Origin of the sequence: Polynucleobacter sp. (genome assembly GCF_040400325.1) — a bacterium.
In the GTDB taxonomy this organism is placed as follows: Bacteria; Pseudomonadota; Gammaproteobacteria; order Burkholderiales; family Burkholderiaceae; genus Polynucleobacter.
In genome coordinates, this window is sequence record NZ_JBBAQK010000006.1 from 1 (window position 1) to 54,997 (window position 54,997).

Genomic DNA, 54,997 nt, shown 5'->3' on the forward strand with positions numbered 1-54,997 from the left:
AATCTTGCTTTGTCGATTTTGGATAAGCATTCCAACATGACCTTTACCATCGCTTCACTTTATTAATTTTTGTATCGTCGTTGCCGTAGACCTTCCAATGTTTGATTTCTTCAAATAGCTTATCGAGATCTACATAAGATAGATTCTTCATATCATGTAGCGTGAATGATTCACCTGCCTCTAATTTTTTTATAGCATTAGCGTATGTCAGTTTTCCCACCTATACCCCCTTGTTATAGTAATGACTATTCTGGGTTAAAAATAAACTGTATAGCTCCTAACTTGCCAAGTTCAAGTTGGCAAATATAAAAAATCTGACTGAAGCTTATAAAAGGTAGATGATGTTAGGTAAACAAGAGAGTACTCTAAGGAGTTTTCACTATCAACCAATTCGTGATCGAGCGTTTTCATTTGGCTTTTAGAGCTGGACTGATCAATCGGTTTGGGGAAATACCTACGGCCAGTAAGTTAGCGATTGAATTTAATCTACGTAACTTTCAGTCAAAGCCAATTAGTCGTGAATCGGCGAGAAAATGGATCAATGGCCAATCCATGCCAGAGACGGCAAGACTGAAGACTTTAATCGGCTGGCTTAACTTAGATGCATCGTTCATTTATTCTACGACTCTTATCGAGAAAGTGAACATTCCTTTAGAGATTGATAGCCTGAAAGATAGGGCAAAAGTAGAAGCCTATGGGCGCCGAAAAATAGAGATGTTGGCACATGCTGCTTTGAACTTTGTTACACCCCTTGCGGCTGTATTAAATACAGAGGGCGTCATTATTTTGGTTAATGGTGCATGGCGATCTGCTGCCATGCTGTATCCAAAGTTAAAGGGAGGAAGCCTAGGATGCGAAGGAGTCAATTATCTTGCTGTTTGTGAGAAGGCAAGGGGACTGGGCTCTGAAGAAGCGAATAAAGTGGCTAGATCGATTCGTGAAGTTATTACGGAAAACACAAAAACATTCACCTCAAAATATCCTTGCCACAGCAATGGAGATAAAAGATGGTTTGAGGTCAAGGTATCTGCCTACAAACACTTGGATGACGTGTGTTGTGTTGTTACACATGTGCCGATTACTGAAGCAACTTTTATGAAGAAAAACTGATTAATTGCAATAGTTGTTATTAGTCCAGGCCACGTCTAGACCTTGTGCACCATCCTAAGACCTAGGTCGCATATTCGAATCATGCTGGGCAGACCAAAGGCTTATCTGGTCGATTAGATGACATCAGAAACTCATTTAAATGGATCTTTGATTAACTCGCTTTGACAGTTCTTCAGCGCTCTCTTTTCGCTCACTATAGCGATCAGTTAAATAGCCTGAAACTGATCGAGTCAATAAAGTGAACTTAACTAATTCTTCCATCACATCCACTACACGATCATAATTAGCTGATGGCTTCATACGATTATTGTCGTCAAACTCTAGAAAGGCTTTAGGTACTGACGATTGATTGGGAATCGTAATCATCCTCATCCACCTACCTAGAATTCTCATTTGATTTAGAGCATTAAATGATTGCGATCCACCGCTCACTTGTAATAAAGCCAGAGTCTTACCTTGTGAAGGCCTTACCGCACCGACACTAAGTGGTATCCAATCTATTTGAGACTTCATTAGTCCTGTCATTGCTCCATGACGCTCAGGACTACTCCAAACCATTCCTTCTGCCCATTGAGCTAGCTCTCTTAACTCAACTACTTTAGGATGTGTTTCGGGGGCATCATCCACTTGAGGTAATCCATGGGGATTAAAGAATCGTGTTTCACAGCCCATCACTTTTAATATTCTTTCGGCCTCTTCTGCTAAAAGGCGACTGAATGATCGCTCTCTTAGTGAACCATATAACAGCAATATTTTTGGTGGGTGGTTCTGCGATGCCTTAACTTGAATTTCATCAAGAATTGGCTTGTGAAAGAGTGCTTTATCGATATTAGGGAGGTCTGTCATGAATGAATATTAATAAAAATCGGTCAAATAGCTCAAAACATCTATAAAAACTAGATTTCACAGAATTGTCACAATAATTCTATTATCATCGAATTATGAAAAATACAGAAGCCGTCAGCGCATTTGTAGCTCTTGGACAAGAGTCTCGCTTAAATGTTTTCCGTTTGATTGTTCAGCGGGGCGATGTTGGGTTGACACCGAGCCAAATTATTGAAAAGCTAGGCATTCCCAATGCAACCTTGAGTTTTCATTTAAAAGAGCTCTACCAAGCTAATTTGATTACGGTAGAGCGTCAAAGTCGCAATCTTTTCTATCGCCCCAATGCTAAGTTGGTTCAAAACCTCAGTGAGTTCTTATTGGATAACTGTTGCGGTGGTAAGTCCTGTTCACCTGTTAAATCCTCCAAAAAGGTTAAATCGCCATGAAGTCATACAACATTCTTTTTCTGTGCACCCATAACTCAGCGCGCTCAATTATTGGAGAGGCATTGGCATCTACTCATCCAAGTGGAAAATTCAAAGGTTTTTCTGCGGGCTCTACTCCGGGCACAAGCGTAAATCCCATTGCGGCAGATATTGTCGCAGAGTTGGGAATGGATCGCGCTTTGCTAAAGTCCAAAAGTTGGGATGTGTATGGGCAACCTGATGCCCCCAAGATGGATTTTGTCATTACCGTTTGTGACAATGCGGCTGGTGAGCAGTGCCCATTTTGGCCTGGACAGCCTTCTACCGCTCACTGGGGCTTTCCCGACCCATCACAAGTTCAGGGTACAGAATTAGAAAAGCGTCACGCATTTAACGACGTCATGAATGGCCTTAAAAGACGCTTAGACATCATGGCGTCTATGCCACTAGATAAATTAGATTCAATGAGCTTGAAGGCAATTCACACTCAAGTATGAGAAGTTATCTCAGTGAGTTTATTGGGACAGCCCTGCTATTAGCAATAGTAGCTGGATCAGGAATTATGGGCGAGACATTGGGCGATGGTAATGCCGCAGTAGCTTTACTTGGAAACAGTATTGCTACTGGGGCAGGGCTCTACGCTTTAATTGTTTTGCTAGGACCTATCTCTGGCGCTCACTTTAATCCAGTGGTCACTTTGATGTTTTGGAAGCTAGGGCATCTTGATTTGAAAAAGATGCTTGGCTATTGGGCATGTCAATTCACAGGCGCTATTGCTGGTATCTGGCTGACACATTTAATGTTCAGCTTACCCATTATTCAAGAATCAACTAAGGTCAGAACAGGATTGGGTATTTGGGTAAGTGAGCTTATATCTACCCTTGTATTGCTCTCGGTCATTCACATTGGGGATAAGGAAGCTAAAGATAAAGTTCCAATGTTAGTTGCTTTAACGGTGACAGCAGGCTATTGGTTTACTTCATCTACCTTCTTTAGCAATCCAGCAGTAGCGGTGGCTAGAAGTTTTACTAATACCTTTGTGGGGATTGCTCCTAATGATGTCTTAGGATTTGTTGTGGCTGAAGTCATCGCGGCATTGCTGCTTGTAGGAATTCTTGCTCTAGTTGAGCCCAAGGAAGAGAAGACGTATAAGAAAGGTCTTTGATGTGCTGTTTGGGCTAATAGCAGCACCACTCATATAGCGCTTAACTACTAAGTCATAGCACGGTTTATCACACAGAGCCCTATTTACGTGGTGAGTCATCGAAATATATAGATATTCAAAAAGACACGAATTCTTCTAAGGCCTAGGTCGCACCTTCGAATCGTGCTGGGCAGGCCAAACACCTGACTGTCTGATTAGATGACATCAAAAACCTTATTACAAGCCTCAATTGACTATATCAGTTTTTGTCATTTGTTTTATCTCAAACTTCTATACTATAAGGGAGCTAATTACAATCGTGTAATAGCTTTCATCATTAAGGACTACGAAATGGCACATGTCGGACATAGTTGGTTAAAAACTAAACCTGGAAGTTACAAGAAAGTATGTGATCGTTATCATCAATTTGCTTCAGAGGTTATGTCACACAATGCAGATCTTCATGATGTCATTATTGTTGGCAACCAAGCGCAAAATACGATTGAAGGTTTTGGTATCTGGGATAATCCAGCTCATGCAGCAGCATTAGAAGATACTAAAGATTTTGCTGCTTTTATAGCAGATGTTACTAATGATTTGGCTGAGCCATATCATCGCAATGACTTAGATTTACTGTATCGAATGAATCCTAAACCATAAAAGTTTTTTATTTATGAGTTACGACCCGCTTTCGAGCGGGTTTTTTGTTGTTCACAAAATTCCCTAAAAGGGTAGCCAGTTGTCTTTGATATCAGACCAAATTTGTTGGTTAATACAACAAATAAGACAAGCGACTATCTGATCGCCTGCCGATGCCACACCAAATATAAATAGCTTAATGTCATTGTTTCTGCTATTGTTTTAGCTCATTTTTACAGCTTCTAAGGCATAGGTCGCACGTTTGAATCGCGCTGGGCAGGCCAAAGGCCAGACTGTTCAGTGAGATAACACCAAATACATTACTTAAATTTTGCAATCTACTAGAGACATACCCTCGGTACCACCATTCTATTCATTCTATTGGTAGTTATTTCTAATATAAGTAATTAATTAGTATGATTTAGATCGTAAAGTAGTTAGAGTTTGCCTAACAGACCTTCGAGCTGTCTTAGCGTCCTGCTAAGACTATCGCCCCAGATTTCGAATACATTTCAATTCTTGAGGGCTAGCAATGCTCGCAATATATAAATTTTCCCTACTCACATCCTGGCGAGGATATAGATTCTTTAGCGATTAGTTTTGACGTGAGTCCATATTAGTAAATCTTATTTAAAAATTCTGATGGAAGTTATTTAATAAATGATTACAAAAACAATACCCCAAATCTTAGTTTTTTTATTTGTATGTTTATCGGCAAACATTGCTATGGCGGATCAAAAGCCAAATGTAGTGATCCTTATGGCCGATGATGTGGGGTGGAATGATTTTGGAGCCTATACGGGTGGAGGGGCTGCTTTGGGTCATCCAACCCCGAATATCGATAGGGTTGCAAAAGAGGGCGCACTTTTCACTAATTGGTATGGTCAAGCAAGCTGTACGGCAGGTAGAGCATCCTTCATGACAGGTCGGATTCCAGTTCGCACTGCTCTTTCAGTAGTTGTAGTCCCTGGGGATCTTAATGGGCTAACAAAAGAAACGCCAACTATTGCCGAGTTCTATAGAAAAAATGGCTATCAAACCTACTTTTCTGGAAAGTGGCATTTAGGCGATAAGCCCGAGATGTATCCAACTGAGCATGGCTTTGATGAAATGAAGCATTTTGCTGCCTACTATCCTGGGGTCTATTCTTATTCTGATTTGTCACCCAATATGCACCCTTGGTTTCCAAAATATAACGATGCTTTTTGGAAAGCTTATCAAGATACTGTAAACCTATTTGAGTGGAGTGGAGTATCGGGTAAAAAAGCTATAAAAGAAGGTCTTATTACTTATGACAATTTAGCGGAGTTTGATGTTCGTCAAACTGATTCAGCAGTTGCCTATATTAAAGAACATGCTAAAAGTAAAAAGCCTTTTTTTATGGATGTTAACTTCATGAAGATGCATAACCCTACAAACCCTGCCAAGGCATTTAAAGGTAAAACGCATTTAGGAAATTATTCAGACTCAATATTAGAGCTGGACTCTAACATCGGCCGCATTATGGATGTGCTTCGCGCAGAAGCACCAAACACGATTGTGATCATTACATCTGATAATGGAGCTTGGCAAGATGCCTATCCAGATGCAGGAACAACCCCATTTCGTGGGGAAAAAGGTACGGCCTTTGAAGCAGGGTGGCGCGTTCCAGGAATCTTATGGGCTCCGGGGAAGGTGCCGTCTGGCCAAGTGCTCACTGAAATGATGTCGCATTTAGATGTTTGGCCAACCACTGCTGCCTTGGTTGGAATTACTCCACCTAAACGTGGTGAGTACCAAGACAATAACGGCAAACCGATTTACTTTGATGGTATGGATAACAGTCAATACGTTACTGGAAAAACAAAACACTCCGTTCGCAATGACTGGATCTATATTAGTGGCGAAAGCTTTGGTGGAGTTCGGGCTGATATAGGCGGTGATCCCAAATCTCCAGATCTGAAAATTGCATGGAAAGCGCTTTATACATCTAAGGATACTTGGCTTGGCCCAGAATTGAATATGGGCTTACCTGCAATTTACAACTTGACAATGGATCCATTTGAAAAATACGACATGCTATTTAATGGTGCTGTTTCTACTCGAAATCCTACAAGTTCTCCAGGACGGTTTTCTGGACAGGATAATGGGTGGACAGCTGCCTTAACTGGTCCAGTTATTTTAGATTTTAATAAATCTATTATTAAATATCCCAATAAGAGACGCGTTCCTGGGGGTGCTTCTAATGACTTGATTCCAAATCTACAAGACCCGAGTAATCCAGTACCTGCTATGGATCCATATAAGGCTCCAAACATTGGCGCAATGGGCGGATAACTACTAGGTATTGGCTATATCGAAGATCAAATCAATAGGAGCGATGCATGAAGCGAGATAAATTTCCAGTAAAAAAACTATTGCTACCAATATTATTAGTTGGCCTCATTTTTTCTGAAACGGTAAATGCTGGGTGGGCATTTGCTGCACGTAAGGTTATTGGGCGCATCAATCAAATGACTCAAGATGACTCAAATGGCAATCCAGCATTTCAATTTGCAACAGTCATCATAGATGCTCCTGCAATCAAAGTTTATTCAACGGCAGTCAATGTAGTTAGTCAAAATCAAGCTATAACCATCGTTTCTCAAGATGCTAAAAATTTAAAATTAAAGGTTTCTGAGGGTAATAAAAGCATTTCATTAAGTGTAGTTTCATTAAGCGATAAATCGTCTGAAATTATGATCTCTGCTACTGCTGCACCTCAGAGTCAAGATCCCAGTACTTCACCAGAGGTTGATGCGATATTAAAAATTTGCAAGCAGCTTAATAAGGTTTGTAAGACTGGTGCGAATTAGACTAGCGATTATTTTGGTCTGTGCGGGAGTATTTTCATGCCCTGCCTACGCTCAGCTGTATAACACGCCGATCCCAAAAGTTTTAGACGAATGGCGTTTTGAGCTTACTCCCTATTTATGGGCTCCATCAATTGCATCTACTCTCAGCTATAACGACCAGTACATTAAGTCCGTTGATCAAAATGCTAGCGATGTGCTTCACAATCTTAAATCTGGCGCAATGATTTCTGGAGAGGCACACTATGGCAATTGGGGCATCCTAGGAGATGTAGTGAGTGCAACCCTACAAAAAACGGGTGCCATTCCCGTTACCCCTCAACCAGGTGTCCAGATTAGACTTGCCGATAAATCAACGGTACAAAATACAATTGTGACTACTGCAGTAACCTACACGGTAATTAAAAATGACAATGCTTATGTAGACGCTTTGGTTGGAGGTCGTTGGATAGGTACAACTTCGACAATTAATCTAACCTTAACAGGGTCTACTACGTTCAGCGACTCTAAAGCTATGTCTACTGCTGATCCAATAATTGGATTTAAAGGCCGTTATCGTGTTGCAGACTCTACTTGGTACGTCCCTTTTTATGCTGATATTGGCAGTGGGGGCGGTACTACTAATGTTACTTGGCAAGCCATGTTGGGTATTGGTAAAACCATTGAGAAGTGGGTAGATGTTGCTTTGGTATATCGCGGCTTGTTCTACGATATGGACAGCTCAAAGACTAACGGGCAGGGCTTATTACAAAAGACTACCTTCCAGGGGCCACAATTGTCGGCAACCTTCAAGTTTTGATATGGCTTTATCTCTTCTCTCCTCATCCCATCGCAAAAATAATAGCTCGTGATGGGCGTACTTACTTATCGCCGCACCATCCTGCTTGCTTTAGCAATTGCGCTAATAGGTGGTGGGGTAGCCTATTGGTATCTTCATCAAGGTGGCGCAAGTTCTTTGGCTCCACCTCTTGTGATTCAAAGTGATGGTAAGAATGCACCTATAGGAATGATATGGGTTCCTGGTGGAGAGTTCCTCATGGGAAGTGATCACAAAAAGGCCCAGGATAATGAAAAGCCAGTACATCGAGTTAAGGTCAATGGCTTTTGGATGGATAGAACTCACATTACCAATGATCAATTCGCACAATTTATAAAAGAAACAAATTACAAAACAACTGCTGAGCAAATTCCAGATTGGGAAACGATTCGAGTACAGCTACCACCAGGTACACCAAGGCCGCCAACTTCAGTATTTGTAGCTGGAGCAATGGTTTTTGTGGGAACTAAGGCTAAAGTGAACCTCAATGACTACTCTCAATGGTGGGCGTATGTGCCTGGGGCAAATTGGAGGCATCCCAGCGGGCCCCGAAGCAATATTGATGGCAAAGGTAATCACCCTGTAGTCCAGATTAGTTACGAGGATGCTTTAGCCTATGCAAAATGGACCGGCAAAAGATTGCCAACAGAAGCAGAGTGGGAGTTTGCAGCCAGAGGTGGCTTAAATCAAGCAAGCTATGCTTGGGGTGATCAATTGGAGCAAGAGGGTAAGCTGCCGGCCAATATTTGGGATGTTAAAAAGCAGCCTTTCCCTGTCATTAGCCCTAAAGCTGGTGGTGCAGTAGGTACTAGCTCAGTTGAGACCTTCCCACAAAATGGTTATGGCCTATACGATATGACTGGTAATGCTTGGCAGTGGGTTGCAGACTGGTATCGCTCGGATTATTTCGCGATGCAATCTAAAGAACTGGGGGATGGTGTGGCCAACAATCCTCAAGGCCCCACTAACTCATATGATCCAGATGATTCTGGAGTTCCTAAAAATGCACCCAAGAGGGTAATCCGTGGGGGATCATTTTTATGTAACGAAGATTACTGTCAGTCTTATCGTCCAAGCGCAAGACGTGGAGCAGATCCATTTAGCCCAATGTCGCATCTTGGGTTTAGATTGGTAAAAGACCCTCAGTAGTATTTTGATCGGTTAACCCGACAAACTGACATCTGACCACTCAATATCCATGGCACTCCACCCAATACCTTAAAGCCATTGTTTAACTTATTTTTTTAGCTCATTTTTCCAGTTTCTAAGGCCTAGGTAGCATAGTCAAATCGTGGTGGGTAGGGCATTAATGATCCATAATCTAAGATGAGAAACGATAATCCAACATACTATGCCAATCTTTCATGCTGAAGATCTAAAAACTAAAATTGCTCAAATAATAAGAGCTACTGGTAGTTCTGAGGTCGAGGCCTTGCGGGTTTGCACGAACTTGGTTCAGGCAAATTTAAAGGGGCATGATTCCCACGGTGCTGGAATGATCCCGCGTTACATCGAGTCATTTCAAGAAGGATCTTTGCAGCCCAATCAAAGCATTCAGGTAAAAAGCGATCTAGGCAGCATGTTAGTTCTTGATGGACAGGGTGGCTTTGGGCAAATTGTCGGCGAAGAAGCAATCGTGATGGGGATTTCCAGGGCAAAAAAATTAGGTAGTTGTATTGTGTCCTTATCGCATGCTCACCACTTGGGTCGTATTGGGCATTTCGCTGAAATGGCTGCAGCGGAGGGCTTAGTTTCAATTCACCTAGTGAATGTTATTTCTGCTCCAGTTGTAGCCGTTTGGGGTGGCGGTATAGGCAGGCATGGTACTAATCCATTTTGTATTGGCGTGCCGATTACTCATCGTGAACCATTTATTTTAGATTTTGCTACTAGCCGCTCTGCGCAGGGCAAGATGCGGGTTGCCCACAATACTGGCAAACAAGTGAGTCCTGGGTTTTTAATCAATCAACAGGGCTTGCCCACCACTGATCCAAGTGTTGTTGTGAAGCCAGATGCTGCCGGTAATTTAGGAGCTTTAATGCCCTTTGGAGAGCATAAAGGCTCGGGTTTGGCCATAGCCTGTGAATTACTGGGTGGTGCATTAACTGGGGGCGGCACTTGGAAGCCACCTAAAATAAAAAAACGTGCTATCTGGAATGGGATGCTATCGATTTTGATCAACCCCGTTTGCATGAGCTCAAAAGAGCAATTTGAAATAGAGGCAAACTCTTTTATTGATTGGGTATATCAAAGCCCGGCCAGCGAGGCTGGTGTTCCGGTGATGCTAGCAGGCGAGCCCGAACGAAAAATGATGGCACTACGCTTAGCAAATGGCTTTGAAATTGATAATAAAACTTGGCAAGATATTTGTGAGGCAGGGAAAAAAGTTGGGGTTAACTTAAAGTAGTAACAATTTTCATTTTGTCGATTAACCCGATAAATCAGACATTCGACCATTCGATTACCTGCAGATGCCACTGACCCCGATGTGTGAGCCACACCTGATCTCAACGCCTTCAAACCATTGCTTAACTAGCTGCCTATAGTAAATAAATGCTTGGGGGAAATTACATCTAATATTGCGCTCGGCATAAGATTCATTCACATATCAAATAATGGTGCTTTGCATCATTTAAAAAGAAATTTATTCTTTACAGTAACTTCAAATTGTATTTAATAATAATTAAAATTTACTTATATCAACTAGGAGCTCCTTATGAATATTCCGTTATTGTCGGCAATCACTTTAATCGGGACTGCATTTACAGTGGGTGCCCAAGCACAATCACAAATTCCTGTTAATCCAGTTTTGATGGTGAATCAGTTTGAGGCAACGAACGGCAAGTTTGAGGGCTATCGGCGCTCTGGCGCAAAAGGTATTTGTGCCACCGGAGAATTTACTGGATCGCCCGAGGGACGTGCATTATCGGTTGCCTCTGTGTTTAGTGGTAAACCTATTCCAGTAGTTGCTCGGTTTTCAGTTGGCGGGGCAAATCCAAAAGCAGCTGACAATACAAAATCACAGCGCAATATGTCACTTCAATTCACTTTACCAAATGGAGAACAATGGCTCATGGGTAATATTTCTGCGCCCGTGTTTGGTTCTGCAACACCCCAGCAGCTAATGGCTTCATTGGCAGCACGTCAGCCAGATCCAACAACTAAAGCGCCTGACCCTGTAAAAATAAAAGCATTTACTGATGCTAATCCCGAAGTACTGCTGCAGGGAAAGTATCTGGCATCACAGCCTGTTCCTGCAAGCTTTGGCAGTGTGAACTATTGGGGCGTACATGCTTTTAGTTTTACCAATCCCAGCGGAGTAAAGCAATTCGGTAAATGGGTATTTGAGCCTGTTAATGGCACGCAAGGCCTCTCCGATGAGGAAGCGAAAGAAAAAGGGGGCAGCTTCTTGTTTGATGATTTACGCCAACGTGTTAAAGATGGCAAGCTTGCATTTAATTTCAATTTAGAGTTGGCACAGCCTGGGGATAAACTAGATAATGCTACAGTGCCGCTTCCCGAAGGTCGCAAAAAAATAAATCTAGGGGTTTTAAAAATTACCTCAGTTTCAGATGACGCCAGGGGAGCTTGCCTTACTGTTAACTACAACCCTATGGTAATGCCTAAGGGTGTTGAGCCATCGAATGACCCCATGTTAAGCGCTCGTGCGGCACCTTATGCCGTTGCTTTGGGTCGGCGTTTATCTGAAGGAGCAAAACAATAATTAATACTTTCCTATCCTCACTCTACGAACTGAAATAGTTAAGAATTAAAGCTCAATTAATCAAATTAAAAAAGGTTCCTTATGTTCAATAAACGCCGAAGTTTTATTATTAGTGTAGCTGGTTCCCTAGCCAGCGGTTTTGCCCTTGCCCAAAAACCATCACAAAACTTAGTGCTTGACTCAGATCCCTCTGCAATTGCACTAGGCTATGTCAGCGATGTTAAGAAAATTGATACTAATAAATTTCCTCAATATGCATTAGGTCAAAATTGTGCTGTTTGTACCCTTTTTCAGGGAACCGCAAAAGATACCGATGCACCGTGCCTCGCATTTGGTGGTAAAGCAGTCACCTCTAAAGGGTGGTGTAGTGCCTGGGTTAAAAAAGGATAATTATTACTTCAATTTCGGCTAATGAGTACTACACTAGTAAAGCTGAAATTTGAGGAACACTTTAATTACTCATGATTTATTTATTGATCAAATAAGATGAAAAAAATGATTGATCGCATTGATCACATTGTGTTAACTGTCACTGATATAGAGTTGACGACACAGTGGTATGAATTGGTAATGGGCTTTGAGAGGGAATTCTTTGTCGGACCAGAAGGGCAGCCACGTCATGCGCTACGATTTGGCCAGCTTAAAATTAATCTTCAAGATAAAGCGACTGAAACTCCTACCAAAGCAAGGGTTCCAACTATAGGCTCAGGCGATTTTTGTTTAATAGCTTCAGGGCCATTAGATGACTTTATATCGTATCTTCAAAATATTGGGGTAGCGATTGATATGGGTCCAGTACCCAGAAGGGGTGCATTAGGACCAATCCGATCTGTTTATTTACGTGATCCCGATGATAATTTAGTTGAAGTCGCCGAGTATCTATCAATTTAGAGTAAGGTGAGTTCTTATTGAGCTGATTTTTAGTGCATATCCCTTAAGGTAAATATATTTATGATCCTATATAGCGCTCCGCCATCATATTATTCGATGATTGGTCGTTTAGCATTAAATACAGCACAGATATCATTTGAAAATCATCATATGGATATCCATATTCGTAAAGAGCAACTTGCCCCATGGTACGTAGCGCTTAACCCCCATATGACAGTGCCAACTTTAGTGGATGGAAAAACTATATTGATTGATAGTCAAGACATCTTGCGCTTATCAGCAAATCTAGCAGGCAATCAGTGGCTTGATATCGATTTAGATTTAGCCCCTCAAATTGAGTCAGTCGTTAAAGCGCACTATGCAATCCCTATTGAGCGTTTGACCTTTTGTAAGGCCATGATCCATTTGCCAATCTTGAAGTTTATTCTTCCACGTGCCTTGGGTAAAGTCATTAAAGGTCTTGAGGCACAACTAGTAAAAGCAAAAAATCCTACTGCTGTGCAAGCAAAGATTGATTTAAACCAATCGCGCATTACTTACTTTACTCAGAGCGCTAGCTTAGAGGAGAAAATGACGGTAGAGCGTAATCGAGTAAGTGCTTATTTAAGTCAACTACCAACCCCAGAAAATTTTTTATTTGGCAATAAACCTAGCTCGGCTGATGTAGTTACAGCGGTATTGTTCGGGCGCCTAAAAATGATTGGTGAGTATGCTTTAGTGACCAACAACACTCGAGGTATCGCCTTAGATCAATGGTTTGGTCGCATGCAACAAGTACCTGCTTTTCAGCTTTCTGATATCTGGTTGCGCTTTCAATGGTGGAGAATTTTACTGAGAGGTTAAAAGGGTGGGTTTCAGAAAACTAATTGCTGTCAATTAGTACTTTACTTAGTAAAGCTATAGCTTTAATTACTAACATAACAAATTCGTAGGAATAATGATAATTACGATAATTAGTGCAGCATAATTGCTTACGTACCCTAATAATTGAACGGAGACGTTTATGAACCACTCATGTAAAAGTCATGGTGGATTGCAGATTGTCACCGCACTTATTAGTAATGAATTGTTTCTTGATGGAATTAGAACATGGTGCGATAAGGTTGGCGTTTCTCCATATGTTGAAATCAGCCAAGAGCATAAAGATGAAATACAGTTCATCAGAATCTATGCAAATGATTCCTTACATAAACTTTGCCAACATGCAGATACTTCCCGTTTGGCACTAAGTCTCGGCTTGTTTTCTGAGTCTTCAGCACCAGATATGGCCCTTGAAATCGTTCTTAGCATGGCAGTAAGTCCAGTCATTTTTGACTTTTCTAGCTTAAATGAGTTGGAAGCAAATATCAGAATGAGGATAAATTTATCCGGCCTCGCCAGAAGGGCTGAATTAAATTTTGATACAAACGGACTCTCGAGGCCAGAGGCATATTGGATTCATGTTATAGATAATGGATTTATTTTGAAAGAGGGTGCTTCTTTAGTTGATGGAATTGAGCGGGCGCTATGTCCTGATATTTCAGGGGAGCATTTTTCTTTTTCTTGTCAAAGAGCTACTGAGTACTTAATGTTACATAGCTTGGCAATTGAATTGAGTCTAAGTAATCCAGCAAAATTAAAAGAAATAGAACAACAATGGAGAAAAAAAGCCTTGGTCGCCGATGATTTCTTAAATACATTTTTATTGGAAATTGGCTCATCGGTTACCCCATTTCCAATGCGCTGTTATGTGCCCGGTGATCGTGTCTGGTTCAAAAACCCTGATGATTTCTCATCCAATGTAAAGGGATATGAAGGTTCATGGGTCATTTATATGGGTGGGGGACTATTTACAAACCTATGGGATAAATCCAAACCATATACATTGGAGACTAAGTGTCTTGAAATTTACCACTGGCGATATGGTGTTAGAGAGGATAAATTAGGTAGACTGGAAATCAATGAAGATTTAGTTAGAGAATTAGTAGGGCAGACTCTAAGCTCCCCTATGAAATTGCAAAACTGTATTGATACGATGATGAAATATCGAGATCCTCAGGGGGTGTATGAGGATGGAGGTTGTATAGATCTCACTAGAGATACTTTTAAGGGGGTCTATCCTGGCCACAATAATTAGTAATCGATTATTTCTACTTATTCTTACTTTTTATTTTGTTCATTTATCTTCCGATCTTTCTCTCGCTCTTTTCGAAGGTCACGTAATTGCCACCATGCAAATAGCAACACCCCACCAAAGATCAATACTACTTCAAGTATGATAATAGGGCCGAAGTTGTCAATCATAAGATCTGCTCAAATCAATCCAATGTTTTATCAAGAGAAATTCTTAGCTAGCAATGCGGCGTAATGCCTCTATCCGCTCACTTAATGGTGGGTGACTCATAAATAAGCTTTTTATGCCCGTTGCCATATTGCCCGAGATGCCAAAAGCCTCTAATTGTTCTGGCAGATGAGGTTGATTGGATGATTTTTGGAGACGCTCAAGGGCCCTAATCATTTTTTGCTTACCTTCAAGGTTTGCAGCTCCAGCATCTGCACGGTACTCGCGATGACGACTAAACCACATCACAATTGCACTGGCTAGGATACCGAGTACTAATTGTGCAATGATTGTGGTGATCCAATAGGCAGGCCCATGACCTCGCTCTGTCTTAAAAACTGCCCGATCAATAATATGTCCAACAACTCTCGATAAGAAGAATACGAAAGTATTAACAACCCCTTGGATAAGCGCAAGAGTGACCATGTCACCATTGGCAACGTGACTGACCTCATGGGCTAGTACTGCTTCCGCCTCATCACGGGTCATGCCTCGCAATAGTCCAGTACTGACCGCTACCAAGGAATCATTGCGTAGCATGCCAGTAGCAAATGCATTGATATCAGGAGAGTCATAAATCGCCACTTCAGGCATACCAATACCTGCAGCCTGTGCCTGGCGAGCTACGGTACTAATTAGCCACTGCTCTTGTTCATTTTGAGCTTGCGTAATGACATAAGCACCAGTTGAGTGCTTAGCCATTGATTTTGATATTGCCAAAGAGATGAATGAGCCAGTGACTCCAACAACGGCTGACAACATCAGTAATGAGGTGAGATCAAGATCGCTACCTTGTGCGTCTAATACTTGTCCCAATCCAAAAATATTGATGATGATCGTGATCACCAACATAATGGCGATGTTAGTCAATAAGAAAAGGAAAATACGTTTCATATGAGCTAGCTCCTTACTAAAATAATAGTAACGCTATCAGGAAAATTCAAGTTTTGCTTGAAACCCATTTGTTAAGTGATTACAGGGGGGCTGACCTATTTTTAGCAGCACTACAAGAGGGGGTTTTGATCATCTTAAAAAGCTGATAAATACGGATTAAGCTAAATGCCTTAAGTACAGGTAAATTGTCACCATAGTGCATTAATTAATGCTTTAAATATTAATCGCAACACTATAGGCAAAGCTTGCAAACAATAAAGTGGAGCAAGCCCCAAAGTATTAAATCAGGAAAAACCCTTAGTTTGGCTAAATCAGTAATTACCAAAGCAAAAAATACGACATACTAATATTTACGCATTGTAAATTTTATTGATAAAGGCAGCCATGTTAAAAAATAAATTTATTCAATCCCTAATTTTTATTTCAGTATCTGTTTTTTCTTTTACCTTTGCTCAAGCTCAAACTTGGCCATCTAAGCAGCCAATTAAATTCATCGTTGTCTATCCACCAGGCGGCGCATCAGATGTTACAGCGCGTTTAATTGCCACAAAGCTTTCTGAATCAATAGGGCAATCTGTTAATGTGGAAAATAAGCCAGGCGCAAATGGAATTATTGCTACAGAATTTGTTGCTAAATCAGCACCAGATGGCTATACACTTTTAATGGCAAATCTTGGTCCTAATGCAATTAATCCCGTTATTTATAAGAAACTTCCTTATGATGCGATTAAGGATTTCTCAGCGATTACCCTAACTACTATTGTTCCGCAATTTATTGTGGTTTCACCATCATTGCCTATTTACTCAGTAAATGACCTAATCTCGTATGCTAAAGCCAATCCAGGAAAAGTGACATTTGCTTCTGCTGGAAATGGAGCATCCAATCATTTATCGGGTGAATTATTCAATGCCATGGCGGGGATCAAGATGCAGCACATACCTTATAAGGGTGATGCACCTGGGCTTGTTGATGTGATGGCTGGACAGGTGAACGTAGCCCTACCAACTGCTATTGCAGCAGCTCCTCACGTTCGTTCTGGCAAATTACGTGCTCTTGCCGTTACCAGCACTAAGCGCTTGCCCTCATTTCCAGATGTACCTACTGTTTCAGAAACTTTGCCCGGTTTTGAGGCGGTCTCATGGGGTGGAGTAATGGTACCTGCTGGTACACCACAGCCAATAATTAATCGTCTAAATACAGAAATCTTAAATATTCTAAAAATGCCAGATATTGCAGAAAAGTTGAATGGCCTAGGCGCTGAAATAGTTGGCTCATCTCCACAGCAGTTTGATGTATATGTTAAGTCTGAAATTGCCAAATGGGGTAAAGTTGCTCGTGATAATCAGGTAACCCTAGATTAATTTATGAACCACCACTCAATTCTTTATTTAATTACGTAAGAATATGAATATTTCATTTAAAAAACTACATCCGACTTTTGCAGCAGAAGTTAGCTCTATAGACTTACGTGAGATCAATGATGAACTGACGCTTTCTCATCTGCGAAAAGCAATGTCTGAATATGGAGTTTTAGTTTTTAAGGGTCAACAACTCTCACTACAGGATCAACTTGATTTTGCCCAGCGTCTAGATGGAGTTTTGCACACTAAAACCTCAAATTCAGTACTGAGCAAAAATCGTTTTGGTAATGATGCTTTAACTGATATCTCAAACGTAGCGCAAGATGGTGAAATCATGGCTGCTGATGATCGAAGACGCATGAACAATATTAGTAATCGTATTTGGCATACAGATGCTTCATTTGAGAATCCTCCAGGCCGTTACTCAATGCTATGTGCCCGCACAATCCCTTCGGTTCGTGCTGATACTGAATTTGCAGATATGCGAACTGCCTACGACCTTTTAGATGAACCAATGAGAGCGACTATCGAGAATTTACATGTTCATCATTCGATTGTGTATTCCAGGCACACTATGGGATTTGATTTTTCACCTGAGGAACGTGCAAAATTGCCTGGTGCAAATCAACCGTTAGTGAGGACTGTAGAAAATTCATCGAGAAAAGCACTCTACCTAGCCTCTCATGCAGATCATGTGGTTGAGTGGCCAATTCCAGAAGGGCGTTTATTACTGCGCGACTTGATTGAGCACGCTACAAAACCTCAATTTGTTTATAGCCATGAATGGACTGTTTGTGATTTGGTTATTTGGGATAATCGCACAACTATGCATCGTGGCCGTCCTTTTGATGACAAGACTCATAAAAGAGAATTAACACGTGTAACGACGCTTGATATTCCAAGGCATTAGATATTAGTTTTTTTCACAAGGGCTACCAGTACTATTAAAAAATAGTATTTCAATAAATATGCTTTTGGCTTAAATAGATTGAAGCGTTTTTAGTTGGATAGCAAAGCTTCCCGCTTGATTATTAGAGATCAGAATGCCAAACTCAATTACATCAGAAAATGATAAGGTTGGCGCATTAACAGCTTGTCCTCGTACAGTCGATTTAAATTGACTTAAATTAAAGCGATAAGTTTGCCAAGTCGGTTCAGCGATAAGATCTGCTGCATATGACACCCGTGGCGCTAACTCAGTACGTAAGACCAACTTATAGCGCTTGCCATCACCTTGTGCTAAAAGCTCAAGCACTTGAGTTCCTTGGGGAAATTTTACGGATGAACGCATGGATGCAAACCCACCGTTATTTGCAAGCGAAACCACACCTTCAAAAAACAAACCATGCAGATCTTGGCGTAGGCTCGATTGAGACAAGCCTCCCATCACACCATCATTAACAATCCAACAATCACGCATCGTATTAGGGTTAGCGTAATCCATGTACATTCCTTGTGCGCGCGATTGTTCTGCCCAACATAAAAAGTAAACACTGCAGGTATAAAGAAAGGCTCTTCTTGAGTTCAATTGATTTAGAAATAAGCTATTCAGGCAAATATTGCTTTTTTCCAAACACTTGCTAGCCACGGCTGTTGCTCAAATGGGAGCCCACTTGGCCTATAGTAGTATTCAATTTCGATGAATTGTGCATTTGTCATAAAAGATCTCCAGCCTTCCAGATCATGATATGAGCCAAAGCGATCACCGTACCAGCTTTCCTCATTATTGCCACGTGGATTTGAGCTAAACAGAATGCCATTAGGTTTTAAGCTTGTCCATAAATGACCCAGCACTTTTGGCAATAGCCTATTGGGGATATGAAATAGCGAAGCGTTGGCAAAAATACCATCAAAAGTATTCTCTGGTAGATCTAAGTTAAAAAAATCTTGCACTAAGATTTTGCAAGCACTTTTCGTTCTTGCAATTTGTGCAGCTTTTGGGCTTCCTTCAAGACCAATAGCAACATGACCAAGTTTAGTTAAGGTTTGTAGGTCTCTTCCCGGACCACATCCAAAATCGAGTAATTGAAATGGTGGTTCAGCTTTTATCGCCCTTAGGAAGGCATTGATATTTTGACTGACATCATGATCTTGTGTACCTTCGTCATAAGAAATGGCGTTTTGATCATAATGACCAATATTTTTTTGAGAAATTACTATAGATTCATTTGTGATATTTTTTAATATAGACATAGTCATTTACTGTAGATATTACCGTTAAACAGCCTAATTAAACGTTTCTGCTCAAATACCTTACTGGCAAAATGATGATAATCTGAATATAGTATTTAACTTAATAGGAGATGAAGATAAAAATGTATCAAATAATCACAAAAACTGTAATAAGCCTTTGCTTTGGCATAGCTTCTGTAACTGTCTTTGCACAGTCAATGAATGTAACTCTCGCTGGATCTCAGGAAGTTCCCCCCGTTACCACCTCAGCTTCGGGTAAGGGTTCGATTATGGTTGGCTCTGATGGATCAGTTTCAGGTAGCGTTACCACTGCAGGTGTTGATGCGACTATGGCGCATATTCATGAAGCCCCCATGGGTCAGAATGGCCCTGTAATTGTTCCATTTGCAAAAACGTCAGACAATGTATGGTCTGTTCCAGCTGGTTCTAAATTGACTGCTGCTCAACTACAAAGCTTAAAGAGTGGAAATCTTTATATCAATGTCCATAGTGCTGCAAATAAGGGTGGCGAAATTAGGGGTCAGCTAAAACCTTAATTTAAGCATCGCACATTGGTGACCCTGTTTGATCTCATATCAGGTCACACTAGAACCCTCAGACCCTCATCAGCACTGGTGGGGGTTTTTTCTTTCAAGCATTGCCTTCAGTATTGTTTTATCTCTAGTAATTTGTTAACCAGTGCCAAAACCATCCAAGACAAAGGTCGCACGCTTGAATAGTGCTAGGCAGCCCCAATTCATTTATAGATTACTTAGTCAATAAGATGTAAGCAAATTATGATAAGTTGAAGATTGTCAAAATCTAGTGCTGTAGTTTTTTAGGGCACTGCTTTAGGCAAAGACCATAACTGGTCAAATACAAGGTTAGCCCATTGAGTAGGTGCCATAACCAATGTGAACCACCAATGAAGTCACATAAGGGCATATCAAGTTGACGACTCAGTAGGGAGAATGCAAAAACGATGGCCGCCAGCCATAAGAAACGAGCTGCTGACGTATTTGAATATTGGGTCATCAAAGCATAAACCAACAGCGCTAACCAAGCGCCAAGGTAGATGCCGGAAGGTAACCATGGCAAATCTGGCTTTAAGTGACTAATGAGTAATTGAGAGCAAACAATACTAATGATTAGTAGTAGAGCAGACCCTAGTTGAATAAAAATCGAGCTTCTTGACCATTGCTTGGAGATTAAAAATGCAAAGACTAGTAAATACAGATCAATTGCTAAGACATCAAGTAGACCGGTAAGGCGATTAGCAAAAGTATGAAAGCAAAAACTACCTAGGCCAATGAGGATCATCAGAATGGCCATCAGATTTGAAAGGGAAGATCTTAGTCGCCACAGAAAAAAACCTGCAATGATGAACGACAGATTACTGATGGCGTTAAAGGGCTCAGCCCAAAAACTCACATCTAAACGCTCGCAGTAGATATCGACTGAATTGAACCAAGTACTCATTTTTATATCTTAATGGAGTAATTAATAATGCTTTTGACATAGGCTAGCGCTTTTTAGGTCTAAAGTTAGATGAACAATACAGAAGAGATCTGAGCTGTCTTTTAACCATATTCAACATTATTGTGGAAGACATTATCAAAAATCCTCCCTTTTGGAGTAGGGCTAAAAAGGATCTGTTAAAGTGATTTTAATGTCACGGAACTGTCATCTAAAGTTGTGAGAATTCAGCTTTTGTCATAACTGGAGATCCAAATGCGATTCGCTTTGTCCGCCATATTCGTCGCCGCCCTAACAACATTGGCCCCTACCATCCAGGCAATGGATCCTCGTTTTAAAGATACCAACGGTGATTTGGTGGCAGATCCACCATCTAATGCATCTGAGTTCATAGACCCAGCTACACTCGTATTTGCTTACACTCCCGTCGAAGACCCTGCCGTTTACGCCAAGATCTGGGATAGCTTTATTGAGCACTTGGCCAAGGCAACCGGCAAAAAAGTCCAGTTTTTCCCGGTGCAGAGCAATGCTGCCCAGTTGGAAGCCATGCGTGCAGGTCGCCTTCACGTCGCTGGCTTTAATACAGGTTCCAACCCAATCGCCGTCAATTGCGCTGGTTTTGTACCTTTCGCCATGATGGCCTCTAAAGATAACAAATTCGGTTACGAGATGGAAATCATTACTTATCCAGGGAGTGGTATTGAGAAGATTGAGGATATTAAAGGTAAGCGCTTAGCATTCACCTCGGAAACCTCCAACTCCGGATATAAAGCTCCGGCCGCATTACTGCGCGATAAGTACAAGATGGAAAGCGGCAAAGATTACACACCTGTGTTTAGTGGCAAGCATGACAACTCAATTCTGGGTGTTGCCAATAAGGACTATCCAGCAGCGGCCATTGCTAACTCCGTAAAGGAGAGAATGATCGGGCGTGGTGCAGTCAAAGCAGACCAGACCAAGGTCATTTACACATCCCAAACCTTCCCGACAACTGGTTATGGTTATGTGTACAACCTCAAACCAGAACTGGCAGAGAAGATCAAGCAGGCTTTCTTCAGTTTCAAGTGGGAGGGAACGGCATTGGCTGCAGAATTTAGTAAGAGTGAACCGCCCCAAGAAAAGTTCATGCCTATCAATTACAAGCAATACTGGCAAGTAGTGCGCGATATCGACCAGGCTATGAACGTGAGTTACGCCTGCAAATAAAAAACTATCGCTATGCTTGAGTTGCGTCAGCTAGAAAAACGCTACCCAACCGGGGACCTTGCGCTCAACGGGGTATCTCTAAGAGTGGGTGCAGGTGAATTGATAGGGCTAATCGGTCCATCAGGGGCCGGCAAGTCAACACTCATTCGTTGTGTAAATCGTTTGGTGGAACCAAGCGGAGGGCAGATTGAGCTAGATGGGCAAGACTTGAGCAAACTAGGCTCGAGTGGTCTCCGCAGTGCGCGCCGCCAAATTGGTATGATTTTTCAAGAGTACGCTCTCATCGAACGTTTGACCGTGATGGAAAATTTGCTGTCGGGCCGCCTAGGCTATACCGGATTCTGGGCCAGTTGGTTCCGGCGATTTAAGGGTGATGACATTGCGCAGGTTTACTCACTCCTTGAACGTGTGGGCTTGGGTGGCATGGAAAATAAGCGCGCAGATGCGCTTTCAGGTGGGCAGCGCCAGCGCGTCGGCATTGCGAGGGCCTTGATGCAAAGCCCAAAGCTGTTGCTAGTGGACGAACCAACGGCCAGCCTTGATCCGAAAACTTCTCGCCAGATCATGCGTCTGATTTTAGAACTATGTCAGGAGCGCGGGCTTGCTGCGATCGTCAACATACACGATGTTGTCCTGGCAACCGAGTTCCTGCCAAGGATTGTAGGTCTGCGTGCCGGCATTGTGGTTTATGACGGTCCGGCCGCTAATATCGATAAGACCATATTGACCAATATATATGGCGATGAGGATTGGACCGCAATTACTCAAAGTATGCAAGCATCAGCAGGAGATGATTCGAGTAACAGTAATCAAGGAAACAATGATTTAAAGCTGGCTACTTCTTTATGATCGATGCGGTAATAGAAGTACCGAAACTGCAGCGACAGTGGCGGCGCCCGCAATTCATTTCCAATCCAATTATGCGCTGGGCTTTGTATGCTGGCGCAGCCCTTTACCTAGTGTTAGGCATTGGTTCGCTGGAGGTGAACTGGGCACGTGCCATCCAGGGTCTGGAGCGCGGCTGGGCTTTTGTGCTTGGCTTTTTGCATCCGAATTTCACCAGCCGATGGAGCGACATTGTTATTGGCTTCCAGGAGAGTCTGACGATGACGGTCACATCCACTGCACTTGGCGTTGTGTTGTCGATCCCTGTTGCAGTCGGCGCCGCCCGAAACCTTGCGCCAACCTGGGTCTATCTCATCTGTCGCAGTTTTGTAGCCTTGTCCCGAACGCTTAATGAAATCATCATCGCTATCTTTCTGGTTGCTATGTTTGGGTTTGGACCATTCGCTGGTTTTTTGACCTTGACTTTCGCCACCATAGGCTTCATGGCTAAGCTGATGGCCGAGGATATTGAAGAGATTGAAGCCTCACAGCTTGAGGCCCTTCGAGCAACTGGTGCTGGGTATCTGCAGATACTCGACTTTGCGGTGCTATCCCAGGTAATGCCACGGCTGGTAGGCTTATCACTCTATCGGCTCGATATTAACTTTCGAGAATCAGCTGTGATTGGTATCGTGGGTGCTGGCGGAATAGGTGCAACGCTTAATACCGCCATGGACCGCTACGAATTTGATTCAGCTGCTGCCATTATTCTGGTCATTATTGCGATTGTGATGGTAGCTGAGTACAGCTCGGGCTGGCTCAGAAAGCGCATTCAGTGACTTTGAATACTTCCATGCCGGTATGGCAGAAACGTACCCCCCGCAATGAACTGATTGTATTTGCGGCCTGGGTTCTTACGCTCGCGTTTGTGTCTTGGACCTTCCAAGTGATGACAAAAGATACGATTTGGGCTTTCGTCACAGACGCACCTGCCCAAATGAAGGATATCGGTTCACGCATGATGCCGCCTGCATGGAGCTTCGTCAACGAACTCTGGTGGCCACTCTGGGAAACCATCAACATTGCCACTCTTGGAACATTAATCGGCCTGATCCTGGCGGTGCCAGTGGCTTTTTTGGCAGCGCGTAACACGACGCCAAGTACCCGATTTGTACGTCCTATTGCCTTACTGCTAATCGTCGGCTCACGCTCTATTAATTCGCTCATCTGGGCTTTGCTGCTAGTGGCCATTCTAGGCCCTGGGGTACTCGCTGGCGTCTTTGCAATTGCCCTGCGATCTATCGGCTTCATCGGAAAGTTGCTCTACGAAGCCATTGAAGAGATAGATGCAGCGCAAGTAGAGGCCATCGAGGCCACGGGCGCAAGCCCAGCCCAAACTATGACTTGGGGGGTGTTACCACAAATTTCACCTACGCTGGCGGGCATCAGCGTCTTTCGCTGGGATATCAACATCCGGGAGTCAACTGTGCTGGGCTTGGTGGGTGCGGGCGGAATTGGTGTCAAACTGGAGGCAGCACTCAATACGCTCGCTTGGCCCAAAGTAACTATGCTGCTAATCGTTATTCTTGCCACGGTAGCGGTGAGCGAGTGGGTGACAGCCAAGGTACGAGAGCGACTGATCTGAAGATTATTATTGTTTTGGAGCAGACCTACGATTTTTATTTTATGATGAGCTTTTCTTAGTCCTGTAATCCAAAAAATCACCTTTTACTTTTTTTTATGGAAATTCTATGAAGCATTTTAAAGTTTGGTTTGCTATTTTTAGTACCTTTTTTGCTCTAAATACATTGGCTCAAAACTATGTAGACGGTGGCGACGATAAATATAATCCTCGCATTGGTCAAGAAGGTAAAGACGTGGTTTGGGTGCCTACTGGCAATGAATTACTTGCTAACATGCTCAAAACAGCCAAAGTGACCTCCAACGATATAGTCTATGACCTTGGCTCTGGAGACGGCAGAATCGCTATTGCAGCTGCGAAAGATTTTGGAGCACGTGCTATCGGAATTGAATTTAATCCAGAAATGGCGAAACTAGCCCAACGTAATGCTGATCGCTCCGGTGTTAGTGATCGTGTGAAGATTATTAATGGCGACATCTTCAAAGAAGATTTTAGTAAGGCAACTGTGGTTACTATGTATTTATTGCCCGATCTAAATATCGCCTTACGTCCCACCATATTAAAGATGAAACCTGGTACGAGAGTCACATCGCACGCATTTAATATGGGCGATTGGGAAGCGGATATTGAAATTGATACTCCTGCTAAGGCCTACTATTGGGTTGTTCCTGCTCAAGTGGCGGGGGAGTGGGTAATTACAGGAATGGAGCCAGCTAGGACGACTTTAAAACTGTCTCAACACTATCAAAAAATAGGCGGCACTCTTCAAATTGGTAATGAATCGCAACCCATTCTCAATCCTAAATTAGATGGTTCAACTTTAAGCTTTACATACCTTGATCGTGACAAAAGTTCACATTTTGTGAGAATGGCTGTCAATAACAATGAGATCAAGGGCCTTTATAAAAGCAGGTCTTATAACGACAACGCAATTACTGGTAAACGCCTTTAACATTTCATAGGTTTTCAGCTAATAATTTAGGGTCTTCGCCTCAGCGCTCACTGAGTAGAGCCCTAAAATGGTACAAACTATTTCTTATCTTTCTGAGGAGTAAGATCCTTTCTATGCGCAGCTTAATAAAGAACCGCTAATCATCATTCGGCTTTATGATAGAAGGCATGGTGTCACTGTATATATCTTTGCACTCTAAATGGAATTTAAAATGAAAAAAATTAGTCTATATGCAGCAGTCATTGGCTCTGTTTGTTTAATTGCTGCTTGTAGTAACACGCCGAAATTGGCTTCAGAGCCGATGCCAAGATCTGGTTTTTTACCCAACTATTCACTTCTAGTATCAACCTACACCGCTGCATCCGATACCAGAGTTTGGCGTTATCGCAAGGATGGCATTAATCCCGCAATGTATACCGGCGTTATATTAGATCCCATTTATTTAAACCAAAGCGCTACTAAAGACGTTACTGCAGAATCTATTGCTAAAGCCAAATCGACATTACAAGCTTCTATGGTTGAATCTGTCAATGCTCGTGGCAATCTTAAAATTGTTACACAGCCAGGACCCGGAGTTGTAAGGGTCTCTGTTGGAATTACTGGCGCTGAAAGTTCAAATGATTATTTAAAGCCATGGAACTTTACTCCAATTGGGTTGGCTACAAATGCAGCAGCATTTGCTGCAGGCGTAAATGCTAAGACCCCAGCATTGGTGGTTGAAAATAAAATTACGGATAGTAGAACTAATGAAGTTATTGGAATGGGCTTAGTAACGGTTCAAGGAGAATCTTTTCGAACATCCTCTGGTTCTGTAGACTCTTTCATTGCTATGGCTAAAAAGGCAGTAAGTGCTGCCTTGGAAACTTCGGCTAATTAGTGTCTATGTCATTACTATTTAAGAGTCTTCTCTATTTTGCACTTGGATTATCTGTATGCACATTAGTGTACGCAGATAATTCAGTGCGTAATAAAGAGATTGCTGATCGTTTTGCAAGCTGCGATAAGAACCGTGATGGCAAGCTTACTAAACAAGAAGCAAAAGGTTGTATGCCAAGGGTCTATGACCATTTTAGCTATATCGATACTGACAATAAAAGCTATGTCACGGTTGCTCAGATTCAGGCGCTGGCATCTAAATAGATCATTATGGCCGTAGTATTTCCTGGATTTGAACAGCAGAAAATTGTCATTGCATCTGAAGATGGCCCCATAGAAATTGCCTATCAAGTTGGTGGTAAAGGTCCTGCTTTACTCTTATTACATGGTTTTCCGCAGACCAAGGCAATATGGCATCAAACCGCAACTGCTTTGGCGAAACACTACACAGTGATTGCAGCAGATCTACGGGGGTATGGAGAATCCTCTAAACCACACTGTAAGAGTGATCATTCCAGTTATTCCAAAAGATCTATGGCAGCAGATCAACATGCCTTGATGAAAGCGCTTGGACATCCTCATTTTTTCTTATTAGGGCATGATCGCGGAGGTCGAGTATCACATCGACTGGCAGCAGATTTTCCAGATAGCGTTTTGCGTTTGATGGTTTTAGATATTTCTCCCACCTTATCCATGTATGAGAACACCAGCATGGATTTTGCTAAAGGCTATTGGCACTGGTTTTTCCTAATACAGCCAGAACCCATCCCGGAAACTCTGATTGGGGCTAACCCCGAGTTTTGGTTAAAAAATCATATGGGTAGACATGCTGGAACGGGTATTTTTTCTACTGAAAACTGGGCAGAGTATTTGAAGGGTGCTAGTAATTCACAAAGTATGCATGCCATGTGTGAAGACTATCGTGCGGCGGCCACCATTGATCTTGCTCATGACCGAGAAGACCGTCAGGCAGGAAAACGTTTAGAAATGCCCTTAAGAGTCTTATGGGGTGAGCATGGGTTGGTAAATAAATGCTTTAAACCGCTTGAGGATTGGCAGAAAGTTGCCAAGAATGTTTCTGGAAAAACCGTAGCTTGCGGCCATTACATTCCGGAAGAATTACCAGATGAGCTCATAAGCGAAGCGATCGCATTCTTCAAATAAGCAATATTTACGGGGCTAAATTAGGCATTTTTTTTCCAAGTGGCGGGCAGGGCATTACCACTTCTGGATTTACCAGTAAAAGCTTCTTTTCTTTGCCTGGATAAACCATCCTTGATAAGAGATCCCTCATGAGATTTAAGTGGGTTAGCTTCTTATTGTTGGCATCAATCACTATCCAAGGGGCAAGTTTTGAGCTTGTTTTTTGGAGCATTGCATTTCGAGCTAAGCTGTATTGCTTCCACTTCTTCTGTGCTTGCTCATCTATTGGGCTTATTTTCCATTGCTTTAGGGGGTCTGTTTTACGAGACTGCAGGCGAGCAGCTTGCTCTTCTTTATCAATATCTAAATAGTATTTGATCAGCTGTATCCCAGAACCGACAATTAAGCTTTCAAATTCATTGACTGTATCCATAAACTGCTGATATTGGACATCAGTACAAAAACCCATAACCTTTTCAACACCAGCGCGGTTATACCAACTACGGTTAAAAATAACGATTTCACCGGAAGTGGGTAGTTCAGCTACATAGCGTTGAAAATACCATTCTCCATCTTCACGCTCAGTAGGTTTGCTAAGAGCTACTACACGAGTCTCACGGGGACTTAGGTGAGCTACGATATTTTTAATAGTGCCATCTTTTCCAGCTGTGTCTCGTCCCTCAAGAATGATTAATAAACGTGCTTGGCTAGAAATAATTTGCCGCTGAAGCTTTACTAGCTCAATTTGCAAAAGCCTTATCTGAGCATCATAGTCATCTACTTGGAGGGTAGATTTTAATCTTTTCCCCATTCAGCAATTAAGTAGCTACAACTGGGGCCGGGGCTGAAACCTTAACTTTAACTGCTGTTTTCTTAACTGCAGTCCTTTTTTGGACAACTTTTTTGGCCGGCATTTTCTTTACTACTACTTTCTTAGCAGGAGGCTTTTTGATGCTAGCCTTTTTATCTAATTTATCTAACGCCTTAGATAGCTTATCAATGAGCTTTTCACGATCTGATTCTAATTTGTCTAACGTCTTCATTAAGTCTTTGACCAGTTTCTTTTGACTCATTTTTTCTCCACAAAGTAAATTTTGGTATGTTTTTGGATTACCCTTTCATCCTACGATTTCTTTTTAGCTGTTTCAAGTGATTGTGACAGTTGCAGTAGCTTATTAATTGTCATCAACTATCGCCTCTTTGATCCCAATTCGGGGGAATCATATTTAATGAAAATAGCTAGAGCTAATTCAAAAGACTTAATTAGAGGGGTTCTCAATACTGACTAATATATGGTTAGCAAGCAAGATATCAAGAGCAAGATAAACTAAAATACATATATAAATCAGCTATTTGAGAAGAATATTGAAAGCTTATTCTGGGTGGAAGTTATTGCTAGCCATGAAGCTAATAGTGCGCTCAAAGCCTAAAATACGAATGTAACGCCAAGCAATATCGCGGTACTTACTGTCTAAATAGCCAATCGCTACTTCAGGGTCTACCTGCTTTGATAGATCAATTTGCTGAATTGCGCGGGCCCAACGTTTTAATCTTGTTGACATATTTGTCGCCTCCATGAGCATACAACGCACCTGAATTAGGCTGAGATGACAAGAATTTCAAAAAATCTATAAATATTTGCTGTTTACCCCTTAAATAGAGAGGACTTTATGTGGATTTAGGATATTTTGAGGATCTAGAGCCTTTTTGATACTTTTCATTAGCTCATGGGCTACCTCTCCTTTATGAGCCCTCAATTCTTCAATCTTGAGTTGTCCAACCCCATGTTCTGCTGAAATTGACCCATTACAGAGCTCTACCTGGCCATAAATGAGCTCATGAACTGGTTTCTCATTAGCGGCATTAAAGGCTATGAAATCTGCGCCTTCTGGCGGGGCAACGTTGTAATGGAGGTTGCCATCCCCTAAATGACCAAAATTGATAATTCGGACCCCTGGGTACTTTGCCTTGATGAGAGCATCGGTTTCGCTAATAAAGCGACTGAGCGAAGAAAGGGGGATGGTGATGTCATGTTTCAAATTAGCATCTTCTTGCGCTTGAGCAAGGGTGATATGTTCGCGCATATGCCAAAAGCTATTAGCTTGACTCAGATTGCTTGCAATGACTGCATCAGTAATCAGCTCAGATTCAAGAGCTTCCTCCAATATAGCTTCTAGAAGCTGTTTAACATGATCCTCACTTTCATGATCAGAAAGCTCAATCAAAATCGTAAAAGGAGGGCTTCCTTTTAATGGGTTAGCCATCTGTGGAAAATGTTTATCGATGAGGGTCAAAGATTCTTTAGTCATCATTTCAAAACCAGTGAGAAGTGAAGTAGCCCGCTGTTGAAATAAGTTTAATAAAGCTATCGTAGAGCTAATATCTTGGGTGGCCACTAAAGTCGTCCACTGAGAGATCGGTAAGGGGTACAACTTCATTACGGCAGCAGTAATAATTCCCAAGGTTCCTTCGGAGCCAACATATAAGTCTCGAAGGTCATAACCAGTATTATCTTTACGCAGACCCTTCATGCCATTCCATATTTCCCCATTGGCTGTAACAACCTCCAAGCCAAGACATAAGTCTCGGGTACTTCCATAGCGAAGTACGTTCGTTCCACCTGCATTAGTCGCCAGATTTCCCCCAATCATGCAACTGCCTTCAGCCCCAAGACTAAGCGGAAATAAGAAGCCTTGTTCAGCAGCTTTTTCCTGAATGGTCTGCAAAATACATCCGGCCTCTAAACTGATTGTTTGATTAGCTACGTCGATTTCACGTATTTGTTTCATGCGCTTCAAACTAAGAATGACTTGCTTGCCACTCTGATCAGGCGTAGCGCCACCACATAAACCAGTATTCCCTCCTTGAGGCACGATAGCCGTTTTAGTACCGGCACAGAGCTTTACTATGGCAGCAACCTCTGCGGAGGTCGAGGGTAGCAGAACGGCTAAAGCCCTACCAGTAAAGCGATTACGCCAATCAGTGAGGTAAGGAGCCTTATCTGCATCTTCTGTCAGAACATATTTTAAATCTAAGATAGTGCCTACTTGAATGAGAAAGTCCTGATTCATTTTTGCCCCTGTAATTTCTTTTTCGCTTTTGCTTCTTGTTTGATAGGCTTGAGATACATCAACAAAACAATAAATCCAGTAGTTGCCAGAATAGTTTCGAGTAGCGCCATCCAAAAGTTGGCGCCGGTTTCTAAAATTCGCACTAAACCTTCGGTAACGTAGAGCAGAATTAACATCGATGCCCATTGCATTGTATAGACATTACCCTTCCATAAACCTGGTATGGCGAATAGTAGAGGTATACCTTTCAAAATCAACCAAGAGCCACCGGGACGTAATGGGGAGATAAACCACTCCCAACAAACACACAGAATAAATAGCCCAACGAATGCAGCGGTAGCTATCAATTGATAAGGATTTTTTTCTAGAAGCTTTGTAAACATATAGATCTTTTATGCTGGGATGAGGCGCAATGCAATTTGTGCCAAGCGCTTACCTTGTGCCTTGGCTAAACGCTGTTCCATTACGCTAATGGGCGCACTCCCATCCGCATGAGAAAGATGGGTAACTCCGTATGGACTTCCGCCAGTAGAAGTTGTCATTAACTCAGGCTCGCTATATGGAAGACCTAAGATCACCATACCATGATGAAGCAGGGGAATCATCATGGTGAGTAAGGTACTCTCCTGCCCACCATGCATGCTTCCTGTACTAGTAAAAACACAGGCAGGCTTTCCAATTAAGGCGCCGTTCATCCACTCGGAGGCGCTACCATCCCAAAAATATTTCATAGGAGCTGCCATATTGCCAAAACGTGTGGGAGATCCCAGTGCTAGGCCGATACATTGCTGCAAGTCAGCATATTCAACATATGGCGAACCCTCGCTTGGGACAGGTGCCTCGGTGGCTTCGCAAACTGATGAAACGGGTGGCACAGTTCTTAGGCGTGCATTAACGCCAGGAACTGATTCGATCCCCTCAGCAATTAGGCGAGCTAAATCCCTAGTAGCACCATGCCGGGAGTAGTACAAAACTAAAATATCGTGTTGACTCATATTCTTCTCTTATGATACGGCGATGCGCCTTATTCGTAACCCCCAATTATGGCTCTCTTTTGCCAAAGAGATCTGGGACCGCAATCGGGGTCAAAATCTAAAGCAAATTGCTGCAAGTCTGGCTTTTACTACCACCTTAGCTTTGGTGCCTATGCTAACGCTCGCCACCATATTAATTGGTTATTTGCCAAGTGTGATTCAAATTAAAAATACCTTTCGCTACTGGTTATTAGACACTTATATGCCTGGTGGATTTAATCAACAAATACTCGTTTATCTAAATCAATTCTCAACCAAGGCGCGAGGATTAACCTATATTGGTTTATTTGGTCTAGTCATTACTACGATCATGACTTTAGTTGTTATAGAGGGCGCTTTCAATCAAATATTTAAAGTTCACGAAAAACGACCGATCTATAAGAAGATTTTTATCTATGGTGCAACAACTATTTTAGGACCCATCCTACTTGGCCTTGGGATCTACTTGAGTGGTACTTTGTTTAGCGCCTCTGAAGGTTGGATCAAATCTATTTCAATGGGTTTTCGGGTTATCGCAACTGTTACACCAATATTATTAGCCATCATTGTGTATACCGTTGTTTATAAGATTCTTCCGTATTCTAAGATCTTATGGATGGACGCTATCTCCGGCGCTTTTTTTGCTGCCATTACCTTTGAATTGATGAAGTTTGGATTTGCTATTTTCCTTACCCATATAGCCTTTTATAAGACTGTTTATGGAGCATTTGCCATTTTTCCACTTGCACTGATTTGGATTTATCTAACCTGGTGGATTACGCTTGCAGGAGCAGTTTTGGTCTCTAATCTTCCGGAAGTTCGCAAGGGAGTTGTTAGGATTATTCGTTACTAAAAGCAGGCTGTTTACTCTTGATTCAAGGCGGCCTTAGGAATATATTGAATCTATAAAATCATTGTTTCGGAGAATAGATGAAAGTTCGTGACATATTACGAGTGAAGGGCAGCACCTTATTTACCGTAGCCCCTGATACTGCATTGCAGACAGCAGTATTGGTAATGAGCGAACACGATATTGGTTCTTTAGTTGTAATGGTGTATGACAAATTAGTTGGCATTTTGACATTTCGAGAAGTTATTTCTGCATTATCAAAACATCATGGAAAGTTAGATGGACTTCAAGTCCAATCAGTCATGAATTCAAAGCCACTGACCTGTAATATGGAAACAGAGATTGATGAAGTGCGCCGCATGATGTTAGTAGATCATGCTCGCTACCTTCCTGTGATAGATCAAAAAATACTGATGGGTGTTATCTCTTTTTATGATGTGGCTAAGTCTGTCGTTGAGGCTCAAGACTTTGAAAACACTATGTTAAAGGCCTACATTCGGGATTGGCCAGAAGATACTGAAAAAAGTGTCAATTAAGAAGATCTAGCCCGAAAATTCTGACAAATGACATAATGTCGGTATGTCTGGGAATACTTTAGGCCTCCTTTTTACTGTTACCACTTTTGGTGAGTCACATGGTCCTGCGATAGGGGCTGTGGTTGATGGCTGCCCTCCGGGTATGCTACTTTCGGAGCAAGATCTGCAGGTTGACCTCGATCGTCGTAAACCTGGAACTTCACGCCATGTTACCCAGCGCAAGGAAGAGGACAAGGTTGAGATACTCTCTGGTGTATTTGAAGGCAAGACTACAGGAACGCCGATTGCATTACTGATCCGTAATACTGACCATCGAAGTCAAGATTACGGCGACATCTTGCACACCTTTAGACCTGGTCATGCAGACTATGCATACCATCATAAATATGGTCTACGTGATCCACGAGGTGGGGGTCGTTCCTCTGCTCGCTTAACTGCACCAGTAGTTGCTGCAGCAGCTATTGCTAAAAAGTGGTTAAAACTTCAGTATGGCACCGAGTTCTATGGATATATGAGCCGGTTAGGACATCTTGAAATACCTTTTAAAGATGCTGGGCAAATAAATCAAAATGCATTTTTTGCAGCGAATGCTGAAATTATCCCTCAGCTGGAATCTTATATGGATCAATTACGTAAATCCGGAGATTCTTGTGGGGCAAAGATTGAAGTACGCGCACGCAATGTTCCTATCGGTCTTGGTGAACCATTATTCGACAAGTTTGATGCTGATATTGCACATGCGATGATGGGAATTAATGCTGTGAAGGGTGTTGAAATCGGCTCAGGCTTCAGATCTGTTACGCAGCTTGGTAGCGAACATGGCGATGAACTTTATCCCGATGGTTTTGCTACCAATAATTCAGGCGGTACGCTAGGTGGAATTAGTAGTGGTCAAGATCTACGGGTTTCAATAGCGATTAAGCCTACTTCTAGCATTCACAGCCCGAAACAGTCTATTGATATTACTGGTAAGCCGGTTACTCTCCAAACTAAGGGTCGACATGATCCTTGCGTTGGCATTAGAGCGACCCCAATAGCTGAAGCGATGCTTGCTTTGGTCTTAATAGATCATGCCTTGCGGCACCGCGCACAATGTGGCGATGTGTCACTTTCTGTGCCGCCTATACCTTCTGCACGTCCAGGCTCTCAATTGGATTAGCCTAGAGCAATGAAATGACACCACTGGTTCGCTGGGCCTTCGGGTCCTTTTTCTTTTTGTACTTCGCCTATATTGGTCTGGTGTCACCTTTTGCCAGCTTATTTTTTTTAGATCGCGGGTTTACGGTTATCGAGATTGCAATCTTAATGTCGATGCTGCAAGTCACACGCATTATTGGGCCATTTTTTTGGGGATGGCTCTCAGACTACCTCTCTAATCGAATTGGCATCATTCGTTTTTGTGCTTGCCTTGGGGCATTAACATTTTCTGCTATTTATTTTTTACATAGCTACATCAGCTTCTTTATTTGGATGTTTATCTTACACACCATCCTCAGTAGTCTAATGCCTCTTGGTGAGTCAGCTACCGTCCATGCTTTATTTAAGGACAATTCCTTTGATAAACGCTATGGTCGTTTACGGCTTTGGGGTTCAATTGGTTTCATCGTGATGGTACTTTTTGCAGGTGAATTATTTCAGCGCAACAGTATTGAACTATACCCACTTGTTGGTAGTGTTATTTTGATTGCATTAGCTGCAATAACGTTCTTAATGTACGAACCTAAGCTAGAACGTCATAAGATGGTGAAAGGGGAGTTTTGGGTTGTGTTGCTAAACCCAGATGTACGTTGGTTTTTATTATCTGGTTTTTTTATGCAATTTGCCCACGCAGCCCTCTATGTTTTCTATTCCCTTTATCTGGCTGATCTTGGCTATAACAAATTCCAAATTGGATTATTTTGGGCCTTGGGTGTTTTTGCTGAAGTAGTATTCTTTTACTACCAAAGTAAAGTACTTAGCAGGCTCGACCCAGAAGTTGTTTTACAAGCATCCTTTGGGATTGGGATTATTCGGTTTGTGCTGATGGCTTTCTTGCCCATTACATCTGTATTAATCATTGCGCAGATAATGCATGCAGGAACGTTTGCAGCTCATCATAGCGCGGCAACTAAGCTTTTACAGCGCTGGTTTACTGGGCCGCTTCAGGCTCGCGGACAAGCTTTAATGGCAACCGTTTCATATGGCCTAGGGGGCACTCTAGGAGGCTTATTTGCAGGATGGATCTGGGAGAGCGCTCAACCAAGAGACGTCTTTGTGGTATCCGCTTTTGCTTGTGGATTAGCGGGAATGGCGATTCATAAACTACGACCGCAGCAACATCCCGCTAGGTAGATTTCAATTATTACTGGATCTTTGCCTTAGCGCGTAACTTTTGAGTCATTTCAGCAAACTTCGCTTTTTGCCAATTCTCATCAGAAACGATCATTTGCTTTAATTGATCCTTGATCTCATCCATGCTTGGAGCCTTAACTTCTCTAACATCAAGCATTTTGATAATGTGCCATCCAAATTGAGATTTCACAGGTTTGTCTGTGATCTGAGAATTTTTAAGTTGCACCATAGCCTTTGAAAATTCTGGGACTAGGGCTTTATCAGATACCCATCCTAAATCACCACCATTGGGTGCAGAGCCAGGATCTTTTGATTTTGCCTTAGCAATCTCTTCAAAATTAGCGCCACCTTTTATCTTAGTAATAATTGCTTTGGCATCCGATTCTTTCTCGACCAAAATATGCTCTACGTGATATTCCTTGCCAGTATATTGCGTTTTAACAGATTCATATGCTGCCTTTAACTCAGATTCTGCTACGCCTTCCTTTTCAACAAAATCTTCAAATACAGCCGCCACTAATACACCCATGCGAGATTGCTCCAACTGGTCTCGAACGGATTCTTTTTGAATTAAGCCGCGTTTATCTGCCTCTTGCAAAATTAACTCACGAGTCACTAACATCTCTCTGGCTTGATCTCGAAGTTGTGGGGTATCAGGCTGATTCGACTTTTGCACCAATTTATCTAATTGGGATTTGGGGATGGACTTACCATTCACAATGGCTGCATTTTGAGAAAAAGCAGTGGAAGAGAATAGGCAGGCACTGAAAATACTAATAGAAATAAGATGATGGGTTTTTAACATTGGATTTGGTGTATTAATAGATAAATTTGTTGAACAATAAGGTAAGCGCTCTATATTAAAGCACTATTAGGTCCAGAACTCTTCTGGGGTGAGGGCGGAAATTGTGAGTGCATGAATTTCCCTTGGTATATGCTCATTTAAGGCTTTGTAAATTGCTCTATGACGTGCCACTAGATTTTGACCTGTGAATTCAGGGGCCACTATGGTTACTTTGAAGTGGCCGCCACCAGTAGCCGCTCCTGCATGACCAGCATGAAGGTGACTCTCATCTTCAATAAGAAGATGTTTTAAATCAAATGATTTTTTAAGATCTGCCTCAAAAAGCACGATTCTTTTTTGATTGATATTCATGACTCAGGATTTTCCATATGGCGACTTAACCAAACACCCTGAATAATGACAAATGCAATGAGCAATCCAGTGCTTCCAAAAAGCTTAAAATTAACCCAGGTTTCCTCAGAAAATTCAAAGGCAACATATAAATTGAGAGCACCCATCAGGAAGAAAAAAGCTGCCCAAGCGCGATTTAATGTCGACCATACAGAGCGAGCATTTTGGGCCTTTAAACTCACTTGTTTTCCCATTAAAACCTCAATCCAATTTTTCTTAAAAAATTCGGAGCTGATAAATAGAACAGCAGAAAAAAGCCAATATAGGGCGGTAGGCTTAAGCTGGATAAATGTTTTATCATGCAGAAAAATAGTCAAACTACCAAAGACTAAGATCATTACTAGGCTGACCCATTGCATGGTATCAATTTTACGGTGACGGTAGTAAACCCAAAGAATCTGACCTATGGTGGCGACCATTGCCACAATCGTAGCGGTATAGATATCGGCAAACTTAAAGGCGATAAAAAATAAAATAATGGGGAAGAGGTCAAAAAGAAATTTCATAATGAGATTATGCAGCTATTTGATTTTTAGTCTTTTGGATTGAATGCGGCATTTTCGCTGGGCTCAAAACTGAGTGAAGCAGAGTTAATACAGTAGCGAAGACCAGTTGGGGCAGGGCCATCATCAAAGACGTGACCTAAATGAGCATCGCAATTCGTACAAAGCACCTCGGTCCGAATCATCCCATGGGATCCGTCTTTAACTTCCTTAATGGCTGATTCTTGCTCGGGTGCGTTATAGCTCGGCCATCCACAACCCGCATCAAATTTTGTTCCCGATAGAAAAAGTGGCGTTCCACAACATACACATTTATAGCGGCCTTGATCCCAATGATCCCAGTATTTTCCGGTGAAAGGCCTTTCGGTTGCGGCCTCACGTGTAACTCGATACTCTATGTCACTTAAAACTTCTTTGTATTCTTGATTCGTTTTTTTCATAAAGGAAATCTTAAAAGTATGACCATTTATTAAGAGGAACAGCTTACCTCAATATGATTTTCATCAGGAGGAGGTGGTTTTGAATAATCTTCATATTGGGGTTGGTCATCAAATGGTGTAGCAAGAATAGCCATTAATCTTTGTATTTCTGAAAAATCGTCTTGTTGAGCCATTTCAATTGCCTTTTGAGCCAAATGATTACGCAGTACAAACTTTGGATTAGCTTGCTTCATTAGAGAGGACCGCTCAATATCGTTAATAGTTTCCATCTTAATGCGCTCTAGATAGTCTTTAAACCATTCATCAATTATCTCGCGATCGACAAAATCGTCTCTCATTGAAATATCTTTTACTGACGTTTGTGAACTGATGCTATTCAATCCTCTAAAAAAGGAGGTGAAATCTACTTTTGAGTCATGCATCGCTTGCAAAAGCCTCTCTACTAACAAAATATCCCCCTCAACTATTGCTTGAAGTCCCAATTTTGCTCTAAATAATTTCTGCCATGAATCTGTATATATCAAAGGAAACTCTTCAAGAGCATTACGAAGCATTGTCTGAGCGTTATTTTCAGAGTGCTTTAATTCTAGAAGGGGGAGGAGTGCGCTAGCTAGGCAGGCCATATTCCAATGCATGATCTGAGGTTGGCGATGGTAGGCATAACGACCTCCATGGTCGCTATGGTTGCAGATGTGATCAATTTGAAAGTAATCTAAAAAGCCAAACGGGCCATAGTCAATTGTCAAACCCAATACGCTGATATTGTCACTATTAAGAACCCCATGACAAAAGCCAACAGCTTGCCATCGCGCTACCAACTTTGCATTGCGTTCCAAGATATTTTTAAATAACTCCAAATAGGGCTCTTGCGCAGATTGACAGTGCGGATAATGATCCGCTATCAGAAGGTCGGCCAACTCCTTGAGTCGAGCAATACTTCTCAAGGAGCTAAAGTGTTCAAAATGTCCAATGCGAATAAAGCTAGGTGCAAGGCGAGCACATACAGCAGCCGTCTCCATTTCCTCTCTCAACACCGGAAGTTTGGATCCAACCACCGAAAGTGCCCGGGTAGTGGGAATTCCTAAGCCATGCATCGCTTCGCTACACAAAAACTCTCTGATGGAAGAGCGCAAAACAGCTCGACCATCCCCCATTCTGGAGTAATGAGTTTTACCAGCCCCCTTGAGCTGTAATTCTTGTCCAGCAATATCACCTAAAAGGATCGCTCTACCATCCCCAAGTTGACCAGCCCATACACCAAATTGATGACCACTATATGCGGTTGCTTTAGGGCTAGAAAAATCATGTTGCTTAGTCAGTAGTTGATTGCCCGCCAATAAACTTAACCAAGCAGGATCTGCTGGTAGATTTGACGCGTTTAAATTGATATTCACTAGCCCTGCAGAAGATGGCGAAAAAGCAACCCAATAGGGATCGGGTATGGGGGTAGGTAATGTGTTATGGCAAGCATCTATGCCAGTGAGGGTGAAGGCCATAAGGGACTATTCTAGGTCGAATTCCCAAACTCTGTTTAACCCTCTAAAATTACCTTATGAATAAACAAGTACAAAATAACCCTCAAACTCAGCTTGCTAATTTAGGTGAAGAACTCAATGTTCCGTTTCTGAAGCTGTTAGGTGTCCGATTCCTCAGCGCAGAAATGGGAAAAGGTGAAATCCTACTGGCTCTCAAGCCAGAACACACCAATACTTGGGAAGTAGCACATGGTGGAGTATTGCTAACCTTAATGGATGTCGCAATGGCGGTTGCTGCCAGGTCTGGTGACCCAGCAGATCGAAGCGTAGTCACTATTGAGCTAAAAAATAATTTTATGCAGGCAGCTAATGGGGTTCTTCGTGTTAAAGCCGATACTGTTCGTCACACTGCAACGATGGCATTTTGTGAAGCTAAGTTATATAACGATCAAGGTGAAGTTTGCTGTATGGCTACTGGTACATTTAAATATATTAAACGCCTAGCTACTCGGGATGCAGGTGGGGCAAGGGAAATTAATGACGATCAGCGTTCAGTTTAGGTCAGACAGACAGATTTGAGCCTGGGGCTTTGCTGAGCGCTCCAGTTACGACATCATGACCTACTGTTCCTGATGCATCAAAGCGTCTCTCAACCATTTCAAAATGACCATCTTTTCGAATTCTTAAAACGGTACTTGAACGTGTGCCATAAGAGGGCGTTCTAATAAATGCTGGTGAAAGCGCTTTTTCCCAATCTCGACTGACACCAGTATTTGGTAGCTCATGATCATTAGCTACATGGGTATCAGCCAAAAGCTTTAAATAGTGGTCTGCATTTTTTAATAGACCCTGATCCATTGCCAAGGTTTGGGCAAAGGCAGCGACACGATGATTCACTTTTGGCCATGGGGTATCTAACATTGCATTAGACAATCCATATACTCCTGGAGTTAATGCTTGCTCAGGGAATACTTTGCGTGGTCGAATATTTTGGCCCATGATCATGCGATTACTAACCCAATGCATCTCAGCATTTTCTGGGTCACTTAAATCTGCCATCAGTAAATTAAAGCCGTTGTACTGTTGAAAGCGTTTTACATTGCTTTGAATAAATTCATTTGGACGTTCAGTATTTGTGAGATACAGGAGTGAAAGTTCACCGCGAGTTCGTGCATCGGGATTCTTTTCACTTGGCGCCCTTACATTAGTCAGAGCAGCAAAACGACCAGTTTTAGTAAATCCGAGCCATGTTCCTGGACTTCCCAATACATCAGCACGATCACGGCCAGCTAAAACATGAGGGTGTTCAGGCCACCAGCTAATAGCCTCTGTGTCACGCTCATAAAATTCATCACGATTAGCCGCTACTACCAAGGGATAGTCAGGATGTGATTTCCAAGCAAAAAGAATAAGACACATAACCGATTAAATTTCTAAAAGGGAGTAGGGCAATGAATCTATTTTTAACACAGGTCCATCAATACCGCCAAGGTGTATTTTTCCAGATTCCAGCGCCTCTAACTTACATTCGATCTGAAAATCAACCCGATTGGTAATTTGAGGGTTTGGGGCTGACAAAACAACCATTCCAGCTGGCTGCGTGGGGTCACCCCCTTGATAAAGTTCAACTCCAGGCACGCAGAGGTCAACACCATAGCTACCATCAAGATAAGCTAACTGTAAGCGGCGTTTAATTGCTCCGCGATACTGACTACGAGCTACAATTTCTTGGCCAGGATAGCAACCCTTTTTAAAATCCACTCCTGCAACAGACTCAAAATTAATCATTTGCGGTACAAATTTCTCTTGCGTAGCCAATACAATTCTCGGTATAGCGCTAAGCACTTCCAGGCTATTCCATTGCGTTAGGGCATTCTCATTGCGTTTGCTTACAGATTGCGATGAATGGTGTGCTATGAGAGTACGCGAATAAGACTGCCCATCAAGCAAAACCCCAGGAAGACAAAGTCCAAAATCTTCTGCTCTTAGATTAAGCTCATCAGTTTGTTGAATGTTGCTGTAATAACCTGAAATAAACCATTCACTGGATACATCCTTAACCGTTACCTTTGAGCGCAAGACATACATAGACAGTCTTTTTGCTAGATGGGCAGCGATATCTTTAGATAAAAATAAAGCAAAAATGAGATCATCCGTAATAGAAGATCGATAAGAAGCGAGCCATCCGCTTGCTAATAAGCGACCCTTAGAATTGCAATAGCCAACAAGTCTTACAGCTGATGGAGTTTGGGCAAGCTGAGGTGGTGAAGTTGGTTCTAGGCCCATTACCGTATTGGTAAGTTGGTTTTGTAAGAATGATTTGGCATCGGGCCCTTCAATCAATATCAAGCCCCATTCAGAAAGTGAGGCGAGGCCTGATAAACCGATCTTACTAAGTGTAGGGTTATTTTTGGGGGGGATAGTCATCATCCTTTTATCATAGCCTGATGAGCAGAAAAATTCAGAATAGAAATCTATTCGTCCGTAAAAAATCCAAATTTCCTAGATTTCAGAGCTATCTGCTCGGTTTAACTGCTCTTATTTGCTTGCTTTATGCCTCTATCTTCCTGTTACCAGTAGTTCCAAAGAATGCGAATATTACAGATGTCCCCCTATATAAAATAAAGATCAAGCCACAATCAAGCTTGGCTAGTATTGCTGAGCAGGCCCAAGAGCAGGGACTTCGTTCGAACCCGCTTTTCTTTCAGATAGGTGCGCGAGCTATTTTTGTCGGGTCAAAGCTAAAACCAGGAACCTATCTTCTGCAAACTGAAGCAAGTCTTGGAAAGATTCTTCTACAGATTGCTCGGGGTGATCGTGTGAAAGAAAGTATTGCGATTATTCCTGGAATGACTATTTGGCAGTTACGAGATATCGTTGACTCGCATCCGGAATTAACTCATCAAACTAAAGGGATGAGCTCAAAAGAACTTCTGCAAACCTTAAATTTGAGCCATCCCGGCTTAGAGGGTCTTTTTATGCCTGATACGTATATTTTTGATCCTGAAGACATAGACATTAATATTTATCAACGTGCATCCCAGGCAATGCAAAAAACGCTAAATCAAGAATGGGGGCAAAAAGACCTTAAATTACCACTGAAATCCCCTTACGAATTACTTATTCTGGCGTCAATTGTTGAAAAGGAGACAGGAAGATCATCGGATCGAGGAAAAATTGCAGCCGTCTTAATTAATCGAATCCAAAAAGGGATGCCTCCTCAAACTGATCCCACCGTGATTTATGGAATAGGCTCTCGATTTGATGGAAATTTAAGGAAAGCAGATCTTCGCAAAGACAGTCCTTACAATACCTATATGAACAAAGGATTGCCACCTACACCAATTGCCATGCCAAGCCGTGAATCAATAATTGCTTCAGCGCACCCTGAAAAAAGTAATGCGCTGTATTTTGTTGCAAAGGGTGATGGCAGCAGTCATTTTTCAACTACCTTAAATGAGCATGAGAATGCGGTTGATCGTTACCAACGAAAATCCACTTCTAAAGCGAATCAAATTAAGTAGATAATTGCATGAGCACGATATTTCCTGGTTACTTTATAAGTTTTGAAGGCATAGATGGTGCGGGTAAAAGCACTCACATTGATGCATTCGGTAAACTCTTACAGGACTGCTATCCTCATCAAGAGGTAATCATGACGAGAGAGCCAGGTGGAACTTTCTTGGGTGAGCAACTGAGAAATCTATTGCTTGAGTCCCCAATGAATTTGGAGACCGAGGCTTTATTAATGTTTGCTGCACGCCGCGAACACCTTGCACAAGTGATTGAACCAGCTCTAAAAGCGGGAAAAATTGTGATCTCAGATCGTTTTACCGATGCAAGCTTTGCATATCAAGGTGGAGGACGTGGCTTAAGCCTTATCAAGCTCAATGAATTGGAGTTATGGGTACAGGGACGGGAAAATGGTGCTCTTTTACAACCTAATCTCACCATATTGTTTGATTTACCAGGCTCTGTTGCTGAAGCACGAAGGTCAAAGGTACGGGCGCCAGATAAGTTTGAAAAAATGGATCTTGAGTTTTTTGAACGTGTTCGACAAGAATACCTGCGCCGTGCAAAAGAAGATCCAAAACGTTTTCATTTGGTTGATGCCACACAAACACAAGAATCAATTTGGAATGGCCTAAAAGACTTAAGAATTAACTGATAGATGAATCAACTTTTCCATTCCGAGAAAAATCAAACCGCGCCATGGCTTAACCCTTTAAGGGAAAGCCTAGATCTGCAAAACTTTCCAAGTGCAGTCTTAATATATGGGCAGGCAGGCATTGGTAAATTTCAATTTGCTGTGGAACTAGCCAAAACATTACTCTGTGAGGGGCTTGATGCGCCTAAGCCTTGTCATCAATGTGAGGCTTGCCATTGGTTTGATAGTGCAAATCACCCAGACTTTATTGCACTTGTTCCCGAGACTCATCGTAAATTATTACCCCATGCTCTCTATGAAAGTGACGAGGCTGTTAAAAAAAGTAAGCTTACGTTTGATGATGGTGATGGAGATTCAGGCGAAAAAAAGGAAAAGAAAAATATTGCGATTGAAGAAATCCGTAAAGCTATTGAATCCCTTGCAATAGGATCACATCGAGGTGGAAATCGTGTCATCCTGATTTATCCATTAGAGTCTTTGAGACATGACTCTGCAAATACTTTACTGAAATCACTTGAAGAGCCTCCTCCTAATACAATATTCATTTTGCTTGCCGATCGCTTAGATCGTGTGATCCCCACTATTCGCTCTCGTTGTCGACTCCTTGCGGCGTCTAGACCTGATAGGTCCATAGGTATCGAGTGGCTTCAATCTCAGCTTAAAAATATATCTGGGGCTAAATTTAATGCCTCTGATATTGAATCTATTTATGACGAACAGGGTGGGGCACCTTACGCTGTATTAGAGTCATTGGTGGCCCGTCACAATCAAGATGATAAAGATGAGCTAACTATTTCTATTCAAGCATCCAGAATTTTGCTCCAATCTATGTCACTAGGAGCTCTTATTCAATGGCTTGAGGCAGCTGAGAAAATTCATAAAGCACAATTTTCAGTGCTTCTTGCAACGATGCAGCGCTGGACATCTGACCTGCAGGCGGTTACTCAAGGCGGTGTTCCAAGATACTATCCAAAGCATTTGGAAGCCTTCGAGTCACTTGCCCAACATGTACGAATTCCAAAGTTATTGCAGTTTTGGAAATCTCTCGTTCAATATCGTCGTCATGAAAATCACCCTTTAGCAACTAGGGTGCAACTTGAGGCTTTACTTTCTCTGTACCAACAAGTTTTTGAGGGTTCAGAAGTAAAATAGGCAGTCATGTTTATAGACTCCCATTGCCATCTCGATTTTCCAGAATTTCAGAAGCGCCTTCCCGAGATTTTGGCGAATATGAAAGCTGCTCAGGTAGATCACGCGCTTTGCGTATCGGTAGATTTGCTCGATTTTCCAAATGTATTGAAGCTTGCGCAAGACCACCCCCATCTATACGCATCCGTTGGCGTTCATCCCGACTATGAAGACACACCTGAACCGAGCCTCAAATTTTTAGTAGAAACTGCGGCTAAATATCCAAAGATAGTAGCAATTGGAGAAACCGGCCTTGACTATTTCAGAATGGCGGATCGAAGCTATGATTCTCTCGAATGGCAAAGAGAGCGTTTTAGAATTCATATTCGTGCTGCAATAGCATCCAGAAAGCCTCTGATCGTCCACACTCGTTCTGCCTCTGTAGACACTATCCGCATCCTCAAAGAGGAGGGCGCAGATCAAATTGGTGGAGTCATGCACTGCTTTACAGAGAGTTACGAAGTCGCCAAGGCTGCCATGGATATGGGTTTTTATATCTCATTTTCTGGAATTGTGACTTTTAAAAGTGCCAAAGATCTACAAGAGACATGTAAAAGGGTGCCAATAGATCGAATGATGATTGAGACAGATTCACCCTATTTGGCCCCAATTCCTTATCGAGGCAAGACCAACGAGCCTGCCTGGGTGGCTAAAGTAGGGGAATATATTGCCGATTTGAAAAATATCCCTGTAGAAAAGTTCGCCGATCACACTTCAAACAATTTTTTTCAATGTTTCCATATAGATAGAGCCTTATCTTGAATAGTAATGTTAAATATTTAATTCCCTTATTGTTTGTGCTATTGCATATTACAAACGTGTCAGCACAGTCTGATGCTCAAATTTTAGATTTCGCAAAAGCAGCTAAATTTAATGATGTGAAAGAAGTTAAATCGCTTCTCAGTCAGGGAATCAATCCTAATACCGTTGATAGTAATGGCAATCCTATGTTGGTTTTAGCCGTAAGAGATCGTTCTTATGCAGTTATTGAGGTCCTTTTAAGTGCAAAAGGTATGGATGTGGACTTATCAGATAAAAATGGTGAAACCCCTTTAATGATGGCTTCAATTAATGGTGACCTGCCTCTAGTGCAGACCTTAGTATTAAAAAATCGGGCACAGTTGGATCATATTAGTTGGACTCCGCTTCATTACGCTTGCGCTAAGGGGCATTTGAATGTTGCACAGTTTTTACTGGCTAATGGCGCAATAGTTGACTCATTAAGTCTTGGTGGTACAACACCATTGATGATGGCAGTCCAGTCTGGTAATGAATATCTTGTCAAACTCTTATTGGACAAAGGCTCTAATCTTCAATTGCGTAATGAAGCAGGTTTCAGTGCAATTGACATTGCGGACATATACAACAAGCCAGCCATTAGTGAAGGGCTCAGATCTAGATGGTTAAAGCTATATAAACAAGCCTATAAGGGACCTGTTAACGTGGTTAAATCCAATTAACCATTGTTACTTATTGCGTATAATCAATATTATGTCAAATAAGAAGTTATTCTTTTATTATAGCTATTGAAACTTACATGGAAGTCTTTAGCTATCTACCCACCCTACATCAGCTAGTTAGTCAGTTGAATGATGACATTGGAAATACGCAATACTATTGGATTATTGCTTTTGCAAGTGGCATGCTGGTATTCCATGGAATGTACATTATGTTGGTGGTACTTTGCTTCCATAAGTTAATTGAATGGCTTAGCAATAAACGGCATATGACAAAGGATTTTTTACATGCATTCCGTATAGCTGCCGTCATTTCATATTTCATTTCTATTCTTTTGGTAATCCTTGGGCATTTTGCTGACATCCTCATGTGGACTTATGCACTGATTGCATTAAAAATCTTTACCAGCAATCCTGAAGCATTTTATTTTGCTGGAGAGATGTATACAACTGTTGGATTCGGATCGTATCAATTAGAAAAGAATTGGCGTATCTTGCCCATCATTATTGCATTTACAGGTATCTTTGCGGCCTCAATGTCAGGTGCTGCCCTATTTAATATGTTGAGTTCCTTAATTGACAAGAGTCGGACTACGAGCGGTAACTCAAGCTTTAGTTAATTGAGGCTTTTTGCTTAAATACCAGCTCTAAAACTCTTCCGTTGGATTCTTGAGATCTGATGCGACCTGGCAACCATTCCAAATCCTTTGCGAGCCAAATATCAACTTGACGTTTATAGGGATTACTTTCTCGTTGCATCAATGCGTAATGTCTAATGGTCGTCTTTCCAAGGTTAGGTACATCCTCTGTAATGGCTTCCCCATAACTCTTGAATTGCCACATTTCTAGGGTGTTGTAGTCAACTACAGGTATGGAACGTATGCTCCCTGCCTCATCTATTTTGTTATCCCCGTTCAGCAAGGAGGCTAACTGAAACATTAAACTAAAGCGGTCTTGGGTACCAGGAATAATTTCAGGAGTGAATTCAGGTTTTTCAGAGAAATACATCTGCCCTCCTCCTTTTTCATTTCTATCAAAACGTGAATATCTTGGATTTCGGGTTCCTCTTTGGGACCAATAGATTGAGGGGGCAATCCCGTAAGCGTCAACAGTACCTCGTGATTCAAATACAAAAGGACCAACAAAGGCGTAGGGAATATTAATATATAGACGATAACTATTGCCAACGACCTCCCAGTCAATTTGACCAGCTTGAAACTGTTGCCCATCCAGAAAAGAGTCATAGTAAATAATTGCTGATTGGGGCAACCTAAAGGGAGCGCCCTTTTGATCTGCACCCCCTCCTAGATCAGCGCCAGCAGTTAGACCGCCTGGAGTATGAGCATTTGGATCCTCCACTGAAGATTGATTCTGATTGGCTTGGGAAGGACTTTTTTGTGGCGTCTTAGATGTTTGAATCTTCTTTGGGGGCTCAACTCGAAGTTCAGTTTTAATAATCAGATCTTCTGGAATCTCTGTGCCCGAGGAAAAAGATAAAAAAGGAATTCCAAAATAAAGAATAAGGTGGCCCAATAAAGATAGGGTCAAGGCAGCTATCACCACCCATATGGATTTCATATGGGGAATATTTAATTTAGACTGCGTCAACTTTGAGAACAGAAAGAGTGATCAAGTAAACGGCTATTTTTTGGCAGATTTGCTGATAAAAAATCCATTTGATCAGCCAAAATATTTCGACCCTTTAAAATCATATCTTCATAGAGGCTAGGTTGATATGGCGTATAAAGCAAACCCATTCCAGCGATTTCTGGTGTTCGATTACCTTTACGTTGATTACAAGGTCTACAAGAAATGACTAAATTCATCCAGTTGTATTTGCCACCACGACTATTAGGAATAATATGCTCAGCTTCAGCCTGACTTTCATGAATAGCATCGCCACAATAAGCACAAAGTCCACGATCACGTTTAAACAGTTTATGTTTAGTGATCGCTGGAACTACATCAAAGAGATTGATTTTAGAGCTGCCATTGATGGCAATAATTGAATGAAGGTCAATAATGGATTGTTGGCCGCTCATTCTTGAAATACCACCACGCATCCTGAAAATAGGATCACCTAATGTCCATAGAACGCTATTATCCGCATAGTGCTTGGTCGCCTCTTCGGCATTAACCCAACCCTGCGGAATTCCACCGGCGTCTAGTTTTAATATACTCAGCACAATCTCTCCTTTCTAGATCGGCCATAAGGGGCCTCAATCGTTTATATAATCTTACAGAAGATATGCTCGTCAATCAATTGCCTATTTAGATATAAATTCTAAGACCTTATATAGGTAATTTCCATAGTCAGCAATACCATGATCACTCCCCTCTAGAACCAATTGATTAGCACCTTCATAAAACTCAACCATCTCTTTCCAGTCTAGATGCTCATCACCTTTGGCAGCAATCAAAAAATATCGCTCAGGACTGGTAATTTTCTCAACCTGAAGTGCTTTTAACTCATCAATGTATTCAGGACGAAAATCAAAGGGCTCATCATTATCGTATGTGGTGAGCATTCCAACATGTGGCGCCAATTCTCGAGCAGCCCTTACCGCGGGGTTTAGAGCGACGGCCTTGCAAGCATATCTCTCAGCTAAATAATTAGCATAAAAACCACCCAAAGAAGATCCAATAATCACAATACTATCGGCTCCAGACTGATCAATATAATTTGAGACCATATCCATGCTTTGCTTTGGGGATGCAAATAGTTGTGGACAGTACCACTCAATAGGATTTTCTTTGTTAGATAACGCCCTCACGGCATCACCAGTCTTGTGAGCCTTACTAGATCTCGGAGAAGACCGAAATCCGTGTAAATAGACTAGTAAGGTTGATGGCATATTTAAGTCTTAGACTCTTGACCTATTTCAAAGTTGGCCAGCTTCTCAAGCGCCTTAACCATTGCCGAGTGGTCCCATGCTTTACCACCATGAGCAGCGCATGAGTTAAACAATTCCTGCGCAGTAGCCGTATTTGGAAGCGACACGCCAAGAGCACGTGCGCAATTGAGAGCAAGATTCAAGTCCTTTTGGTGTAACTCAATACGAAATCCAGGATCAAATGTTCTTTTAACCATCCTCTCACCATGTACCTCTAATATTTTTGAGCTCGCAAACCCGCCCATCAGTGCTTGACGTACTTTCGCAGGATCTGCACCGGCTTTTGAGGCAAACAATAGTGCCTCTGCTACCGCTTCAATATTTAAAGCAACAATAATTTGATTTGCTACCTTGGCTGTTTGTCCATCTCCATTTTTACCTACAAGGTTGATATTCTTGCCCATTAAATCAAGAATAGGCTTGATAGTTTCAAAAACTTTTTCATCTCCACCAACCATGATTGAGAGTGTGGCATTTTTAGCGCCAACTTCGCCACCAGAAACTGGAGCATCCAAGTAGTCACAACCAAGAGCATTTATTTTCTTGGCAAACTCTCTGGTAGATATTGGAGAAATAGAACTCATATCCACAATCACTTTGCCTTTACTAAGGCCAGATGCAACGCCCTTATCACCAAACAATACATTTTCCACATCAGGTGTATCTGGAACCATAATGAAGATAACATCCGCTTGCTCAGCTACAGCCTGAGGCGATGGGCATTGAATTGCTTTCGTACCAGCCAATATTTCTGGGACTTTACTACGAGTATTTATAAAAAGTTCATATCCTGCGTTGACTAGATGGTTTGCCATTGGTGCGCCCATAATTCCTAGGCCAATGAAGCCAAGCTTTTTTTGATTACTCATACAGTCTCCTTAGTTATTATTAAATGATTAAATAGATTGAATCCAACCCAAACCAGATTCAGTATTACTTAAGGGTTTGTATTCACAACCAATCCATCCCTGATATCCCAAGCGATCAATCAATTTAAATAGATAGGAATAATTGATCTCGCCTGTACCGGGCTCATTCCGCCCTGGGTTATCTGCTAATTGAATATGAGCAATTTTAGATAAATATTTTTCAATCGTATTAGCAAGCTCACCTTCCATGCGCTGCGCATGATAGATATCATATTGAACGAATAAATTGCTTGAATTTACTTCATCGATAATCCCAATAGCTTGCTTAGTAGTGGATAAAAAGAAACCGGGAATATCAAAAATATTGATGGGCTCTATCAGCAATCGAATATTTACTTTTTGTAGCTCATCGGCAGCAAATTGAAGATTTGAGATGAAGGTATCACGCAGTAGTTTAGATTCAACTCCTACAGGAGCTTTGCCTGCAAGACAGTTGAGCTGTGGGGTACCTAAAATATGGGCATATTCAACAGCCTTAGTTACTCCTGAGCGAAATTCCTCAACCCGTTCTGGTAAACAGGCGATTCCCCGCTCCCCAGCATCCCAGTCACCCGCAGGTAAATTATTAAGCACTAATTTAAGCTGATGTTGATCTAGCTTTTGCTTAATTTCGTTTGCAGAAAAAGCGTATGGAAAGAGAAACTCAACACCTTTGAAACCTGCATTTGATGCTTTTTCGAAGCGCTCCATAAATGAAACCTCATTAAAGAGCATGGTGAGATTGGCTGCTAGCTTTGGCATATGAACCTTTTACTTAGATATTTCAAAAGAATGATATTAACAAATATGTCTACGATCCGCATAAGAACTACATCTTCACTAAAAACGCTATTAATTACTAAAAGTGAGCTAATATTTGTAATAGAAGTATTTAATTACAAAGGAATTAATGAATATCAAATTTACAGCGATCGCCTTTACTCTTGTAGCTTTAATCGGAGGAACTTCTACTCTGATGGCACAGACTAAACCAATTGATACTGCCGGATCTAAACCAATGGTTATTGATGCAGCCATAACAGATAACCGTTATCAATTATATGAAGGTGAAGTTCTAAAAACTGATCCAAAAACTCGCACAATCACTTTCAAAAACAAAGAAGGTGAGTCAAAGTTTGTAGCTGGACCAGAAATTACTAATTTTGCACAAATCAAAAAAGGTGATCGTGTAAATGTAACCTATGAAACAGCGGTTGCAATAGAGCTTATTAAAACAAAGAGCACTGGTATTCGTAGTAAAGTAGAAACTAGTACGGTTACAAACTCTAAGCCTAATGAAAAACCTTCTGAACTCATAGCCAACACTACCACGATCATTGCAGATATCGTTGGCGTAGACCGTGATAAAAAATTGGTATCCGTTAAAGGACCTAGCGGTAATATAACAACTGTCACCGTGAAGAACCCAGCTCTTCTAGCAGATGTAGCTGTTGGTGAACAAGTTAAGGTGGTTTATTTTGATGCAATGGCCGCCTCTATTACAACGCCTAAGAAAAAATAGCCTTCAACTATCTGCAGGAAAAAAAGTCCCTATCTTGGGGCTTCTTTTATTAGATCATCTACATTCATATTGATGAAACGGTGTACACCTTAGGATTTATCGATATCCTTAGCAAGAATTCTTCGGATCGTCCTAATAGTAATCTCAGGGTGTATCACGATTAAATATTCCTGAATCAGCGTAGATCTTCGTGTTAATGAGTCGATATGTTCGCCGATATGTTTACTAGCCTCAAGTATGTCTTCAATCAGAGTCCGCTCTAAATAATTCTCGACCTCGTTTCTTTTTACCAAGAGGACTTTATTAGGGGCGGATTTTTTTGGATTGGACATACAAATAGTAGAGAAAAAGCCCGATTGCTCGGGCTTTTTTACTTAATCTGGCGGAACGGACGGGACTCGAACCCGCGACCCTCTGCGTGACAGGCAGATATTCTAACCAACTGAACTACCGCTCCAAATTGCATAAACAAAGACTAACTATTGCTACCAGAAATCTGGCGTCCCCAGGGGGATTCGAACCCCCGTACTCACCGTGAAAGGGTGATGTCCTAGGCCTCTAGACGATGGGGACCTGGACCACTAACTATCAAAAACTTGGTGTTGATAAGGATGGGTTATGCATGCTTCCGAAACGCTTTGATAGAAATAGGCAAAAATTTAGTTGATAAATAGATAGGTGATAGTTGCAAGAACTAAAACCCTAGAATTCGTCACCAAATGATCACATTCCTTACCAATCACCTGCTACTTAATACATCTTAATAGCCGAAATTATAGCCCAAATCTATCGCCATCGTTAAAAGTAATTGTTTTCTCTTTCTAAGAGCTATACATTTATACTTGAAATATATATATAAATCAAATTAGCAAATATTAAATGGGTAAAAAAAATGAGAACTGGGGTGGAAAACGACTCAACGCTGGAATACCTAGGATAGAGGGCGGTCGAAGAGTTTTGGTCACTCTTAAACCTGAGCATATTGAGTTAGCCACACTACTGGGAAATGGCAATATGGCCTCAGGTGTAAGGAAGGCGCTTGAATTAGTGCCAAATGGAACAAAACGCAGTAAAAGCTAATTCCGCAATATCTCAGACATCATTTAATTAGCATATCTGCTAGAGTATGATGAGTTTTATGTTTATGTAACTTGGCATATTTATGAATCAAAAATTTAAACTTCATATTGCATTGGCGCTGATATTAGTGACTTTTTTAATTAGTCTATTTGATCTTGATGCCAGCAGCATTACTGGAGTAGCTGTATTTAAAAAATATCATAGTTTTTTCCAAGTAGCATCTTTAGCACTAGTTGCCTCTCTTTTTTTCTTCCCTACTTCACAATTAATAAAATATCTTTCTATTTTTTGCGTAGGCGCACCACTGCTGAAAATTATTGTAACTATCATTCAGATTTTTTTAGACAATACATATATAAATAAATTAGTAACTGGCGCATTAGAGTGGACCCTGTGGGTAGAACTTATTCTGAGGATTTCTACAGTTATCATCCTCATAAGCTATAAACCCAAGGAATCCTCTGATCCCCAGTCTTGATCTCTCATAAAATACAATGGATGGTTTTAATGGTGGAGATAAGCGGGATCGAACCGCTGACCTCTTGCATGCCATGCAAGCGCTCTCCCAGCTGAGCTATACCCCCGAAATCTCGCAATAACACTACAAGACACTTAAAACAGTTAATTATTCTAGCCTATTTTTATGCGAACGCGCAAATTGCTAGCTGACCACCTTGGAGAGCCTTTTAATAGCTTCATCTTTGCCCAAAATTACCAATACTGAGTCAATAGCGGGTGTTTGAGTGCTAGCGAATAATGCATATCGTACTGGCATTGCCAAAGCAGGCATTTTGATTTGATGTTGAGTCAAGATTTGCTTAAAGACAGTGCTATAGGCTTCTTTTGTTGCTTCTGTATTGCCTAAAATTTTAATGAGATCTTTCAGTGCAGGAATAATAGCTTCTGGAATATTCTCAGCGATTTGTTCGGGGAGATGATTGGGTGCAGGCAAATAAAACAGTTTTGTCGCCTCAGCAATTTCGAGTAATGTATTAGCACGATCTTTCATTAGCCCCACTACTTGGACAAAATCTGGACCATTTTCAGTATCAATACCAAGCTCCTGTGCAAAAGGTTTAGTTAGCTCAGCCAGTCTAACAGCATCTAAATGTTGAATATATTGATGATTTAACCAAAGTAATTTTTCAGGATTATGTTGGGCGGGAGATCGTCCCAAACTTTCTAAATCAAACCATTGGACAAATTGTTCCTTAGTGAATACTTCAGCATCGCCATGTGACCATCCTAGGCGAGCCAAATAGTTGAGAATCGCTTCCGGTAGGAATCCAGCCTTTTGATAATCCCGAACGCTCATGGCGCCATTACGCTTACTCATCTTTTCACCAGCGTCATTTAAGACCGTTGGCAGATGCGCATAAATTGGAGGGATTCCACCCAAAGCCTTCATGATATTGATTTGCCTTGGTGTGTTGTTTACGTGATCATCCCCTCGAATAACATGCGTAATTTTCATATCCAGATCATCAACAACAACGCAAAAGTTATAGGTTGGCGTGCCATCAGGACGGGCTATGACTAGATCATCCAACTCATCATTGCTAATCTCAATCTGACCTTTAACCGCGTCATCCCAAATGACTGATCCGCCAATAGGATTTTTGAAGCGAATGACAGGAAGAATCCCTTGAGGTATTGGAGGAAGAGCCTTCCCCTCTTCAGGTCTCCATAGGCCGTTATAACAGGGCTTTTCTTTATTTGCCATTTGAACATCGCGAAGTCTGTTAAGTTCTTCTTCGCTCATGTAGCAGGGATAAGCATAACCTGCTTCAAGCATTTGTTTAATTACCTCGCGATACCGATCAATACGTTGCATTTGATAGATTGGTCCCTCATCTAAATCGAGACCAAGCCAAGCCATACCTTCGATGATGACGTCTACCGCTTCTTGTGATGAACGTTCTAAATCAGTATCTTCAATACGTAAAATAAAAGCACCCTTATTATGGCGTGCAAAGGCCCAGGGGTAAAGAGCGCTACGAAGGTTTCCTAGATGTATAAAACCTGTAGGACTGGGGGCAAAACGTGTACGAATATGCATAAGCCTTATTATCTCAGGTCGTGAATATACACAGCAAAATCTAAAAAAGTGGATACTTTGGTCTATGAATGAATTGCTTGTGTTTATATGTGATGGCGCACCAGTCCGCGGGGAAATAGTCTCAATTAGTTCTGCTTGGCAAGCGGTTCTAGAGCGGCGCACTGACCCGCCGGCCGTCCGCCGGATTCTGGGTGATTTTGTTGGGGCTGCCACCCTTTTAAGCGCAAGTCTAAAGTTTGAGGGAACCCTCATTATTCAAGCCCAAAGTAAGGGTCCAATACAGCTATTGGTAGTTGAATGTAAATCGGACTTAAGCATGCGTGCTACGGTCAAGCTATCAGTTGATCCAGCCGAAATTGCGCCTAATGCTACCTTGGGAGAGCTATTGGATGCTACTCTTACCGGAAGACTAGTCATTACCCTTGACCCCAAGGATCGAGAACCCGGTCAACAGCCATATCAAGGTATTGTTGCCCTTCAAGAACAGCATGGGACCTTTATCAAGCCTGTTACTAGTGCCTCAGAAGCGATTGCCCTATACATGCAGAACTCAGAGCAACTTGATACTCGTATCTGGTTAAGCTCAAATGAAACCCATATTGGAGGCTTATTACTGCAGCGTCTGCCAAATTCAGGCGGTCATGCACACCTTGATCCTCAAATTGCTGCTGAAGGCTGGTCAAGAATTCAGGCTTTGGGTGAAACCATTACCGAAGCAGAGCTATTAAATTTACCGCCAGCTACCATCTTACGTCGTCTATTTCTTGAAGAATCAACAGAAAATGGTGTACGAAGCTTCCCTTCACGTCCTATACGATTTGCATGTAGCTGTTCACGTACTAAAGTTGCTGATGTATTAAGAATGCTAGGAGAAGAGGAAGTCCAGAGCATCCTAGTTGAACAGGGTCATGTTGAAACCGTCTGTGATTTTTGTGCCCAGCCATACCAATTTGATGCGGTTGATTGTCAGCAGGTATTTAAAACTGATTTATTAAGTGATGCCACTAGGCCACCGTCTGGGGGCCACTAACTA

At 41.8% G+C, this 54,997-nt stretch carries 66 protein-coding genes and 3 tRNA genes; 41 read left to right on the forward strand and 28 right to left on the reverse strand.

The window, feature by feature from the left end; genetic code table 11:
* Positions 1-393: 393 nt before the first annotated feature.
* A complete protein-coding gene (locus ABWP14_RS05975) occupies positions 394-1,110 on the forward strand; it encodes a hypothetical protein (RefSeq protein WP_353202063.1) in 717 nt (238 codons plus the stop codon).
* A 135-nt stretch (positions 1,111-1,245) separates the two neighbouring features.
* Here ABWP14_RS05975 and arsH read toward each other — a convergent pair whose 3' ends face one another.
* Positions 1,246-1,956 carry an arsenical resistance protein ArsH gene (gene arsH, locus ABWP14_RS05980; RefSeq protein WP_353202064.1) on the reverse strand — a complete coding sequence of 237 codons (711 nt, stop codon included), beginning with the start codon at positions 1,954-1,956 and terminating at the stop codon, positions 1,246-1,248.
* Positions 1,957-2,051: 95 nt separating this feature from the next.
* Here arsH and ABWP14_RS05985 point away from each other — a divergent pair, with 95 nt between their 5' ends.
* The 14 genes from ABWP14_RS05985 to ABWP14_RS06050 all read left to right on the forward strand — a co-directional run bounded on the left by ABWP14_RS05985 (position 2,052) and on the right by ABWP14_RS06050 (position 14,522).
* Positions 2,052-2,381 carry an ArsR/SmtB family transcription factor gene (locus ABWP14_RS05985; protein WP_353202065.1) on the forward strand — a complete coding sequence of 110 codons (330 nt, stop codon included), beginning with the start codon at positions 2,052-2,054 and terminating at the stop codon, positions 2,379-2,381.
* A complete protein-coding gene (locus tag ABWP14_RS05990; RefSeq protein WP_502930149.1) occupies positions 2,378-2,857 on the forward strand; it encodes an arsenate reductase ArsC in 480 nt (159 codons plus the stop codon). Before ABWP14_RS05985 ends, ABWP14_RS05990 begins: the two co-directional genes overlap by 4 nt.
* On the forward strand, positions 2,854-3,525 hold the full coding sequence (locus ABWP14_RS05995) for an aquaporin (protein WP_353202066.1): 672 nt from the start codon (positions 2,854-2,856) through the stop codon (positions 3,523-3,525). The genes ABWP14_RS05990 and ABWP14_RS05995 overlap by 4 nt, the downstream gene beginning before the upstream one ends.
* Before the next feature lie 330 nt (positions 3,526-3,855).
* Complete coding sequence (locus tag ABWP14_RS06000; protein ID WP_353202067.1) at positions 3,856-4,164, forward strand: hypothetical protein; 309 nt, start codon at positions 3,856-3,858, stop codon at positions 4,162-4,164.
* 705 nt (positions 4,165-4,869) lie between these two features.
* On the forward strand, positions 4,870-6,459 hold the full coding sequence (locus ABWP14_RS06005; protein WP_353202068.1) for an arylsulfatase: 1,590 nt from the start codon (positions 4,870-4,872) through the stop codon (positions 6,457-6,459).
* 47 nt (positions 6,460-6,506) lie between these two features.
* Positions 6,507-6,977 (forward strand): hypothetical protein, encoded by a 471-nt coding sequence (locus ABWP14_RS06010; protein ID WP_353202069.1) that lies wholly within the window; start codon positions 6,507-6,509, stop codon positions 6,975-6,977.
* The gene (locus ABWP14_RS06015) at positions 6,967-7,773 is read left to right on the forward strand and encodes a hypothetical protein (protein ID WP_353202070.1); all 807 of its coding nucleotides are present in this window, start codon (positions 6,967-6,969) and stop codon (positions 7,771-7,773) included. Before ABWP14_RS06010 ends, ABWP14_RS06015 begins: the two co-directional genes overlap by 11 nt.
* Before the next feature lie 51 nt (positions 7,774-7,824).
* A complete protein-coding gene (locus ABWP14_RS06020) occupies positions 7,825-8,940 on the forward strand; it encodes a formylglycine-generating enzyme family protein (RefSeq protein ID WP_353202176.1) in 1,116 nt (371 codons plus the stop codon).
* Between the two features lie 202 nt (positions 8,941-9,142).
* Entirely contained in the window at positions 9,143-10,198 is a 1,056-nt protein-coding gene (locus tag ABWP14_RS06025; protein WP_353202071.1) for a malate/lactate/ureidoglycolate dehydrogenase, read from the forward strand.
* A gap of 309 nt (positions 10,199-10,507) precedes the next feature.
* On the forward strand, positions 10,508-11,515 hold the full coding sequence (locus ABWP14_RS06030; protein ID WP_353202072.1) for a catalase family peroxidase: 1,008 nt from the start codon (positions 10,508-10,510) through the stop codon (positions 11,513-11,515).
* An 81-nt stretch (positions 11,516-11,596) separates the two neighbouring features.
* Positions 11,597-11,905 (forward strand): high-potential iron-sulfur protein, encoded by a 309-nt coding sequence (locus tag ABWP14_RS06035; RefSeq protein ID WP_353202073.1) that lies wholly within the window; start codon positions 11,597-11,599, stop codon positions 11,903-11,905.
* Between the two features lie 105 nt (positions 11,906-12,010).
* The gene (locus ABWP14_RS06040) at positions 12,011-12,406 is read left to right on the forward strand and encodes a VOC family protein (protein WP_353202074.1); all 396 of its coding nucleotides are present in this window, start codon (positions 12,011-12,013) and stop codon (positions 12,404-12,406) included.
* Positions 12,407-12,466: 60 nt separating this feature from the next.
* Complete coding sequence (locus ABWP14_RS06045; protein WP_353202075.1) at positions 12,467-13,249, forward strand: glutathione S-transferase family protein; 783 nt, start codon at positions 12,467-12,469, stop codon at positions 13,247-13,249.
* Positions 13,250-13,439: 190 nt separating this feature from the next.
* Positions 13,440-14,522: a TGL-type protein-glutamine gamma-glutamyltransferase gene (locus ABWP14_RS06050; protein ID WP_353202076.1), complete on the forward strand. Its 1,083-nt coding sequence runs from the start codon at positions 13,440-13,442 to the stop codon at positions 14,520-14,522.
* Between the two features lie 210 nt (positions 14,523-14,732).
* Here ABWP14_RS06050 and htpX read toward each other — a convergent pair whose 3' ends face one another.
* Positions 14,733-15,620 (reverse strand): protease HtpX, encoded by an 888-nt coding sequence (htpX, locus tag ABWP14_RS06055; RefSeq protein ID WP_353202077.1) that lies wholly within the window; start codon positions 15,618-15,620, stop codon positions 14,733-14,735.
* A 384-nt stretch (positions 15,621-16,004) separates the two neighbouring features.
* Here htpX and ABWP14_RS06060 point away from each other — a divergent pair, with 384 nt between their 5' ends.
* Positions 16,005-16,982, forward strand: a complete 978-nt coding sequence (locus ABWP14_RS06060; RefSeq protein WP_353202078.1) for a Bug family tripartite tricarboxylate transporter substrate binding protein — start codon at positions 16,005-16,007, stop codon at positions 16,980-16,982.
* Between the two features lie 43 nt (positions 16,983-17,025).
* Positions 17,026-17,892, forward strand: a complete 867-nt coding sequence (locus tag ABWP14_RS06065; RefSeq protein WP_353202079.1) for a TauD/TfdA dioxygenase family protein — start codon at positions 17,026-17,028, stop codon at positions 17,890-17,892.
* A gap of 69 nt (positions 17,893-17,961) precedes the next feature.
* Here the strand turns inward: ABWP14_RS06065 and ABWP14_RS06070 are convergent, their stop codons facing one another.
* The gene (locus ABWP14_RS06070; RefSeq protein ID WP_353202080.1) at positions 17,962-18,426 is read right to left on the reverse strand and encodes a CIA30 family protein; all 465 of its coding nucleotides are present in this window, start codon (positions 18,424-18,426) and stop codon (positions 17,962-17,964) included.
* Between the two features lie 104 nt (positions 18,427-18,530).
* A complete protein-coding gene (locus ABWP14_RS06075; RefSeq protein WP_353202081.1) occupies positions 18,531-19,175 on the reverse strand; it encodes a class I SAM-dependent methyltransferase in 645 nt (214 codons plus the stop codon).
* A gap of 197 nt (positions 19,176-19,372) precedes the next feature.
* Between ABWP14_RS06075 and ABWP14_RS06080 the strand changes: the two genes are divergently transcribed.
* A complete protein-coding gene (locus tag ABWP14_RS06080; RefSeq protein ID WP_353202082.1) occupies positions 19,373-19,711 on the forward strand; it encodes a CHRD domain-containing protein in 339 nt (112 codons plus the stop codon).
* A 265-nt stretch (positions 19,712-19,976) separates the two neighbouring features.
* Here the strand turns inward: ABWP14_RS06080 and ABWP14_RS06085 are convergent, their stop codons facing one another.
* On the reverse strand, positions 19,977-20,633 hold the full coding sequence (locus tag ABWP14_RS06085) for a ceramidase domain-containing protein (RefSeq protein ID WP_353202083.1): 657 nt from the start codon (positions 20,631-20,633) through the stop codon (positions 19,977-19,979).
* Positions 20,634-20,885: 252 nt separating this feature from the next.
* On the opposite strand from ABWP14_RS06085, the gene phnD reads away from it, so the two are divergent.
* The 8 genes from phnD to ABWP14_RS06125 all read left to right on the forward strand — a co-directional run bounded on the left by phnD (position 20,886) and on the right by ABWP14_RS06125 (position 27,295).
* Positions 20,886-21,836 carry a phosphate/phosphite/phosphonate ABC transporter substrate-binding protein gene (gene phnD, locus ABWP14_RS06090; protein ID WP_353202084.1) on the forward strand — a complete coding sequence of 317 codons (951 nt, stop codon included), beginning with the start codon at positions 20,886-20,888 and terminating at the stop codon, positions 21,834-21,836.
* Between the two features lie 12 nt (positions 21,837-21,848).
* Positions 21,849-22,685, forward strand: coding sequence for a phosphonate ABC transporter ATP-binding protein (phnC, locus tag ABWP14_RS06095; protein WP_353202085.1), 837 nt, complete (start codon positions 21,849-21,851; stop codon positions 22,683-22,685).
* A 71-nt stretch (positions 22,686-22,756) separates the two neighbouring features.
* A complete protein-coding gene (gene phnE, locus ABWP14_RS06100; RefSeq protein ID WP_353202177.1) occupies positions 22,757-23,500 on the forward strand; it encodes a phosphonate ABC transporter, permease protein PhnE in 744 nt (247 codons plus the stop codon).
* 110 nt (positions 23,501-23,610) lie between these two features.
* Positions 23,611-24,306: a phosphonate ABC transporter, permease protein PhnE gene (gene phnE / locus ABWP14_RS06105; protein ID WP_353202178.1), complete on the forward strand. Its 696-nt coding sequence runs from the start codon at positions 23,611-23,613 to the stop codon at positions 24,304-24,306.
* A gap of 106 nt (positions 24,307-24,412) precedes the next feature.
* Positions 24,413-25,255, forward strand: a complete 843-nt coding sequence (locus tag ABWP14_RS06110) for a class I SAM-dependent methyltransferase (protein WP_353202086.1) — start codon at positions 24,413-24,415, stop codon at positions 25,253-25,255.
* Between the two features lie 211 nt (positions 25,256-25,466).
* On the forward strand, positions 25,467-26,132 hold the full coding sequence (locus ABWP14_RS06115) for a DUF3313 family protein (RefSeq protein ID WP_353202087.1): 666 nt from the start codon (positions 25,467-25,469) through the stop codon (positions 26,130-26,132).
* Positions 26,133-26,137: 5 nt separating this feature from the next.
* On the forward strand, positions 26,138-26,395 hold the full coding sequence (locus ABWP14_RS06120) for an EF-hand domain-containing protein (RefSeq protein WP_353202088.1): 258 nt from the start codon (positions 26,138-26,140) through the stop codon (positions 26,393-26,395).
* Between the two features lie 6 nt (positions 26,396-26,401).
* Positions 26,402-27,295, forward strand: a complete 894-nt coding sequence (locus ABWP14_RS06125; protein WP_353202089.1) for an alpha/beta fold hydrolase — start codon at positions 26,402-26,404, stop codon at positions 27,293-27,295.
* Positions 27,296-27,302: 7 nt separating this feature from the next.
* On the opposite strand, the gene ppk2 is transcribed toward ABWP14_RS06125, so the two are convergent.
* The 6 genes from ppk2 to wrbA form a co-directional block, all read right to left on the reverse strand.
* On the reverse strand, positions 27,303-28,085 hold the full coding sequence (gene ppk2 / locus ABWP14_RS06130) for a polyphosphate kinase 2 (RefSeq protein ID WP_353202090.1): 783 nt from the start codon (positions 28,083-28,085) through the stop codon (positions 27,303-27,305).
* 7 nt (positions 28,086-28,092) lie between these two features.
* Entirely contained in the window at positions 28,093-28,347 is a 255-nt protein-coding gene (locus ABWP14_RS06135; protein WP_353202091.1) for a serine/threonine protein kinase, read from the reverse strand.
* 300 nt (positions 28,348-28,647) lie between these two features.
* A complete protein-coding gene (locus ABWP14_RS06140; RefSeq protein ID WP_028819478.1) occupies positions 28,648-28,836 on the reverse strand; it encodes a hypothetical protein in 189 nt (62 codons plus the stop codon).
* Positions 28,837-28,926: 90 nt separating this feature from the next.
* Positions 28,927-30,345, reverse strand: a complete 1,419-nt coding sequence (locus tag ABWP14_RS06145; RefSeq protein ID WP_353202092.1) for an FAD-binding oxidoreductase — start codon at positions 30,343-30,345, stop codon at positions 28,927-28,929.
* Complete coding sequence (locus ABWP14_RS06150; protein WP_353202093.1) at positions 30,342-30,728, reverse strand: DUF2069 domain-containing protein; 387 nt, start codon at positions 30,726-30,728, stop codon at positions 30,342-30,344. The genes ABWP14_RS06145 and ABWP14_RS06150 overlap by 4 nt, the downstream gene beginning before the upstream one ends.
* 9 nt (positions 30,729-30,737) lie before the next feature.
* The gene (gene wrbA, locus ABWP14_RS06155) at positions 30,738-31,340 is read right to left on the reverse strand and encodes an NAD(P)H:quinone oxidoreductase (protein ID WP_353202094.1); all 603 of its coding nucleotides are present in this window, start codon (positions 31,338-31,340) and stop codon (positions 30,738-30,740) included.
* Positions 31,341-31,362: 22 nt separating this feature from the next.
* Here wrbA and ABWP14_RS06160 point away from each other — a divergent pair, with 22 nt between their 5' ends.
* The 4 genes from ABWP14_RS06160 (at position 31,363) to ABWP14_RS06175 (ending at position 35,075) form a co-directional block, all read left to right on the forward strand.
* Complete coding sequence (locus ABWP14_RS06160) at positions 31,363-32,211, forward strand: YihY family inner membrane protein (RefSeq protein WP_353202095.1); 849 nt, start codon at positions 31,363-31,365, stop codon at positions 32,209-32,211.
* A 77-nt stretch (positions 32,212-32,288) separates the two neighbouring features.
* Positions 32,289-32,744 (forward strand): CBS domain-containing protein, encoded by a 456-nt coding sequence (locus ABWP14_RS06165; RefSeq protein WP_353202096.1) that lies wholly within the window; start codon positions 32,289-32,291, stop codon positions 32,742-32,744.
* A gap of 43 nt (positions 32,745-32,787) precedes the next feature.
* On the forward strand, positions 32,788-33,903 hold the full coding sequence (aroC, locus tag ABWP14_RS06170; protein ID WP_353202097.1) for a chorismate synthase: 1,116 nt from the start codon (positions 32,788-32,790) through the stop codon (positions 33,901-33,903).
* Positions 33,904-33,917: 14 nt separating this feature from the next.
* Positions 33,918-35,075: an MFS transporter gene (locus ABWP14_RS06175; protein WP_353202098.1), complete on the forward strand. Its 1,158-nt coding sequence runs from the start codon at positions 33,918-33,920 to the stop codon at positions 35,073-35,075.
* Positions 35,076-35,085: 10 nt separating this feature from the next.
* Here ABWP14_RS06175 and ABWP14_RS06180 read toward each other — a convergent pair whose 3' ends face one another.
* The 5 genes from ABWP14_RS06180 to ABWP14_RS06200 form a co-directional block, all read right to left on the reverse strand.
* Entirely contained in the window at positions 35,086-35,880 is a 795-nt protein-coding gene (locus ABWP14_RS06180) for a peptidylprolyl isomerase (protein WP_353202099.1), read from the reverse strand.
* Positions 35,881-35,946: 66 nt separating this feature from the next.
* Positions 35,947-36,231 (reverse strand): BolA family protein, encoded by a 285-nt coding sequence (locus ABWP14_RS06185; RefSeq protein ID WP_353202100.1) that lies wholly within the window; start codon positions 36,229-36,231, stop codon positions 35,947-35,949.
* Entirely contained in the window at positions 36,228-36,776 is a 549-nt protein-coding gene (locus ABWP14_RS06190) for a septation protein A (protein WP_353202101.1), read from the reverse strand. The genes ABWP14_RS06185 and ABWP14_RS06190 overlap by 4 nt, the downstream gene beginning before the upstream one ends.
* Positions 36,777-36,802: 26 nt before the next feature.
* Entirely contained in the window at positions 36,803-37,213 is a 411-nt protein-coding gene (gene msrB / locus ABWP14_RS06195) for a peptide-methionine (R)-S-oxide reductase MsrB (protein ID WP_353202102.1), read from the reverse strand.
* 29 nt (positions 37,214-37,242) lie between these two features.
* Positions 37,243-38,709, reverse strand: a complete 1,467-nt coding sequence (locus ABWP14_RS06200; protein WP_353202103.1) for a protein adenylyltransferase SelO — start codon at positions 38,707-38,709, stop codon at positions 37,243-37,245.
* 56 nt (positions 38,710-38,765) lie between these two features.
* Here ABWP14_RS06200 and ABWP14_RS06205 point away from each other — a divergent pair, with 56 nt between their 5' ends.
* Positions 38,766-39,248: a PaaI family thioesterase gene (locus ABWP14_RS06205; RefSeq protein WP_353202104.1), complete on the forward strand. Its 483-nt coding sequence runs from the start codon at positions 38,766-38,768 to the stop codon at positions 39,246-39,248.
* Position 39,249: 1 nt separating this feature from the next.
* Here the strand turns inward: ABWP14_RS06205 and ABWP14_RS06210 are convergent, their stop codons facing one another.
* Complete coding sequence (locus ABWP14_RS06210; protein ID WP_353202105.1) at positions 39,250-40,107, reverse strand: NRDE family protein; 858 nt, start codon at positions 40,105-40,107, stop codon at positions 39,250-39,252.
* A 6-nt stretch (positions 40,108-40,113) separates the two neighbouring features.
* A complete protein-coding gene (gene ygfZ / locus ABWP14_RS06215; RefSeq protein WP_353202106.1) occupies positions 40,114-41,115 on the reverse strand; it encodes a CAF17-like 4Fe-4S cluster assembly/insertion protein YgfZ in 1,002 nt (333 codons plus the stop codon).
* Between the two features lie 20 nt (positions 41,116-41,135).
* On the opposite strand from ygfZ, the gene mltG reads away from it, so the two are divergent.
* From mltG to ABWP14_RS06245, 6 genes are all read left to right on the forward strand, one after another.
* The gene (gene mltG, locus ABWP14_RS06220; protein WP_353202107.1) at positions 41,136-42,212 is read left to right on the forward strand and encodes an endolytic transglycosylase MltG; all 1,077 of its coding nucleotides are present in this window, start codon (positions 41,136-41,138) and stop codon (positions 42,210-42,212) included.
* Between the two features lie 8 nt (positions 42,213-42,220).
* The gene (gene tmk, locus ABWP14_RS06225; RefSeq protein WP_353202108.1) at positions 42,221-42,856 is read left to right on the forward strand and encodes a dTMP kinase; all 636 of its coding nucleotides are present in this window, start codon (positions 42,221-42,223) and stop codon (positions 42,854-42,856) included.
* A 3-nt stretch (positions 42,857-42,859) separates the two neighbouring features.
* Entirely contained in the window at positions 42,860-44,008 is a 1,149-nt protein-coding gene (locus ABWP14_RS06230) for a DNA polymerase III delta subunit-related protein (RefSeq protein WP_353202109.1), read from the forward strand.
* A 6-nt stretch (positions 44,009-44,014) separates the two neighbouring features.
* Positions 44,015-44,806 (forward strand): TatD family hydrolase, encoded by a 792-nt coding sequence (locus ABWP14_RS06235; RefSeq protein ID WP_353202110.1) that lies wholly within the window; start codon positions 44,015-44,017, stop codon positions 44,804-44,806.
* A gap of 56 nt (positions 44,807-44,862) precedes the next feature.
* Positions 44,863-45,504 (forward strand): ankyrin repeat domain-containing protein, encoded by a 642-nt coding sequence (locus ABWP14_RS06240; RefSeq protein WP_353202111.1) that lies wholly within the window; start codon positions 44,863-44,865, stop codon positions 45,502-45,504.
* A 77-nt stretch (positions 45,505-45,581) separates the two neighbouring features.
* Positions 45,582-46,121, forward strand: a complete 540-nt coding sequence (locus tag ABWP14_RS06245; RefSeq protein WP_353202112.1) for an ion channel — start codon at positions 45,582-45,584, stop codon at positions 46,119-46,121.
* Here ABWP14_RS06245 and ABWP14_RS06250 read toward each other — a convergent pair.
* The 5 genes from ABWP14_RS06250 to hyi form a co-directional block, all read right to left on the reverse strand.
* Positions 46,114-47,079, reverse strand: coding sequence for a DUF3108 domain-containing protein (locus ABWP14_RS06250; protein ID WP_353202113.1), 966 nt, complete (start codon positions 47,077-47,079; stop codon positions 46,114-46,116). The two genes, ABWP14_RS06245 and ABWP14_RS06250, sit on opposite strands and share 8 nt — an antisense overlap.
* Before the next feature lie 26 nt (positions 47,080-47,105).
* The gene (locus ABWP14_RS06255) at positions 47,106-47,687 is read right to left on the reverse strand and encodes an HNH endonuclease (RefSeq protein ID WP_502930150.1); all 582 of its coding nucleotides are present in this window, start codon (positions 47,685-47,687) and stop codon (positions 47,106-47,108) included.
* A gap of 81 nt (positions 47,688-47,768) precedes the next feature.
* Positions 47,769-48,356, reverse strand: coding sequence for a YqiA/YcfP family alpha/beta fold hydrolase (locus ABWP14_RS06260; protein WP_353202114.1), 588 nt, complete (start codon positions 48,354-48,356; stop codon positions 47,769-47,771).
* 2 nt (positions 48,357-48,358) lie between these two features.
* A complete protein-coding gene (gene glxR, locus ABWP14_RS06265; RefSeq protein WP_353202115.1) occupies positions 48,359-49,264 on the reverse strand; it encodes a 2-hydroxy-3-oxopropionate reductase in 906 nt (301 codons plus the stop codon).
* A 27-nt stretch (positions 49,265-49,291) separates the two neighbouring features.
* Positions 49,292-50,065, reverse strand: a complete 774-nt coding sequence (gene hyi, locus ABWP14_RS06270; RefSeq protein WP_353202116.1) for a hydroxypyruvate isomerase — start codon at positions 50,063-50,065, stop codon at positions 49,292-49,294.
* A gap of 148 nt (positions 50,066-50,213) precedes the next feature.
* On the opposite strand from hyi, the gene ABWP14_RS06275 reads away from it, so the two are divergent.
* Positions 50,214-50,825 carry a hypothetical protein gene (locus tag ABWP14_RS06275; protein WP_353202117.1) on the forward strand — a complete coding sequence of 204 codons (612 nt, stop codon included), beginning with the start codon at positions 50,214-50,216 and terminating at the stop codon, positions 50,823-50,825.
* Between the two features lie 89 nt (positions 50,826-50,914).
* Here the strand turns inward: ABWP14_RS06275 and ABWP14_RS06280 are convergent, their stop codons facing one another.
* The 3 genes from ABWP14_RS06280 to ABWP14_RS06290 all read right to left on the reverse strand — a co-directional run bounded on the left by ABWP14_RS06280 (position 50,915) and on the right by ABWP14_RS06290 (position 51,398).
* Positions 50,915-51,157: a hypothetical protein gene (locus ABWP14_RS06280; RefSeq protein WP_353202118.1), complete on the reverse strand. Its 243-nt coding sequence runs from the start codon at positions 51,155-51,157 to the stop codon at positions 50,915-50,917.
* A 48-nt stretch (positions 51,158-51,205) separates the two neighbouring features.
* Positions 51,206-51,282, reverse strand: a tRNA-Asp gene (locus ABWP14_RS06285).
* 40 nt (positions 51,283-51,322) lie between these two features.
* Positions 51,323-51,398, reverse strand: a tRNA-Glu gene (locus ABWP14_RS06290).
* Positions 51,399-51,704: 306 nt separating this feature from the next.
* Between ABWP14_RS06290 and ABWP14_RS06295 the strand changes: the two genes are divergently transcribed.
* Together ABWP14_RS06295 and ABWP14_RS06300 are read left to right on the forward strand one after the other, a co-directional pair.
* Complete coding sequence (locus ABWP14_RS06295; protein ID WP_353202119.1) at positions 51,705-51,905, forward strand: hypothetical protein; 201 nt, start codon at positions 51,705-51,707, stop codon at positions 51,903-51,905.
* Between the two features lie 82 nt (positions 51,906-51,987).
* A complete protein-coding gene (locus tag ABWP14_RS06300) occupies positions 51,988-52,383 on the forward strand; it encodes a hypothetical protein (protein WP_353202120.1) in 396 nt (131 codons plus the stop codon).
* A 30-nt stretch (positions 52,384-52,413) separates the two neighbouring features.
* On the opposite strand, the gene ABWP14_RS06305 is transcribed toward ABWP14_RS06300, so the two are convergent.
* A tRNA-Ala gene (locus ABWP14_RS06305) sits at positions 52,414-52,489 on the reverse strand.
* A gap of 77 nt (positions 52,490-52,566) precedes the next feature.
* On the reverse strand, positions 52,567-53,964 hold the full coding sequence (gene gltX, locus ABWP14_RS06310) for a glutamate--tRNA ligase (RefSeq protein ID WP_353202121.1): 1,398 nt from the start codon (positions 53,962-53,964) through the stop codon (positions 52,567-52,569).
* Positions 53,965-54,028: 64 nt separating this feature from the next.
* On the opposite strand from gltX, the gene hslO reads away from it, so the two are divergent.
* Positions 54,029-54,994, forward strand: a complete 966-nt coding sequence (gene hslO / locus ABWP14_RS06315; protein ID WP_353202122.1) for an Hsp33 family molecular chaperone HslO — start codon at positions 54,029-54,031, stop codon at positions 54,992-54,994.
* Positions 54,995-54,997 lie beyond the last annotated feature (3 nt).

What these genes read in the sequence shown, in the direction of transcription:
- arsH (WP_353202064.1), bottom strand. Translation starts at nt 1,956, where the DNA reads ATGACAGACCTCCCTAATATCGATAAAGCACTCTTTCACAAGCCAATT.
- ABWP14_RS05985 (WP_353202065.1), top strand. Translation starts at nt 2,052, where the DNA reads ATGAAAAATACAGAAGCCGTCAGCGCATTTGTAGCTCTTGGACAAGAG.
- ABWP14_RS05990 (WP_502930149.1), top strand. Translation starts at nt 2,378, where the DNA reads ATGAAGTCATACAACATTCTTTTTCTGTGCACCCATAACTCAGCGCGC.
- ABWP14_RS05995 (WP_353202066.1), top strand. Translation starts at nt 2,854, where the DNA reads ATGAGAAGTTATCTCAGTGAGTTTATTGGGACAGCCCTGCTATTAGCA.
- ABWP14_RS06000 (WP_353202067.1), top strand. Translation starts at nt 3,856, where the DNA reads ATGGCACATGTCGGACATAGTTGGTTAAAAACTAAACCTGGAAGTTAC.
- ABWP14_RS06005 (WP_353202068.1), top strand. Translation starts at nt 4,870, where the DNA reads ATGGCGGATCAAAAGCCAAATGTAGTGATCCTTATGGCCGATGATGTG.
- ABWP14_RS06010 (WP_353202069.1), top strand. Translation starts at nt 6,507, where the DNA reads ATGAAGCGAGATAAATTTCCAGTAAAAAAACTATTGCTACCAATATTA.
- ABWP14_RS06020 (WP_353202176.1), top strand. Translation starts at nt 7,825, where the DNA reads ATGGGCGTACTTACTTATCGCCGCACCATCCTGCTTGCTTTAGCAATT.
- ABWP14_RS06025 (WP_353202071.1), top strand. Translation starts at nt 9,143, where the DNA reads ATGCCAATCTTTCATGCTGAAGATCTAAAAACTAAAATTGCTCAAATA.
- ABWP14_RS06030 (WP_353202072.1), top strand. Translation starts at nt 10,508, where the DNA reads ATGAATATTCCGTTATTGTCGGCAATCACTTTAATCGGGACTGCATTT.
- ABWP14_RS06035 (WP_353202073.1), top strand. Translation starts at nt 11,597, where the DNA reads ATGTTCAATAAACGCCGAAGTTTTATTATTAGTGTAGCTGGTTCCCTA.
- ABWP14_RS06040 (WP_353202074.1), top strand. Translation starts at nt 12,011, where the DNA reads ATGATTGATCGCATTGATCACATTGTGTTAACTGTCACTGATATAGAG.
- ABWP14_RS06045 (WP_353202075.1), top strand. Translation starts at nt 12,467, where the DNA reads ATGATCCTATATAGCGCTCCGCCATCATATTATTCGATGATTGGTCGT.
- htpX (WP_353202077.1), bottom strand. Translation starts at nt 15,620, where the DNA reads ATGAAACGTATTTTCCTTTTCTTATTGACTAACATCGCCATTATGTTG.
- ABWP14_RS06060 (WP_353202078.1), top strand. Translation starts at nt 16,005, where the DNA reads ATGTTAAAAAATAAATTTATTCAATCCCTAATTTTTATTTCAGTATCT.
- ABWP14_RS06065 (WP_353202079.1), top strand. Translation starts at nt 17,026, where the DNA reads ATGAATATTTCATTTAAAAAACTACATCCGACTTTTGCAGCAGAAGTT.
- ABWP14_RS06070 (WP_353202080.1), bottom strand. Translation starts at nt 18,426, where the DNA reads ATGGATTACGCTAACCCTAATACGATGCGTGATTGTTGGATTGTTAAT.
- ABWP14_RS06075 (WP_353202081.1), bottom strand. Translation starts at nt 19,175, where the DNA reads ATGTCTATATTAAAAAATATCACAAATGAATCTATAGTAATTTCTCAA.
- ABWP14_RS06080 (WP_353202082.1), top strand. Translation starts at nt 19,373, where the DNA reads ATGAATGTAACTCTCGCTGGATCTCAGGAAGTTCCCCCCGTTACCACC.
- ABWP14_RS06085 (WP_353202083.1), bottom strand. Translation starts at nt 20,633, where the DNA reads ATGAGTACTTGGTTCAATTCAGTCGATATCTACTGCGAGCGTTTAGAT.
- phnD (WP_353202084.1), top strand. Translation starts at nt 20,886, where the DNA reads ATGCGATTCGCTTTGTCCGCCATATTCGTCGCCGCCCTAACAACATTG.
- phnC (WP_353202085.1), top strand. Translation starts at nt 21,849, where the DNA reads ATGCTTGAGTTGCGTCAGCTAGAAAAACGCTACCCAACCGGGGACCTT.
- phnE (WP_353202177.1), top strand. Translation starts at nt 22,757, where the DNA reads ATGCGCTGGGCTTTGTATGCTGGCGCAGCCCTTTACCTAGTGTTAGGC.
- phnE (WP_353202178.1), top strand. Translation starts at nt 23,611, where the DNA reads ATGACAAAAGATACGATTTGGGCTTTCGTCACAGACGCACCTGCCCAA.
- ABWP14_RS06110 (WP_353202086.1), top strand. Translation starts at nt 24,413, where the DNA reads ATGAAGCATTTTAAAGTTTGGTTTGCTATTTTTAGTACCTTTTTTGCT.
- ABWP14_RS06115 (WP_353202087.1), top strand. Translation starts at nt 25,467, where the DNA reads ATGAAAAAAATTAGTCTATATGCAGCAGTCATTGGCTCTGTTTGTTTA.
- ABWP14_RS06120 (WP_353202088.1), top strand. Translation starts at nt 26,138, where the DNA reads ATGTCATTACTATTTAAGAGTCTTCTCTATTTTGCACTTGGATTATCT.
- ABWP14_RS06125 (WP_353202089.1), top strand. Translation starts at nt 26,402, where the DNA reads ATGGCCGTAGTATTTCCTGGATTTGAACAGCAGAAAATTGTCATTGCA.
- ppk2 (WP_353202090.1), bottom strand. Translation starts at nt 28,085, where the DNA reads ATGGGGAAAAGATTAAAATCTACCCTCCAAGTAGATGACTATGATGCT.
- ABWP14_RS06135 (WP_353202091.1), bottom strand. Translation starts at nt 28,347, where the DNA reads ATGAGTCAAAAGAAACTGGTCAAAGACTTAATGAAGACGTTAGACAAA.
- ABWP14_RS06140 (WP_028819478.1), bottom strand. Translation starts at nt 28,836, where the DNA reads ATGTCAACAAGATTAAAACGTTGGGCCCGCGCAATTCAGCAAATTGAT.
- ABWP14_RS06145 (WP_353202092.1), bottom strand. Translation starts at nt 30,345, where the DNA reads ATGAATCAGGACTTTCTCATTCAAGTAGGCACTATCTTAGATTTAAAA.
- ABWP14_RS06150 (WP_353202093.1), bottom strand. Translation starts at nt 30,728, where the DNA reads ATGTTTACAAAGCTTCTAGAAAAAAATCCTTATCAATTGATAGCTACC.
- wrbA (WP_353202094.1), bottom strand. Translation starts at nt 31,340, where the DNA reads ATGAGTCAACACGATATTTTAGTTTTGTACTACTCCCGGCATGGTGCT.
- ABWP14_RS06160 (WP_353202095.1), top strand. Translation starts at nt 31,363, where the DNA reads ATGCGCCTTATTCGTAACCCCCAATTATGGCTCTCTTTTGCCAAAGAG.
- ABWP14_RS06165 (WP_353202096.1), top strand. Translation starts at nt 32,289, where the DNA reads ATGAAAGTTCGTGACATATTACGAGTGAAGGGCAGCACCTTATTTACC.
- aroC (WP_353202097.1), top strand. Translation starts at nt 32,788, where the DNA reads ATGTCTGGGAATACTTTAGGCCTCCTTTTTACTGTTACCACTTTTGGT.
- ABWP14_RS06175 (WP_353202098.1), top strand. Translation starts at nt 33,918, where the DNA reads ATGACACCACTGGTTCGCTGGGCCTTCGGGTCCTTTTTCTTTTTGTAC.
- ABWP14_RS06180 (WP_353202099.1), bottom strand. Translation starts at nt 35,880, where the DNA reads ATGTTAAAAACCCATCATCTTATTTCTATTAGTATTTTCAGTGCCTGC.
- ABWP14_RS06185 (WP_353202100.1), bottom strand. Translation starts at nt 36,231, where the DNA reads ATGAATATCAATCAAAAAAGAATCGTGCTTTTTGAGGCAGATCTTAAA.
- ABWP14_RS06190 (WP_353202101.1), bottom strand. Translation starts at nt 36,776, where the DNA reads ATGAAATTTCTTTTTGACCTCTTCCCCATTATTTTATTTTTTATCGCC.
- msrB (WP_353202102.1), bottom strand. Translation starts at nt 37,213, where the DNA reads ATGAAAAAAACGAATCAAGAATACAAAGAAGTTTTAAGTGACATAGAG.
- ABWP14_RS06200 (WP_353202103.1), bottom strand. Translation starts at nt 38,709, where the DNA reads ATGGCCTTCACCCTCACTGGCATAGATGCTTGCCATAACACATTACCT.
- ABWP14_RS06205 (WP_353202104.1), top strand. Translation starts at nt 38,766, where the DNA reads ATGAATAAACAAGTACAAAATAACCCTCAAACTCAGCTTGCTAATTTA.
- ABWP14_RS06210 (WP_353202105.1), bottom strand. Translation starts at nt 40,107, where the DNA reads ATGTGTCTTATTCTTTTTGCTTGGAAATCACATCCTGACTATCCCTTG.
- ygfZ (WP_353202106.1), bottom strand. Translation starts at nt 41,115, where the DNA reads ATGACTATCCCCCCCAAAAATAACCCTACACTTAGTAAGATCGGTTTA.
- mltG (WP_353202107.1), top strand. Translation starts at nt 41,136, where the DNA reads ATGAGCAGAAAAATTCAGAATAGAAATCTATTCGTCCGTAAAAAATCC.
- tmk (WP_353202108.1), top strand. Translation starts at nt 42,221, where the DNA reads ATGAGCACGATATTTCCTGGTTACTTTATAAGTTTTGAAGGCATAGAT.
- ABWP14_RS06230 (WP_353202109.1), top strand. Translation starts at nt 42,860, where the DNA reads ATGAATCAACTTTTCCATTCCGAGAAAAATCAAACCGCGCCATGGCTT.
- ABWP14_RS06235 (WP_353202110.1), top strand. Translation starts at nt 44,015, where the DNA reads ATGTTTATAGACTCCCATTGCCATCTCGATTTTCCAGAATTTCAGAAG.
- ABWP14_RS06245 (WP_353202112.1), top strand. Translation starts at nt 45,582, where the DNA reads ATGGAAGTCTTTAGCTATCTACCCACCCTACATCAGCTAGTTAGTCAG.
- ABWP14_RS06250 (WP_353202113.1), bottom strand. Translation starts at nt 47,079, where the DNA reads ATGAAATCCATATGGGTGGTGATAGCTGCCTTGACCCTATCTTTATTG.
- ABWP14_RS06260 (WP_353202114.1), bottom strand. Translation starts at nt 48,356, where the DNA reads ATGCCATCAACCTTACTAGTCTATTTACACGGATTTCGGTCTTCTCCG.
- glxR (WP_353202115.1), bottom strand. Translation starts at nt 49,264, where the DNA reads ATGAGTAATCAAAAAAAGCTTGGCTTCATTGGCCTAGGAATTATGGGC.
- hyi (WP_353202116.1), bottom strand. Translation starts at nt 50,065, where the DNA reads ATGCCAAAGCTAGCAGCCAATCTCACCATGCTCTTTAATGAGGTTTCA.
- ABWP14_RS06275 (WP_353202117.1), top strand. Translation starts at nt 50,214, where the DNA reads ATGAATATCAAATTTACAGCGATCGCCTTTACTCTTGTAGCTTTAATC.
- ABWP14_RS06280 (WP_353202118.1), bottom strand. Translation starts at nt 51,157, where the DNA reads ATGTCCAATCCAAAAAAATCCGCCCCTAATAAAGTCCTCTTGGTAAAA.
- ABWP14_RS06295 (WP_353202119.1), top strand. Translation starts at nt 51,705, where the DNA reads ATGGGTAAAAAAAATGAGAACTGGGGTGGAAAACGACTCAACGCTGGA.
- ABWP14_RS06300 (WP_353202120.1), top strand. Translation starts at nt 51,988, where the DNA reads ATGAATCAAAAATTTAAACTTCATATTGCATTGGCGCTGATATTAGTG.
- gltX (WP_353202121.1), bottom strand. Translation starts at nt 53,964, where the DNA reads ATGCATATTCGTACACGTTTTGCCCCCAGTCCTACAGGTTTTATACAT.
- hslO (WP_353202122.1), top strand. Translation starts at nt 54,029, where the DNA reads ATGAATGAATTGCTTGTGTTTATATGTGATGGCGCACCAGTCCGCGGG.